Annotated in this window: 52 protein-coding genes, 3 tRNA genes and 4 pseudogenes (1 of these 59 running past the window's edge); 34 read left to right on the top strand and 25 right to left on the bottom strand. The window is 67.7% G+C overall.

Annotated elements, in window-relative coordinates; genetic code table 11:
• Window positions 1-349 precede the first annotated feature (349 nt).
• Together J7U37_RS12015 and J7U37_RS12010 are read left to right on the top strand one after the other, a co-directional pair.
• Window positions 350-724 (top strand): hypothetical protein, encoded by a 375-nt coding sequence (locus tag J7U37_RS12015; RefSeq protein ID WP_082507950.1) that lies wholly within the window; start codon window positions 350-352, stop codon window positions 722-724.
• Window positions 725-895: 171 nt separating this feature from the next.
• Window positions 896-1,027 (top strand): annotated as a pseudogene (locus J7U37_RS12010) (Y-family DNA polymerase); the annotation flags it as partial.
• A 111-nt stretch (window positions 1,028-1,138) separates the two neighbouring features.
• On the opposite strand, the gene J7U37_RS12005 reads toward J7U37_RS12010, so the two are convergent.
• The 7 genes from J7U37_RS12005 to J7U37_RS11975 form a co-directional block, all read right to left on the bottom strand.
• A complete protein-coding gene (locus tag J7U37_RS12005) occupies window positions 1,139-1,369 on the bottom strand; it encodes a hypothetical protein (protein WP_056185545.1) in 231 nt (76 codons plus the stop codon).
• A gap of 74 nt (window positions 1,370-1,443) precedes the next feature.
• Window positions 1,444-2,106: a sugar transferase gene (locus tag J7U37_RS12000; RefSeq protein WP_247635871.1), complete on the bottom strand. Its 663-nt coding sequence runs from the start codon at window positions 2,104-2,106 to the stop codon at window positions 1,444-1,446.
• 372 nt (window positions 2,107-2,478) lie between these two features.
• Window positions 2,479-2,877: a hypothetical protein gene (locus J7U37_RS11995; protein WP_247635867.1), complete on the bottom strand. Its 399-nt coding sequence runs from the start codon at window positions 2,875-2,877 to the stop codon at window positions 2,479-2,481.
• A complete protein-coding gene (locus tag J7U37_RS11990; RefSeq protein ID WP_247635866.1) occupies window positions 2,874-3,152 on the bottom strand; it encodes a hypothetical protein in 279 nt (92 codons plus the stop codon). Before J7U37_RS11990 ends, J7U37_RS11995 begins: the two co-directional genes overlap by 4 nt.
• Window positions 3,153-3,422: 270 nt before the next feature.
• Window positions 3,423-3,497: transfer RNA gene (locus tag J7U37_RS11985), tRNA-Thr, on the bottom strand.
• Window positions 3,498-3,644: 147 nt separating this feature from the next.
• Window positions 3,645-4,103 carry an NUDIX hydrolase gene (locus J7U37_RS11980; protein ID WP_056185555.1) on the bottom strand — a complete coding sequence of 153 codons (459 nt, stop codon included), beginning with the start codon at window positions 4,101-4,103 and terminating at the stop codon, window positions 3,645-3,647.
• Window positions 4,104-4,429: 326 nt separating this feature from the next.
• Window positions 4,430-4,894: a MarR family transcriptional regulator gene (locus J7U37_RS11975; RefSeq protein ID WP_200935818.1), complete on the bottom strand. Its 465-nt coding sequence runs from the start codon at window positions 4,892-4,894 to the stop codon at window positions 4,430-4,432.
• A gap of 513 nt (window positions 4,895-5,407) precedes the next feature.
• Between J7U37_RS11975 and J7U37_RS11970 the strand changes: the two genes are divergently transcribed.
• The 4 genes and pseudogenes from J7U37_RS11970 to J7U37_RS11955 all read left to right on the top strand — a co-directional run bounded on the left by J7U37_RS11970 (window position 5,408) and on the right by J7U37_RS11955 (window position 7,721).
• Window positions 5,408-5,497: transfer RNA gene (locus J7U37_RS11970), tRNA-Ser, on the top strand.
• A 132-nt stretch (window positions 5,498-5,629) separates the two neighbouring features.
• The gene (locus J7U37_RS11965; protein WP_247635865.1) at window positions 5,630-6,283 is read left to right on the top strand and encodes a hypothetical protein; all 654 of its coding nucleotides are present in this window, start codon (window positions 5,630-5,632) and stop codon (window positions 6,281-6,283) included.
• A gap of 78 nt (window positions 6,284-6,361) precedes the next feature.
• Window positions 6,362-6,478, top strand: a pseudogene (locus J7U37_RS11960) (site-specific integrase); the annotation flags it as partial.
• A gap of 61 nt (window positions 6,479-6,539) precedes the next feature.
• Window positions 6,540-7,721, top strand: a pseudogene (locus J7U37_RS11955) (IS3 family transposase).
• A 41-nt stretch (window positions 7,722-7,762) separates the two neighbouring features.
• Here J7U37_RS11955 and J7U37_RS11950 read toward each other — a convergent pair.
• The 3 genes from J7U37_RS11950 to htpG all read right to left on the bottom strand — a co-directional run bounded on the left by J7U37_RS11950 (window position 7,763) and on the right by htpG (window position 11,584).
• Window positions 7,763-7,838: transfer RNA gene (locus tag J7U37_RS11950), tRNA-Thr, on the bottom strand.
• A gap of 94 nt (window positions 7,839-7,932) precedes the next feature.
• Window positions 7,933-9,585 carry a DEAD/DEAH box helicase gene (locus tag J7U37_RS11945; protein WP_056485108.1) on the bottom strand — a complete coding sequence of 551 codons (1,653 nt, stop codon included), beginning with the start codon at window positions 9,583-9,585 and terminating at the stop codon, window positions 7,933-7,935.
• 163 nt (window positions 9,586-9,748) lie between these two features.
• Complete coding sequence (gene htpG, locus J7U37_RS11940) at window positions 9,749-11,584, bottom strand: molecular chaperone HtpG (protein ID WP_247635864.1); 1,836 nt, start codon at window positions 11,582-11,584, stop codon at window positions 9,749-9,751.
• Between the two features lie 231 nt (window positions 11,585-11,815).
• Here htpG and J7U37_RS11935 point away from each other — a divergent pair, with 231 nt between their 5' ends.
• Complete coding sequence (locus tag J7U37_RS11935) at window positions 11,816-12,118, top strand: hypothetical protein (RefSeq protein WP_056181892.1); 303 nt, start codon at window positions 11,816-11,818, stop codon at window positions 12,116-12,118.
• Between the two features lie 99 nt (window positions 12,119-12,217).
• Here the strand turns inward: J7U37_RS11935 and J7U37_RS11930 are convergent, their stop codons facing one another.
• Entirely contained in the window at window positions 12,218-15,067 is a 2,850-nt protein-coding gene (locus J7U37_RS11930) for an EAL domain-containing protein (protein WP_247635863.1), read from the bottom strand.
• Between the two features lie 266 nt (window positions 15,068-15,333).
• On the opposite strand from J7U37_RS11930, the gene J7U37_RS11925 reads away from it, so the two are divergent.
• Entirely contained in the window at window positions 15,334-15,681 is a 348-nt protein-coding gene (locus tag J7U37_RS11925) for a cupredoxin domain-containing protein (protein ID WP_247635862.1), read from the top strand.
• A 106-nt stretch (window positions 15,682-15,787) separates the two neighbouring features.
• Here the strand turns inward: J7U37_RS11925 and J7U37_RS11920 are convergent, their stop codons facing one another.
• Window positions 15,788-16,789 (bottom strand): hypothetical protein, encoded by a 1,002-nt coding sequence (locus J7U37_RS11920; RefSeq protein WP_247635861.1) that lies wholly within the window; start codon window positions 16,787-16,789, stop codon window positions 15,788-15,790.
• Between the two features lie 318 nt (window positions 16,790-17,107).
• On the opposite strand from J7U37_RS11920, the gene J7U37_RS11915 reads away from it, so the two are divergent.
• Window positions 17,108-17,269, top strand: a complete 162-nt coding sequence (locus J7U37_RS11915; protein ID WP_200935883.1) for a hypothetical protein — start codon at window positions 17,108-17,110, stop codon at window positions 17,267-17,269.
• A gap of 28 nt (window positions 17,270-17,297) precedes the next feature.
• On the opposite strand, the gene J7U37_RS11910 is transcribed toward J7U37_RS11915, so the two are convergent.
• The gene (locus J7U37_RS11910) at window positions 17,298-18,404 is read right to left on the bottom strand and encodes a cytochrome c peroxidase (protein ID WP_247635860.1); all 1,107 of its coding nucleotides are present in this window, start codon (window positions 18,402-18,404) and stop codon (window positions 17,298-17,300) included.
• Between the two features lie 196 nt (window positions 18,405-18,600).
• On the opposite strand from J7U37_RS11910, the gene J7U37_RS11905 reads away from it, so the two are divergent.
• Complete coding sequence (locus J7U37_RS11905; RefSeq protein WP_056181877.1) at window positions 18,601-19,641, top strand: glutamine synthetase beta-grasp domain-containing protein; 1,041 nt, start codon at window positions 18,601-18,603, stop codon at window positions 19,639-19,641.
• A gap of 284 nt (window positions 19,642-19,925) precedes the next feature.
• Window positions 19,926-20,063, top strand: a pseudogene (locus J7U37_RS11900) (transcriptional regulator); the annotation flags it as partial.
• Window positions 20,064-20,131: 68 nt separating this feature from the next.
• Here the strand turns inward: J7U37_RS11900 and J7U37_RS11895 are convergent.
• Window positions 20,132-21,061: a glutaminase gene (locus J7U37_RS11895; RefSeq protein WP_056182011.1), complete on the bottom strand. Its 930-nt coding sequence runs from the start codon at window positions 21,059-21,061 to the stop codon at window positions 20,132-20,134.
• Window positions 21,062-21,469: 408 nt separating this feature from the next.
• Between J7U37_RS11895 and J7U37_RS11890 the strand changes: the two genes are divergently transcribed.
• Window positions 21,470-21,799, top strand: a complete 330-nt coding sequence (locus J7U37_RS11890) for a NepR family anti-sigma factor (protein WP_247635859.1) — start codon at window positions 21,470-21,472, stop codon at window positions 21,797-21,799.
• Window positions 21,796-22,380 carry a sigma-70 family RNA polymerase sigma factor gene (locus J7U37_RS11885; RefSeq protein WP_247635858.1) on the top strand — a complete coding sequence of 195 codons (585 nt, stop codon included), beginning with the start codon at window positions 21,796-21,798 and terminating at the stop codon, window positions 22,378-22,380. Before J7U37_RS11890 ends, J7U37_RS11885 begins: the two co-directional genes overlap by 4 nt.
• Window positions 22,381-22,385: 5 nt before the next feature.
• On the opposite strand, the gene J7U37_RS11880 is transcribed toward J7U37_RS11885, so the two are convergent.
• Complete coding sequence (locus J7U37_RS11880; protein ID WP_056485096.1) at window positions 22,386-22,742, bottom strand: hypothetical protein; 357 nt, start codon at window positions 22,740-22,742, stop codon at window positions 22,386-22,388.
• Between the two features lie 502 nt (window positions 22,743-23,244).
• On the opposite strand from J7U37_RS11880, the gene J7U37_RS11875 reads away from it, so the two are divergent.
• Window positions 23,245-23,748, top strand: coding sequence for a ferritin-like domain-containing protein (locus J7U37_RS11875; protein WP_056181863.1), 504 nt, complete (start codon window positions 23,245-23,247; stop codon window positions 23,746-23,748).
• A gap of 149 nt (window positions 23,749-23,897) precedes the next feature.
• Complete coding sequence (locus J7U37_RS11870) at window positions 23,898-26,042, top strand: helicase-related protein (protein ID WP_247635857.1); 2,145 nt, start codon at window positions 23,898-23,900, stop codon at window positions 26,040-26,042.
• Window positions 26,043-26,120: 78 nt separating this feature from the next.
• Here the strand turns inward: J7U37_RS11870 and J7U37_RS11865 are convergent, their stop codons facing one another.
• Window positions 26,121-26,486 (bottom strand): SWIB/MDM2 domain-containing protein, encoded by a 366-nt coding sequence (locus tag J7U37_RS11865; protein ID WP_247635856.1) that lies wholly within the window; start codon window positions 26,484-26,486, stop codon window positions 26,121-26,123.
• 607 nt (window positions 26,487-27,093) lie between these two features.
• On the opposite strand from J7U37_RS11865, the gene J7U37_RS25125 reads away from it, so the two are divergent.
• Window positions 27,094-27,219, top strand: coding sequence for a hypothetical protein (locus tag J7U37_RS25125; protein WP_274533543.1), 126 nt, complete (start codon window positions 27,094-27,096; stop codon window positions 27,217-27,219).
• Between the two features lie 132 nt (window positions 27,220-27,351).
• Window positions 27,352-27,789 (top strand): PRC-barrel domain-containing protein, encoded by a 438-nt coding sequence (locus tag J7U37_RS11860; RefSeq protein WP_056485090.1) that lies wholly within the window; start codon window positions 27,352-27,354, stop codon window positions 27,787-27,789.
• Window positions 27,790-27,844: 55 nt separating this feature from the next.
• Here the strand turns inward: J7U37_RS11860 and J7U37_RS11855 are convergent, their stop codons facing one another.
• On the bottom strand, window positions 27,845-28,504 hold the full coding sequence (locus J7U37_RS11855) for a response regulator transcription factor (RefSeq protein WP_082504051.1): 660 nt from the start codon (window positions 28,502-28,504) through the stop codon (window positions 27,845-27,847).
• Between the two features lie 142 nt (window positions 28,505-28,646).
• On the opposite strand from J7U37_RS11855, the gene J7U37_RS11850 reads away from it, so the two are divergent.
• The 4 genes from J7U37_RS11850 (at window position 28,647) to J7U37_RS11835 (ending at window position 34,618) form a co-directional block, all read left to right on the top strand.
• Window positions 28,647-29,819, top strand: coding sequence for an FIST N-terminal domain-containing protein (locus J7U37_RS11850; protein ID WP_056181847.1), 1,173 nt, complete (start codon window positions 28,647-28,649; stop codon window positions 29,817-29,819).
• A 92-nt stretch (window positions 29,820-29,911) separates the two neighbouring features.
• Window positions 29,912-31,174 carry a hybrid sensor histidine kinase/response regulator gene (locus J7U37_RS11845; RefSeq protein WP_247635870.1) on the top strand — a complete coding sequence of 421 codons (1,263 nt, stop codon included), beginning with the start codon at window positions 29,912-29,914 and terminating at the stop codon, window positions 31,172-31,174.
• 308 nt (window positions 31,175-31,482) lie between these two features.
• Window positions 31,483-33,456: a CoA-transferase gene (locus J7U37_RS11840; RefSeq protein WP_056181840.1), complete on the top strand. Its 1,974-nt coding sequence runs from the start codon at window positions 31,483-31,485 to the stop codon at window positions 33,454-33,456.
• 241 nt (window positions 33,457-33,697) lie between these two features.
• Window positions 33,698-34,618, top strand: a complete 921-nt coding sequence (locus J7U37_RS11835) for a bestrophin family protein (protein ID WP_056485083.1) — start codon at window positions 33,698-33,700, stop codon at window positions 34,616-34,618.
• Window positions 34,619-34,690: 72 nt separating this feature from the next.
• Here the strand turns inward: J7U37_RS11835 and J7U37_RS11830 are convergent, their stop codons facing one another.
• The 3 genes from J7U37_RS11830 to J7U37_RS11820 form a co-directional block, all read right to left on the bottom strand.
• Window positions 34,691-35,311 (bottom strand): alpha/beta fold hydrolase, encoded by a 621-nt coding sequence (locus tag J7U37_RS11830; protein ID WP_247635855.1) that lies wholly within the window; start codon window positions 35,309-35,311, stop codon window positions 34,691-34,693.
• A gap of 108 nt (window positions 35,312-35,419) precedes the next feature.
• Entirely contained in the window at window positions 35,420-36,568 is a 1,149-nt protein-coding gene (locus J7U37_RS11825; protein ID WP_247635854.1) for a type II asparaginase, read from the bottom strand.
• A 203-nt stretch (window positions 36,569-36,771) separates the two neighbouring features.
• Window positions 36,772-37,134: a hypothetical protein gene (locus J7U37_RS11820; protein ID WP_247635853.1), complete on the bottom strand. Its 363-nt coding sequence runs from the start codon at window positions 37,132-37,134 to the stop codon at window positions 36,772-36,774.
• A 99-nt stretch (window positions 37,135-37,233) separates the two neighbouring features.
• On the opposite strand from J7U37_RS11820, the gene J7U37_RS11815 reads away from it, so the two are divergent.
• From J7U37_RS11815 to J7U37_RS11805, 3 genes are all read left to right on the top strand, one after another.
• Window positions 37,234-38,166 carry a LysR family transcriptional regulator gene (locus tag J7U37_RS11815; protein WP_247635852.1) on the top strand — a complete coding sequence of 311 codons (933 nt, stop codon included), beginning with the start codon at window positions 37,234-37,236 and terminating at the stop codon, window positions 38,164-38,166.
• Between the two features lie 233 nt (window positions 38,167-38,399).
• Window positions 38,400-38,702 carry a hypothetical protein gene (locus J7U37_RS11810; protein WP_056485072.1) on the top strand — a complete coding sequence of 101 codons (303 nt, stop codon included), beginning with the start codon at window positions 38,400-38,402 and terminating at the stop codon, window positions 38,700-38,702.
• Between the two features lie 419 nt (window positions 38,703-39,121).
• Window positions 39,122-41,251 (top strand): TonB-dependent siderophore receptor, encoded by a 2,130-nt coding sequence (locus J7U37_RS11805; protein ID WP_247635851.1) that lies wholly within the window; start codon window positions 39,122-39,124, stop codon window positions 41,249-41,251.
• Between the two features lie 43 nt (window positions 41,252-41,294).
• On the opposite strand, the gene panB is transcribed toward J7U37_RS11805, so the two are convergent.
• From panB to J7U37_RS11785, 4 genes are all read right to left on the bottom strand, one after another.
• Entirely contained in the window at window positions 41,295-42,119 is an 825-nt protein-coding gene (panB, locus tag J7U37_RS11800; RefSeq protein ID WP_056181814.1) for a 3-methyl-2-oxobutanoate hydroxymethyltransferase, read from the bottom strand.
• Window positions 42,120-42,590: 471 nt separating this feature from the next.
• A complete protein-coding gene (locus tag J7U37_RS11795; protein ID WP_247635850.1) occupies window positions 42,591-43,178 on the bottom strand; it encodes a rhodanese-like domain-containing protein in 588 nt (195 codons plus the stop codon).
• Window positions 43,179-43,192: 14 nt separating this feature from the next.
• Window positions 43,193-43,999: a quinoprotein dehydrogenase-associated SoxYZ-like carrier gene (locus tag J7U37_RS11790; RefSeq protein ID WP_244478338.1), complete on the bottom strand. Its 807-nt coding sequence runs from the start codon at window positions 43,997-43,999 to the stop codon at window positions 43,193-43,195.
• 168 nt (window positions 44,000-44,167) lie between these two features.
• A complete protein-coding gene (locus J7U37_RS11785; protein ID WP_247635849.1) occupies window positions 44,168-45,121 on the bottom strand; it encodes a quinoprotein relay system zinc metallohydrolase 2 in 954 nt (317 codons plus the stop codon).
• A gap of 211 nt (window positions 45,122-45,332) precedes the next feature.
• On the opposite strand from J7U37_RS11785, the gene J7U37_RS11780 reads away from it, so the two are divergent.
• Window positions 45,333-45,935: a TetR family transcriptional regulator gene (locus J7U37_RS11780; RefSeq protein WP_247635848.1), complete on the top strand. Its 603-nt coding sequence runs from the start codon at window positions 45,333-45,335 to the stop codon at window positions 45,933-45,935.
• A gap of 67 nt (window positions 45,936-46,002) precedes the next feature.
• Entirely contained in the window at window positions 46,003-46,989 is a 987-nt protein-coding gene (locus J7U37_RS11775; protein ID WP_056485058.1) for a GTP-binding protein, read from the top strand.
• A 58-nt stretch (window positions 46,990-47,047) separates the two neighbouring features.
• Here the strand turns inward: J7U37_RS11775 and J7U37_RS11770 are convergent, their stop codons facing one another.
• Complete coding sequence (locus J7U37_RS11770; protein ID WP_247635847.1) at window positions 47,048-48,739, bottom strand: HAMP domain-containing methyl-accepting chemotaxis protein; 1,692 nt, start codon at window positions 48,737-48,739, stop codon at window positions 47,048-47,050.
• A gap of 529 nt (window positions 48,740-49,268) precedes the next feature.
• On the opposite strand from J7U37_RS11770, the gene J7U37_RS11765 reads away from it, so the two are divergent.
• The 8 genes from J7U37_RS11765 to J7U37_RS11730 form a co-directional block, all read left to right on the top strand.
• Window positions 49,269-50,435 carry a putative peptidoglycan glycosyltransferase FtsW gene (locus tag J7U37_RS11765; protein ID WP_056181796.1) on the top strand — a complete coding sequence of 389 codons (1,167 nt, stop codon included), beginning with the start codon at window positions 49,269-49,271 and terminating at the stop codon, window positions 50,433-50,435.
• Window positions 50,432-51,541, top strand: a complete 1,110-nt coding sequence (murG, locus tag J7U37_RS11760; RefSeq protein WP_247635846.1) for an undecaprenyldiphospho-muramoylpentapeptide beta-N-acetylglucosaminyltransferase — start codon at window positions 50,432-50,434, stop codon at window positions 51,539-51,541. Before J7U37_RS11765 ends, murG begins: the two co-directional genes overlap by 4 nt.
• 72 nt (window positions 51,542-51,613) lie before the next feature.
• Window positions 51,614-53,029, top strand: coding sequence for a UDP-N-acetylmuramate--L-alanine ligase (murC, locus tag J7U37_RS11755; RefSeq protein WP_056181790.1), 1,416 nt, complete (start codon window positions 51,614-51,616; stop codon window positions 53,027-53,029).
• Between the two features lie 7 nt (window positions 53,030-53,036).
• Entirely contained in the window at window positions 53,037-53,579 is a 543-nt protein-coding gene (locus tag J7U37_RS11750) for a DUF559 domain-containing protein (RefSeq protein ID WP_247635845.1), read from the top strand.
• Window positions 53,576-54,508 (top strand): UDP-N-acetylmuramate dehydrogenase, encoded by a 933-nt coding sequence (gene murB, locus J7U37_RS11745; RefSeq protein ID WP_247635844.1) that lies wholly within the window; start codon window positions 53,576-53,578, stop codon window positions 54,506-54,508. The genes J7U37_RS11750 and murB overlap by 4 nt, the downstream gene beginning before the upstream one ends.
• A 37-nt stretch (window positions 54,509-54,545) precedes the next feature.
• The gene (locus J7U37_RS11740; RefSeq protein WP_056181781.1) at window positions 54,546-54,779 is read left to right on the top strand and encodes an AbrB/MazE/SpoVT family DNA-binding domain-containing protein; all 234 of its coding nucleotides are present in this window, start codon (window positions 54,546-54,548) and stop codon (window positions 54,777-54,779) included.
• A gap of 16 nt (window positions 54,780-54,795) precedes the next feature.
• Window positions 54,796-55,140, top strand: a complete 345-nt coding sequence (locus tag J7U37_RS11735) for a type II toxin-antitoxin system PemK/MazF family toxin (RefSeq protein WP_156633889.1) — start codon at window positions 54,796-54,798, stop codon at window positions 55,138-55,140.
• Window positions 55,141-55,178: 38 nt separating this feature from the next.
• Window positions 55,179-55,564, top strand: partial view of a D-alanine--D-alanine ligase gene (locus J7U37_RS11730; RefSeq protein ID WP_056181774.1) — the 5' portion only. 538 nt of this gene lie beyond the right edge of the window; 386 of the gene's 924 nt are visible here — the first part of the coding sequence; the start codon lies at window positions 55,179-55,181; its stop codon lies beyond the right edge, outside the window.

Raw genomic sequence — 55,564 nt, 5'->3', positions numbered from 1 at the left:
TGATGTGGCTCTAACGGGTCATCCGGGCGTTCAGATCCTCGGCATCGGCGAGGCACACGGCCATGACCCGGCCGTCGCGGTTGGTGTCGCCCGGATCGCAGGTAACCCCGGATCGCAGGTGACCCTGGATTGCAGGTGACCCTGGATTGCAGGTGACAAGGTGACGATCCAGAGCTCACCCGCGAGGGCAGGGCTATTCGCCGCCTCGGACAGCGAAGGCTACCCTGCGTTTCCTCAGACCTCTGGGGGGCACCGGGCGCCATCATCTTCGCCCGCCCAGGACATTCCGAGGCAGGTTTTGCATGGGGTCGCTTGTCGCCTCCGAACCGCCTGCGCTATGACTTCGGCCATGAAGATCTCGCGCCTCATCCAAAAGCTGGCCTCCAACACCTCTGAAGGCCGGATGCCGGGTTTCGATGAGGTCTACTACCGATACTGGTATCGCGATGTCGCGCAGTTCCCCGGAACGCCTCTGCAGCATTACCTCCAGCACGGATGGAAGGAAGGCCGCGACCCCAGCGCCGGCTTCAGCGGTGACGGCTATCTGACGGCCAATCCGGATGTCAAAGCCAACGGCTTCAATCCGCTCGCTCACTTCTTGGAGTTCGGTTTGGCAGAGGGGCGGATCGGTTGGCAGAAAGACCCGGCATCGCCTGCACCACCCGGACGATTCATCGCGAACACTGAAGCGCCGAAGCTTTTGGCTCCTCCGCAGAAGCGTTGACCGTTGCCCGCCCGGCTTCTGCGCCTTCGCTAGAGTTCGTCAGGGCCCAGCGGAAACCGGTTCTCCCGACCAGACAAACGAAAGCAAAAGACTCTCGCGCAGCCCCTCCCTGGTCAGCCCCGATGGAATCCCCAGCGCGGGGCTTGTCCCGTTTTCGCTCTGCTCGCGAGGGGCGATCCCTGGTTCAAGATCCGTCAGCCGTGCTTGCGCGACGGGGTTCGCGTCTTCTCCTCGAACGATACGCTCTATGGCGACCTCGGCGCCTGCACGAAGGCGGTCAACCGCGACTTCGCGCCGTCCGTGTTCGGGAGGCGCAGCCCGCGGCACAGGACGCCGTTGGCCGAGCGACCGACGGCGCATGCCTGTGCCTGAGGGACTGCTCGGCGGATCTCAAGGCCGTGTTCGGGTGAGGTTTTAGTTTTTGCGACCCAGTGGACGCAGCAACGCCCCGAGCATGAAGGCCAGCTGGGCGCAGATCATGAGTGCGGCGGCACGTCTGAAGCCCCCATCAAGGCTTAGACCGTAGAAATAGGCGCTGTAGGCAATCTCAAGAGCGACGACGGGGATGAATATGATGGCTTGCCAGATCGTGCCAAGCCGCCCCAATCCAAGACCAAGCAGCACGTTCAGTAAGATGGCCTTCACTGGGTTTCTCCACCGGCCCAGCGTCAGGCCGGTGTGCTCCGTGATCTTGATCGTTCACCGGAGCACGGGAATGGTCAGCGGCTCCCGCGCTGCGCGAGTACGGCTGGAACCGTGCGCAGCATGATGGCGACGTCGCGCGCGAAGCTCCAGCGGGTGGCGTAGTCGAGGTCCAACGCGACCCGCTCCGCATAGGTGCAATTGCTGCGCCCTGACACCTGCCAGAGCCCGGTCACGCCGGGCGTAACCGAGAAGCAGGTCTCGAACGCCGTGCCGTAGCGCTCCAACTCGGCGGTTACGATCGGACGCGGGCCAACCAGGCTCATTTCTCCGCGAAGGACGTTGATGAGCTGGGGCAGTTCGTCGAGGCTGGTCTTGCGCAGCACCGCGCCCAGAGGCGTCACCCGGGGGTCGTTGGTCAGCTTGTGGGTCTCGTCCCACTCGCGCTGTGCCGCGGGATTGACGGCCAGATAAGCGCGCAGCACGTCATCGCCGTTGGTGACCATCGAGCGAAACTTGAGGCAGCCGAAGCGACGGCCTCCCTGTCCGATGCGCATATGCCGAAAGATCGGGCTCTTGCGATCCGCGGACCAGACGAGCGCCCCAATGAGAAAAAGCAGCGGCAGGAGGAGGACGAATGCCGTGCCCGCGATGGTGATGTCGAGGGTACGCTTGGCCAAACGCTCCAAGCGGCGAGTCTCTCCGACAGGCGTATCACGTGTAAGGACCGCTACGTTCAACTGCTCGTTCCGATGCTGAGAGGCAAAATGAGGGGTGAGAGCATTTTCGTTTCGCAGCATGGTCTCAGACCCTCTCACAGGCTGGGGGGAAGCTGGTTAACAATTTCTTGCTGCACTGCACCTAACGCATAAAAAGGCCGCTCGCAAGGTGATGCCTTGCGAGACGCAATTGTCATCGATTCTCATAAAGTAGAAACAATAAAAGTACGCAGCTTCGTGGAACCGTCTGCTCAGCAACGGAGTTCACGAGGCCCATACTCTGAGCAAAGATCGCTCGATCGGTGCCGAACTGCTCTCTCATCGGGCTGAAGGAGCGGGATTTTTCGACTTTAGAGATGCATCTGATGCATGCCAGCTCAGTGTTGGCCGTGATCAGGCGCCCCGCTCCCGTGCACGGTTCATCACCCGGAGACGCAGCGGGCGGCCTGCGATGGCACCGCCGAGGCCGTCCGTGATCGCGAGCGGGAAGCAGCCGGCAATGCCCTTGAGCGCTTCGGAGAGGAACTCCTTTTGCGCAGCGACATCACCTTTCAGGTTCGTGTGAGTAATCCGCGGCTGCCCCTGCAGGCTCCCGTCCCGCTTGATGCTGAACAGGACCGTGACTTCCGAGCCGGCCGACCCCGCAGGGCCGCCCACCGATTGCGCACAGGAGCCGAGCCGCTGCCACAGCCCATCCAGGGTCGAGGCCGGCTCAGCGCGGGCATCGGCGGTGGCCGCGACGATCAGCGTTGTGGCGAGGGCAAGCAAGCGCATGACGGTGGCGCCGATCACCGAGGCTGCGGCTTCGAGGGCTCGGCGCCGCGAAGGGCCTCGCCGAGATCGCTGTCTTCGCTGTCGTCATCGGGTTCCTCGGTCGAGTACCCGTCCTTGTCGGGCGCCGACAACTCCCGCTGCCCCCGCGGCTTCGCCTCCAGGTCGAGATCCCGCTCTCGCTTCGTGCGCGGCGCCTCGAGCGGGCTGTCGGACCCAGGCTGAAGGCTCTGCGCATCGGCAGGCGCCGCCATGAAGAGGCCGATGGCTGCCAACGAGAGGACGGCGCGGTTCATCGGTTTGCTCCAGGACCACCGGTTCGCGGCCATATCCGACCCTACACCCTGGCGGGCGCGGCGTCCGCTCCGTCGGCGATTGTCGGCGCTGAAGACCGCTCCGGAGACATCGACGGCAAGACCCTGTGCGGCGTGCGCCGGCTGATGCAGGCGGATCTCTCGCGCGTTCGAAATCTCTCGCGCGTTCGGAAGGGCATTCCCCACGACAGCGAGGGATCGGCCAGCGGCCGGCACCACCGTCCCCAAGGTCTTGTTGCGATAAGGGAAAGGTGGTGCTGCTGGACAGGATTGAACTGTCGACCTCCTCATTACCAATGAGGTGCTCTACCACTGAGCTACAGCAGCGAAACGTCCTGGGTTGCGGCGAAGGCCGTGCGAACCGGACGGACGGGCAATTAGCCGATCATCATGCCCTTGGCAATCGCATCGCGGCGAATCTTGTCGGTTTCTCGCGCGTTCGCATTCGAATCCGCATCCGGCCCTGCGTCGCCGTCAGGCGAGGGCGCCGGTTTCGCGCTTGCAGGCCGCGCGGATGATCGCCGCCAGACCGGCCTCCGCTACGGCCTCGGCCGCCTCGGACGGCGTGAACCAGCGATCCTCGCGCTGGTGCCGCTCGGGCCAGTGCTTGAGCTGCTTGCGGACCTCCAGGGGAAACACCTTCACCTGACACAGAACCGCGTCGCGGCTCTTCAGGCGCTTCTCGTAGAGGTAGAAGCCGAGGGGGCGCTTGCCGATGGTACCGAGGAGGCCGGCCTCCTCGTAGGCCTCGCGCGCGGCGGCATCGTAGGGCTTGCGCCCCTTCATCGGCCAACCCTTCGGGATCACCCAGCGACGGCTCTCGCGGGAGGTGATCAGCATGATCATGTAGCCGCCATCCGGCATCCGCCTGAACGGCAGCGCGCCGACCTGCCGGCGCGGGTCGATGTCCGCGTCTCCCCCATGCACACTCATGGCTGGGAAACGCCGAACGCAACCGCGAGTTCGCCCTTGGTCCGTCGATGCCGGACCGCTCGACCCTGCGTCCCCCAGCGGGTGTGGACGCGAAGCGCTCGGGCCCGAGGCGGAGCGGTTCGCAAATGTCCGGTTCGCGGAAGCCTCGTGCGCAGAACCGTCGGTTGAGCATTCACGATCGGCAGGGTCCCGCAAAGGTGAGAAGAAGGGCCTGTCCGCAGCGCGCCGCAGCCGGCAGGATGTCCTGCGGCATAGCGGGGTTTCCGGCGACCCGGCAAGAAGAACTTAACCGGCAAAGTTTCGGGTCTGGCCCATGGTGCCGCGCATCACCCGCCGACGCTGAGATTGGCGATGAGCGCGTTGAGGTCGGCGCGCATGGCCTGGACCTCGGGCTCCGACATGTTGAGCTGGCACATCACCGATTCCCGCACGGCTGCGGCTTCGGTGCGCAAGGCCTGGCCGCGCGGCGTCAGGGCGATCTCGACCTCGCGTTCGTCCGAGCGCCGCCGGTTCCGCACCAAGAACCCCGCCGCTTCCAGACGCTTCAGCACCGGTGTCAGCGTGCCGGAATCGAGGCGCAGGCGCCGTCCGATCTCCGAGACGGTGATGCCGTCCGTCTCCCACAACACCAGCAGCACGAGATATTGCGGGTAGGTCAGGCCCATGCGCTCCAGCATCGGCCGGTACGACTTCGTCATCCGGTGGGCGGCCGCGTAGAGGGCATAGCAGAGCTGGTTGTCGAGGAGCAGCGGATCGGTGAGTGGCGCTGTCGTCTCGCGGGGAACGTTCATCATGCACGCCATGCTACCGAAAGTCCCGGCTACCGAAAGTCCCAGTTTCTGAAAGTCCCGGTCATTGGAGGTTCCGACCACCGGAAGTTTCCGGCCCTCCAGGCTCGGGTTGGCGAAGCGCCGGAATCCGTCACGGCGACGACCCCGGATCAGAACCATCGCGCGCCCCGGCGGAGAAGCGACGATAGCGGAGCCAGGTCCCTCCAGTATATGGCTGTTTCGCCGTAGGGACGAATCCTTTCCCGCATGGCCCTGGAGCCTGCTGGCGGCCGGGGCCGCAGACCGGGTGCGTCCCTCCGACCGCACGCCCTCCAGACGGTTGCGCTTCGCCCCGGATGGAGCGCTTCGCCGCGCCGGAGCGGCCCGGGCTCCCCTGTCTCTACCCGGTCACACCGATCCCCCGCACGCGAAATCCGTCGCGCCGTCTCGCAAAGCGCCGTCGACCCAATCCGCCGCTTGTGAAACCCGAAGCACTCGTGTTAGTCACCCCTCGTCTCATCGAGGCGCCTTCGCGGAGAGGTGGCAGAGCGGTTGAATGCACCGCACTCGAAATGCGGCATGCCTGCAAGGGCATCGGGGGTTCGAATCCCCCCCTCTCCGCCACTTAGATTAGCAATCTCAGCGACTTAAGCAAAATGGCATCGCGGCTGAGGTCTGCGTTTTTAGCTTCGCCCGCTGCTGGTAGACATCGTGCCACGCTCACGGCACGCTGCCGTCAGGCGCGTGGAGAACCATGTGGACGGAACGCAGTCGCTAGCATGCCGCGAGGACGTCCTCGCGCAGTATTGCCTCATCCGAGCCTCGATCCAATCGGTGCTCCGTCAGGCTGTGAGCCGCTGCCGCAAGCCTGACTTTGATCGGGCAGCCAAGCACCTCGACCTGTGGGACCAAAAGCAGCTCGAGGATGGCACAGTTTTCGACATGCTCTGCGACATCGCCCTCATGGAGCCGAATCAGCGTGGTAGGCGCGTTTACGACCGTTTCCTCGAGGAGGGGGCCGTCCATCTGGATGACGCCGACCAGGAGATCGCTCGACGGATGGCTTCCGCTTCGTTCTCGATCTTCCGGGTTACAGGCTGGCACGACGCTGCCGGGGTTTGGCTCGATGACTTACTCGTTACGGAGCGTCGGCTCTGGCTGGTCGACGCAGGTCTCGAAGCGTCGGCTCCTGAAGGCGTGACCATAGCCATGCGCGTGTTCGACGCCGGCCCGTTCCACGCCGGCTTCGGCATCGTGGTCATACCTGACGCTGACCTCGTAGAGGTCTGCGTTGCGTCTGCGACGAGGGACAATCCACTTCCAGTGCGTCACTCGCTGGCGGCGGCGCTCTATGGCGATGAGATCGCGCTTGCTGCTCTGGATGATCTCGACGACATATCCGACGTTTGACGCGTCGACTGGGGTCCTCCTTGGACCGGCTGTGCCGTCGTCCTACGCATGACCGATACAACCGTTGTGAGTGCAGCTTTGGCAACGATTTGGAAGCTCATGGGTAGGTGGCAAGCTCAGGTGCGCCGGCTCGGGATGAAGCCGAGAGCGAAGAGCTTCGACACGAAGGGCGAGGCAGAGCACTGGGCGCGAGACTGATCCTCCCCTGGTTCCACGGACACCTCTGATGCGCTCGTGACGGGCGGGGAGGTGTTTGATGGCGAAGGCGAGACGCGAGTTCACCCCAGAATTCAAACGCGAGGCGGTGGTCCGGCTGGAGAGTAGCGGCCGGCCGCAGATGCAGATCGCGGCCGAATTTGAGATCCAACCCTCCATGCTAAGGCAGTGGCGCTCGGCGCTGATGGGAGGCTCCCCACCACCGCGGACCGCAGAATTACCAGGAACCGCATCCGCGAGCCCGGTGGCTTCCCCCTCCGACCAAGCCGCCGAGATCGCTCGTCTGCGGCGTGAACTCGATCGGACGCGCATGGAACGCGACGTCCTAAAAAAGCGATCGGCATCTTTACGGAGATACCCAAGTGACGTTCGCTTTCATCGATCAGCATGCAGGCACCTGGCCGGTGCGTCTCATGTGCCGCGTGCGCGAAGTCTCCCCGAGCGGCTATTACGGCTGGCGATCACGCCCCGAGAGTGTCCGGTCGGCGTCCAACCGTCAGCTCCTGGCCACGTCCAGCGTATCCATACCGGGCATCACAGGCGCTACGGCTCGCCTCGCGTGCATGCCGCGCTGCGGGCAGAGGGCCGAACGGCCAGCCGCGGGCGGGTGGAACGCCTGATGCGCCGTCACGGCATCCGGGCTTTGGCAGGACGTAGATTCTAGCCCTGCACGACCGACAGCCGTCACGACCTGCCGATCGCGCCGAACCTCCTGAAGCAGCTCTTCTCGGCCGCGCTGCCCAATACGGTCTGGCTGGCGGATATCACCGATCTGCCGACCGGACAGGGCTGGCTCTCCCTGGCCGCCATCCTCGATCCCGCCACTCGCAAGATCGTCGGCTGGTCCCTGCGCGAGCACATGCGGACCGAATTGACGTCGGCGGCTCCGATGATGGCCACCCAATGGCAAAAACCGGGGGCTGGCCTCATCTGCCACTCGGATCGCGGTAGCCAAGACGCCGCCGAAGCCTACAGAGCGCAGCTCGTCGGCATGGAGGCGATACCCTCCATGAGCCGGGCCGGCTGCTGCTACGGTAACGCCCCGATAGAAAGCTTCTTCCACACCCTTGAGGTCGAACTCGTCCACCAACGACGATGGGCGACCCGGGACGAGGCCAGACGCGACCTGTTCGCCGACATCAAAGGCTACTCCAATCGGCAGCGTATCCACTCGGCTCTCGGCGACATCACACCCGAGCAAGCCGAACGGAATGCGAGCTAAACCCCGTGTCCGTAAAATCAGGGGAGGATCAGGAGAGCACGTGGTGCCGGTTGCGGGACTTGAACTCGCGACCTACCGCTTACAAGGCGGTTGCTCTACCAGCTGAGCTAAACCGGCGTGCCGCCTTGCGCTAGCAGGGCCGTCAACGGCGCGCAAGTCCGGTGCTGGGGGGGCGGGACGGATCGTCGGTCGGGTGACGGCGAGCCCGTGGCTAGGCGGCGAGATCTCCCAGCCGGCGCGTGTCGGAGAAGGTGCGGCCATCCGGGAAGCGATAGCGAACCGCTTCCGTCAGGCGACCGTTCGGCCAGATTTCGATCGCCTCCGGGCGGGTGAGGGCATCGGTCTGCTCCAGGGCCTCGGCGGCGGTCATCGGCGCGTCGCGCCCGCCCCCGAGGTGCCGCCACCACTGCACCGCCTTCTCGCGCGGGTAACCGGCCTGGGCGAGACCGATGACGATCTGGTGGTGCCGCCCGTCGCGCAAGTGGAAGGTCACGGCGAGGTCGTCGGGGAAGCCGGAGCGCGGACGGGCCACGAAGCTCCAGTCGGCGATGGGCTCCCAGGTGGCGGAGGTCCGGGCCGGCCCCGGGTTGGAAAGGATCGGGTGTTCATCGTCGGCGGACGCTTCGTGGCTCGGACCGGCCTCCTCCCCGTCGGGCTCGACCCAGCAGGCCTCGCAGGTGCTGGCATTGAGGGCGATCAGGGCGCCGCAGCCGGGGCAGGCCTTGGCGCGGATCTCGCCCTCGCGGCCCCGGATCGCCGCCGCGCTGCGGGCGGTGACGATGTCGACGGGGCCGTGCATCCGCACCAGCCCGGCATAATCGAGGATGAGCGCGTCGGTCTTGCCGGGCGCGCGCCGCAGGGCCCGGCCCACCTGCTGCACGTAGAGCCCGGTGCTTTGCGTGGGCCGCAACAGCGCGATGAGATCGACCTGGGGTACGTTGAAACCGGTGGCGAGCACGCCCACCGAGGTCAGGCAGCGCACCCGGCCCTCGCGGAAGTCGCGGACGATGCGGTCGCGCATCCGCTTCGGCGTCTCGCCCGAGAGGGTTTCGCAGGAATACCCTTCGTCCCGGATCGCGTCGCGGACGGCCGTGGCGTGGGCGATGCCGGCGCAGAACGCGAGCCAGGCGCGCCGCCCGTGCCCGTAGCCCACCAGTTCCTCCACCGCCGCGCGGGTGATCCAGTCCTGGTTCACCGCCGCCTCGAGGGCACTGGGGATGTAGTCGCCGCCGCGCCGCGGCACGCCACTCACGTCGAGGGCGGTGATGGTGGCCTTGGAGACCAGGGGAGCGAGGTAGCCCTGATGGATGAGGTCGCCGACATTGGCCTCGTAGACGATGTCCTCGAACAGCCGGCCCGCACCCGCGTCGAGACGGCCGCTGTCGAGGCGATAGGGCGTGGCGGTGAGGCCGACGACGCGCAGATGGGGGCGTGCGGTTCGCAGGGCGGCTAGGAAGCGGCCGTAGCGGGTTTCCGCGTCGCGCGGGATGAGATGGGCCTCGTCCACGATGACGAGCTCGAACGGGTCGAGGTCGTGCGTCCGGTTCCAGATCGACTGGATGCCGCAGAACAGGACCTGCGCGCCGGCGTCGCGGCGTCCCAGCCCGGCGGAATAGATGCCCGCGGGGGCCTCGGGCCAGAGCGCGAGGAGTTCGCGGTGGTTCTGCGCGATCAACTCGCGGGTGTGGGTGACGACGACGATGCGGTGGGCCGGATCGCGATCCAGCACCTCCCGCACCAGGGCCGCGATGACGAGCGACTTGCCGGCTCCGGTGGGCAGGACGATGAGCCCGGCGCCGGCCCGGCGCGTCCAGGCGGCGTACAGGGCATCGAGGCTGGCACGCTGATAGGGTCGAAGGTCCATCGGCGGGGGTTCTAACGCCGGCGGGCGCCGCCGTCCGTGGCCAATCTGCCGCGTCCCGCGTCGGCGCGATGGCGGGTCCGGGAATGTCCCGCCGGCAGGCGCCCGGCCGATCGTCCCGGCGGGCTGCACCCGCCGGGATATCCGGTCGTTCTGACGACCGCGCTCAGGCTGCCGCGAGAGCCGCCGCCATCTTCTGCGCGAAGGCGACCGGATCGCGCGGCGTGTCGCCGTCCTGGACGCGGGCCAGGTCGAGCAGCGTGCCGGCGGCGTCGGCGATATCCTCCTGCGCCTCGATCCGGGCCCCGAGGGAGCGGATCAGCGGATGGCGCGGATTGATCTCGAGGACCGGCAGGCCGCCGGCGCCCCGCCCGGCGCGACGCAGCAGGCGCTGCATCTGCAGGTCGGGGCCATGACCCGAGGCGGACAGCACCACGGCGCTCTCGACGAGCCGGTCGGTGGCTCGTACGTCCGACACATCCGCCGCCAGCGTGGTCCTCAGGGCGGCGACGAGCGCCTCGACGGAGGCCGGAGCCTCCTCACCCTCGGGGGTCTCGCTGGCGAATTTCGACAGGTCGACCGACCCCTGCGTGACCGAGCGCAGGGGCTTGTCGTCGAAGCGCCCGAGTGCCTCCGGCCAGAACGCGTCGACATGGTCGGAGAGCAGCAGCACCTCGACCCCGCGCGCCCGGAAGCCTTCGAGCTGCGGCGAGCGCCGGAGGGCGTCGGCATCGTCGGCCACGAGGTAGTAGATCGCGTCCTGGCCGTCCTTCATGCGGGAGACGTAGTCGGGCAGGGAGGTCCAGCCCTCGACGGCCGAGGAGTGGAAGCGCAGCAGCGGCGCGATCTCGGACCGGCGCTCGTGATCCTCGTAGATGCCTTCCTTGAGGACCGGGCCGAAATTCTCCCAGAACGGCCGGTAGCCCTCGGCGTCCTTCGCCCGGGTGGTGAGTTCAGACAGCACCCGCCCGGTGACGGCGCGACGGATCTTGGTCAGCACCGGCGTCGCCTGCAGCATCTCGCGCGAGACGTTGAGCGGCAGGTCCTCGGTGTCGACCACGCCCTGCACGAAGCGCAGCCAGGAGGGAAGCAGTTCGGCTTCGTCGGTGATGAACATGCGCCGGACATGCAGGCGCACCTTGCTGGCGCGCTCGCCCTCCACCGCCTGGAACGGCTTCATGCCGGGCACGAACAGCAGGGCGGAGAATTCCAGAGCCCCTTCGGCGCGCCAGTGCAGGGTGGCCCAGGGCTCGTCGAAGTTCATGCCGACATGGCGGTAGAACGCGGTGTACTGCTCGGGCGTCACCTCGGACTTCGCCTTGCGCCACAGAGCCGTGCCCTGGTTGGCGTTCTCCTCCTTGCCGTCCTCGCCCTGGATGGCGATCGGCACGGTGATGTGGTCGGCCCATTTGCGCACGACGTGGTCGAGCCGGTAGCTTTCCAGGTACTCGTCGGCATCGTCCTTGAGGTGCAGGACGATGTCGGTGCCGGGCTCTGCGCGGGTGGCGGGCTCCAGGGTGTAGCTGCCCTGTCCCTCGGAGGCCCAGGTCCAGGCCTCGTCCGAGCCGGCGCGGCGCGAGGTGACGGTGACCCGGTCGGCGACCATGAAGGCCGAGTAGAAGCCGACGCCGAACTGCCCGATCAGGCTCGGCTTGTCCTCGTGCTTGGCGTCTCCCAGGCTCTGGCTGAAGGCCCGAGTGCCCGAGCGCGCGATGGTGCCGAGGTTCTGGGCCAGTTCCGCCTTGGTCATGCCGATGCCGGCATCCGAGAGCGTTAGGGTCCGGGCCGCTTTGTCGGGGACGATGCGGACCTTGGCATCGGGCGGCAGGGCGGAGGCCTGGTCGGTCAGCGCCTCGAAGCGGCGCCGGTCCATGGCGTCGGCGGCATTGGCCACCAGCTCGCGCAGGAAGATCTCGCGGTCGGAATAGAGAGCGTGGACCACGAGGTCCAACAGGCGGCCGACTTCGGCACCGAATTCGTGCCGTTCCACGGTGTCGCTCAAGGGAACGCCTCCTGATGGCGAAAAGAATGAGAAGCGAGCGCGATATGCCTCCGCGCCGAGGCGAATTCAATGGCGGCCCAGCTCGAGTCCGCGATCCCGGCGGACGGATGTCTCCGGTGACGATCGGGCCGCCATCGCGGATGCGCTTCGATTCCGCCGTGCTGCAATGCAACCTTCGCGGGTCTGGGGCGTAGCCGTGCCTTCACACCCACCCAGAGCGAGACGGCCCCGATGGAACCGATGAAGCCGATGGCCCCCATGAAGCCCATGGAACCGATGAAGCCGATGAAGGGATCGGATCCCTGGTGGCCGCAGGAGCTGGGCCAGCCCTCCACCAGCGGCGGGCAGAACGACATGCGCTACGCGTTCTTTCCCGACAAGCATCGCCTGCTGATCGAAGCCGACGGCAAGCTCACCACCTACGACAGCGGCGACCACCAGATCAGCGGCGTCTCGCAGTCGAACGGGCGTTCGCCGACCTTCTCGAGCCAGAACGGCGATGTCGCCGTCGACGACCTCAAGGTGGTCGACTGAGCGTCGGGCCGGCGCGGGAGACCGCTCCCGCGCTGCCCGGAGCCGTCCCGCACGATGGCACTTCCGGGATGAAGACCCGTCTCAAGGCAGGAGCCTGTTTCAGGCCACGGCCCGCCCGGTCTCGCCGGTCCCGCGCGACCAGCGCTCGATCGCCTTCGGAACTTCGCTGGCCGGGCTCGGCCGGGCGAAGTAATAGCCCTGGCCCTCGTCGCAGCCCTCGCTCCGCAGGCGCTCGAACTGGGCCTCGGTTTCGATCCCCTCGGCGGTGGTGCGCATGCCGAGGCTGAGGCCGAGGCCGATCACCGCCCGGACGATCAGGCCGGAATCGGTCTTGTTGGTGATGTCGCGCACGAACGACTGGTCGATCTTGATCTTGTCGAACGGGAAGCTGCGCAGGTAGCTCAGGGATGAGTAGCCGGTGCCGAAATCGTCCATGGCGATCCGCACTCCGAGGCGGCGCAGGGCGTAGAGCGTCGCCAGCGTGGCCAGGTTGTCCTTGAGCAGCACCGACTCGGTGATCTCCAGTTCGAGCCGTCCCGGGGGGAGGCGGCTCGCCGACAGGGCCTGGCGCACCGCCTCGACGATGACCTCGTCGCGGAACTGCACCGCCGAGACGTTGACCGCGACCTTGATGCCGTCGGGCCAGCGCATCGCCTCGGTGCAGGCGGTGGTGAGGCACCAGGCTCCCAGCGGTACGATGAGGCCGATCTCCTCGGCGACGGCGATGAAATCCCCGGGGGGTACGAGACCGCGCACCGGATGGCGCCAGCGAACCAGCGCCTCGAAGCCCCCGACGCGGCGGGCACGGAAATCGTAGATCGGCTGGTAGTGCAGCTCGAATTCTTCGCGCGCCAGCGCCTCGCGCAGATCGAGTTCGAGGGCCCGGCGCGCCTGCAGGCTGATATCCATTTCGGCTTCGAAGAAGCGCCAGGTTCCGCGCCCATCCGCCTTGGCGCGGTAGAGGGCGACATCGGCGTTCTTGAGGAGCTTGTCGCAGGTCGTGCCGTCGCCGGGCGCGAAGCAGACGCCGATGCTCACGCCGACGCTGGCACGATGGCCGTCGATCTCGTAGGGCGCACTGACCACCTCGACGATCCGGCGGGCCAGCACGGCGGCCTCCTGCGGGCGGCCGGTCTCCGACAGGATGATGGCAAACTCGTCGCCGCCGAGACGCGCCACGGTGTCGACGTCCCGCACGCAGGCCCGGAGCCGATCCGCGACGGCCCGCAGGAGGGCGTCGCCCACCGGATGCCCCAGGGTGTCGTTGACCTCCTTGAAGCGATCGAGGTCGAGGCAGAGCACCGAGAACGGGCTGCCGGCGCCGAGATGTGCCACCGCCTCCTCGATCCGCTCGCCGAACATCGCCCGGTTCGGCAGGCCGGTGAGAACGTCGTGGCGGGCCATGAAGGCGATGCGGGCATCGGCTTCCCGGCGCTCGGTCACGTCCTCGTAGGTCGCCACGAGGCCGCCCCCGCGCACCGCCTTGTGCGAGACGGCGACCACCCGGCCATCGCCGAGATGGAGGAAATCCGCGTCCACGGTGCCGCCGCTCGCGGTTTTGGCCTGCGCGCGGACGAAGGCGTCCGGCGCCGGCTCCGGGTAGTCGCACCGCGCGGCGCTCAAGGACGCGACCTCGTGGTAGGTCAGGCCGAAGGGGAGCTGCGCCGAAGCGAGGCCGAAGATCTCGCAGTAGCGCCGGTTCACGACGGTGAGCCGCCCGGTGGAATCGAATAGGCACAGGCCCTGGGACATGTTGTCGAGGGCGGTGTCGAGCCGCAGGTTGGTGGATTGGAGGGTCGCCTCCTGGATCTTGAGCAGGGTGATGTCGCTGCAGACCGCGATGAACCCGCCGGTGCGGGTGTCGCTCCGGCTGATCCGGAGCCAGCGGCCGTCGGCGAGGCGGAGTTCGCTGCGCTCGTCGGTGGCGGACAGGAGAGCCTGGGCGAGCGTGCCCGAATCGCCGCCATCGCCCTCGGCGAGACGGGCGATCGTGCTGCCCGGTGCCAGAGTACCGGAGGAGAGGCCGAGATAATCCTCCGCCTGGCTGTTGGTCAGGGTGATCCGTCCGGCCTCGTCGACGACGACGATGCCTTCCCGCGAGGTCTCCAGGGCGTCGGCGAGCTGGTCCTCGGCGGAAATCCGCTGCGCGACCTCCTTCTCCATGGCATGGCGGATGTTGTCCCGCATGGTGCCCATGGCGGCCAGCAGGGTTCCGACCTCGTCGCCGCCGCCGGCCGGCATGGTGCCGCTGAGATCGCCGCCCGCGATGCGGGTGGCCGCCCGCGAGGCATCGGCGAGCGGGTTCATGATGCGGCGTGCCAGGCAGAACGCCACGGTGCCGGACAAGAGCACGGCGATGAGGGTTCCGAGGAGATTGAACCGGGTCTCCCGAGCCACGATGGCGCGGGCCTGCTGACGATAGATGAAGCCGTCGCCCGCGGTGTAGTTGATGAACAGGTCGAAGTTTTCCTCCGCCACGGCGGCGTGGCGGTCCAGGTCCGCATAGGCCGCTTCGTCCCGGCCGAGATCGGTGATCCTGGCCCGCGCCTCCGTCCAGGCGGCGACCGCCTGCTCGGCCGCCTGCGCCGCTCGCGTCGCCCGCTCGGACTGGGCGCGCTCCACGGCGATCTCGAGGTCCTCGGCGAGCAGGCGCTGCAGACCGACGAGGCGCTCGTCGAGAACCGTGCGGGCCGCCGGGTCGGTGACCATCCAGCGCCGCGCTTCGGCCGTCCGCATCCCGGCGAAATCGGTGGCGGCGGCGCGCGCGTAGTTGATCGACATCAGCGAGCGGTCGAAGGTCTGGCTGACGAGTTCGTCGGTCCGGCGGATGCTGGAGGCGGCCGACAATCCGAGCGCTCCGGTGATCGCGCTCATGATCAGGAAAGCGATGACGATCCATCCCCGGATCGTGCCAAGCAACTTGCCGGTTATCGTGCCGAATGCTTCCATCAAACTCCGGCGGCCTCGGAAACGCGACGGCATCGGGGTTTCGGGAAACGTCATCACTGCTGTCCCGTTGCCCCTGCCAAAGAAGAATAATCGAGATATGTTAAAGCGATCTTGCTGCATGCCTTGAGCGTTTCGACCTTAACCGCCCGTTCACTCCGTTATGACAGGGGTCGTGGTGCCGTGTCTTCCCGTCGATTGTCCGGTCCTTCGTTCGATGTCGACGGGCCAAGCGGAAGGCCACGGCATTACGAGCGGATGGAGAACGGATGCGGCGCCTGACCTCATTCTGCGTGACGTTCGGATTTCTGGGGGCGGCCAGCGCCGGCCTCGCTCTGGCGGCCGTTGGAACTCCGAGCCTGCACGTGTCGCAGAAGGGGCGCGCCTTCCAGCCGAACGCCCTGAATGTGTCGCGGGGCGCGCGGGTGGAGATCGTCAATGACGATGGCGACCTCCTCCACCACGTCTACATCGACGCGCCCGACTTCAGCTTCGATTCCGGGGACCTGAAGCCCGGAAGCCGGACCCAGGTGGTCTTCACCGTACCCGGGACCTTCGCGGTTTTGTGCGGCATCCATCCCAAGATGCGCCTGACCGTCCGCGTCGACGGCCACTAAGGTCCCGCGGGAGCCTTCCGCCTCCCGCCGCCGAGGCGGTCTCGGCCGCGAGAGGCTTTCGTTTGTCGTGTCGGGATAACCGGTTTCCGCTGATCCCGGACACCCTCTAAAGCACGGTCGAGCCCTGCAGCAGCGCATGGGCGCCGTAGTAGAGCCCGATGAAGGCCGCGAGGGCCGCCCCGAAGCCCACGGGCGTCAGGGCCAGGCTGCGCAGGCGGTAGGGCGCCGTGGCGTTGTCGGCGGCGATCGCCACCATGGCGACGATGATCGGGGCATGGCCGATCGCGTCGATCTTCCCGAACTCGAAGATCGCCGTGACGAAGGTGGCGGCCAGCAGGATCGCGGCGACCCGGCGGACGAGCGGCGTGCAGACCAGCGCGAAGGCGAGCGCGAACTCCACCGCCCCGGCGGCCTTCATGAAGAACTCGCCCGTGAACCCGAGTGTCATGGCCGGATGTTCGATGAAGAGCGGATAGGACCATTGGGGATAGGCCCATTTCTCGACCGAGGCCCACATCAGGGTCACGGCGGCGGTGTAGCGCACGAGATCGAGCGGCCGGACGTTTCCAGGCAGCGCCCGGCCGAGGCCGGTCAGGGCGCAATAGCCGGCGAGTCCGAGGAAGATCGGATAGTCGGCGAGGTGGAATGCACCGTACTCGGCCACCGCAGTGGCGAACAGCACGACGATCCCCAGGGCCGAGAGGGGCATTGTCCGGCGCCACAGGAACCCGGTGGCGATGGCGAGCTGGAACCAGGGCAGGGCGGTGTTGGCGGTCTTCAGCTCCGGAGTCAGGATAACGCCGCCCAGCGTCCAGAGCGCGACGAAGAAGGCGCCCAGTACCGCCCGGAACATCAGTTCGGTGTTGGCGCGCGCCCAGGCGGTGGTGCGGTCGAGGGATCGGATCAGTGCTGCCCCCAGCACCGTTCCCTCGAGGAGCCCCCCCACCAGCAGGGCGAGGACCGAGAGGCCGACCAGCTTCTCGAAATCCGCGCACAGGACTTCGTCGAGGCCGCGCGGGGCGCCGACGAGATCGTAGGCACAGAACCATTTGACGTGCGCCATCGCGGCATTCGTGCCGGCGAGGGTGAGGAGCGTCGTCGTCATCATGACTGCGCCACGCGGCAGCCAGCGTCTTCCAGGGTGCATGGGGGAGGCCTTGTTCACGACGCCGGCGCGGGGGCTTGCCGGTCGGTAAAAACTACGCGTCTTTGTTCTTTCGCGGAAGGAATTCGTTAACGGATCTTACCAAATGGTTAACTTGTCCGGGCCCTGATTCACAGCGATCGCAAAGTATTCCTCGCATCCGACCCTCGGCGGTCAGAGTTTGATGACGGTGGCGAACGAAAGGCTATGGCGACAACTGGCCTGCCAAGCTTGGCAAAGTTAGACAAGAACCATGACCTGCCGTTTCGTCCGAAGGGCCCGATGATCGCAGCTTTGAGCCTGTCGAGCCTGATGCTTGGAACGGGCCTGTCCTACGCGGCCACGCGGAGACCGGACCGGGCCGATCGCCTCGAACTCTGGTCCGGGCGCCTGCTCGTCGGCGGGCTCGGACTTCTGGGCGCGAGCCTGCCGCTGTTCCGCTGAGGGCGAGCTTCGTCGGAGGGGCGCGTCGTCAGTTGAGGCGATGCTGGGGAGCGGCGGCCGCCGAACCATCGGCCGTCAGGGAGGTCAGGAAGGCGATCAGGTCCTGCTTCTCGGTATCGGTCAGGCCGAGCGACCGAATTGCGGGCGAGCGGCTCGGCCGGTCGATGCCGCCGCGATCGTAGAGATCGATGACCTCTTGCAGAGACTGCAGCGAACCGTCGTGCATGTAGGGCCCGCGCTCGGCGACATCGCGCAGGGTCGGGGTCTTGAACGCGTAGCGCAGCTGCTCCGAGTCCGGGAAGAACGCGGCCCGGCCGATGTCGCCACCGGTGCCGGCGCCGATGTCGTGGAAGGAGCCGTCGGTGAAGGTCCAGCCGGAATGGCAGGCCGCGCACTGGCCCTTGCCGTTGAATACCGCGAAGCCGGCCTTTGCGCTCGGGCTGATGGCGTCCTCGTTTCCGGCGACCCAGCGGTCGAACGGGGCTTCGCCGGACACGATGGAGCGCTGGAAGGTGGCCAGGGCCAGCTCGACGGTGCGGCGGCTGATCGCGCTTTCAGGGGGAGCGCCGGGGGCGGAGGCTGCCGTGGTGTGATCCGGGAAGGCGTCGGCGAAGGCCCGGACGTAAGTGGGCTCGGCCCGGAGGCGCTGCATCAGCGTGTCTTCGGGCAGGTTCATCGCGCTCGCGCTCGTGATCGGCGTGAAGGCGACATTCTCGAGATCGCGAAACTTGCCGTCCCACCCCAAGATCGGGATCTGGGCGACGTCGAGGAGGGTCGGCGTGCGCACCTTCATCGCCGCACCGGTCTCGCCGATGCCGCGCGGCCGGCCATCGCTCCACGACCGGGACGGAATGTGGCAACTGGCGCAACTCATCGTGCCACCGCCCGAAAGCCGCGGATCGAAGAACAGGCGCTGACCGAGTTCGGATTTCGCGGCGCTGTAGGGATTGTTCGCCGGATGGACCGGCTCGTCGACGCGTCGATAGGTTTCGCGCAGGGCCGCAGCCTCGGCCTGCACCGTGCCGGCCCTGGTTCCCCTCGGCTCGCCCGCCCCCAAGGACCCGATGCCGAACCCCGACGCCATGGCGGCGATCAGGGCGGCGCCCGCGAGCATGCTCCCGACCTGTCTGCGCATCGCGATCTCCTGATCCTGCCAGCGCTAGTGGGAACCCGTTAAGGAAATCTCACGCCGGTTGTTATGGTCCATTTGCCGCATCCCGGGTTCCGGAACGTCTGGCGCGATCGTTGCTTAGGCCGGCCCAGCCAGCGATGGCTGCGCATCCGCTCAGGTGTCCTCGGATGTCGCATCGCTACAGGACGAGAGGCTCGGCATGACGAAATACAAACTCGAGTATATCTGGCTCGACGGCTACACCCCGGTGCCGAACCTGCGCGGCAAGACCCAGATCAAGGAGTTCGACGGGTTCCCGACGCTCGAGCAGCTTCCGCTCTGGGGCTTCGACGGCAGCTCGACGATGCAGGCCGAGGGCGGCAGCTCCGACTGCATGCTCAAGCCCGTGCGGCACTTCCCCGATTCCACCCGCAAGAACGGCGTGCTGGTGATGTGCGAAGTCATGATGCCCGATGGCGTCACGCCGCACGCATCGAACAAGCGCGCCACCATCCTGGACGATGACGGCGCCTGGTTCGGTTTCGAGCAGGAGTATTTCTTCTACAAGGACGGCCGCCCGCTCGGCTTCCCCGCCGCCGGATACCCGGCTCCGCAGGGCCCGTACTATTGCGGCGTCGGCTACAAGGAAGTCGGCAGCATCGCCCGCAAGATCGTCGAGGAGCACCTCGACCTCTGCCTCGACGCCGGCATCAACCACGAGGGCATCAATGCCGAGGTGGCCAAGGGCCAGTGGGAGTTCCAGATCTTCGGCAAGGGCTCCAAAAAGGCCGCCGACGAGATGTGGGTCGCCCGCTATCTGCTCCAGCGCCTGTGCGAGTCCTACGAGATCGACGTCGAATACCATTGCAAGCCGCTCGGCGCGACCGACTGGAACGGCTCCGGCATGCATGCCAACTTCTCGACCGAGCACATGCGCACGGTGGGCGGACAGGCCTATTTCGAGGCGCTGATGGCGGCCTTCAAGGAGAACCTTGACGACCACATCGCCGTCTATGGCCCCGACAACCACATGCGCCTGACCGGCAAGCACGAGACCGCGGCCATCGACCAGTTCAGCTACGGCGTCGCCGATCGCGGCGCCTCGATCCGCGTGCCGCACAGCTTCGTCAACAACGCGTACAAGGGCTATTTGGAAGACCGCCGGCCCAACAGCCAGGGGGACCCCTACCAGATCGCTTCGCAGATCCTGAAGACGATCTCGTCGGTTCCGACCGAGACCAGTCAGAAGGCCGCCGCCTAAGATTTAGGCGATTTCCGTAGATATTTGCTCGATTTAAAATCACGGCCCGTCGCATCACCTGCGGCGGGCCTTCTTTTTTGCCTGTTTCGCAGGCGCTAAATCCTTTCGCTGGCACCTTTGCGCCGGATGCGGCCAGGCCAGTTGGGCCGTGGCCAGACACCGCGCGCCGAAGTCGGCAGACAAGCGTGCGCTGGGGCGATCCGTGCAGCGGTCGATCCAGGCGTCGAGGAGTGGGTCGCCGGACTTGTCGAATCACGCATAGGGCGAGTGCCGCAGCAGGTCCGGCAGCCGGAGCCCGGATCGAGCACGAGCGTGGCTACGGCTATCGCCTGATCGAGGATGGAGCGCTGCCGCCTCAGATCTTTGACCGGATCGAGATCGAGGCCCTGGTGCTCGGCCTGTCGGAGGTGCGGCACAGGGGGGGCGGCCGAGTCAGAAGGACAAGCCCCCGCGCCCTGTGGCGTGTAGCGGTCCGGAGGTCGAGCGTCCTTTACGCCCCGAAGATCGACCATCCGAGACGCTTCGTCAGCATCTCCAGGGCGATCCGCCCGAGGTGTGAGTTGCCCGAGGTGTCGAGTCCGGGCGACCAGACGGCGATCGAGGCCTTGCCGGGAGCGATCGCCAGGATGCCGCCGCCGACGCCGCTCTTGCCGGGCAGGCCGACCCGGTAGGCGAACTCGCCGGAACCGTCGTAATGGCCGCAGGTGAGCATCACCGCGTTGATGCGGCGCGCCCGCTCCGGCGAAACCACGGAATGTCCCGTGGAAGGATTGCGCCCGGAATGGGCGAGGAAGCGCCCGGCCATGGCGAGCTGGCGGCACGACATGGCGATGGCGCAGTGGTGAAAGTAGACGCCGAGGGTGAAATCGACCGGGTTGTCGAGCACCCCGAAGGATTTCATGTAGTTGGCCAGCGCCATGTTGCGGAAGCCCGTGCGCAGTTCCGAGGCCGCGACGGCCTCGTCGATGGTGATGGTGGGGTCCTGGGCCAGGAACTGCAGGAAGCGCAGGATCTCGCCGAGGGCCTCCCGAGGCTGGTGGCCCGAGAGGATCAGATCGGTGACCGCGATGGCGCCCGCATTGATGAAGGGATTGCGCGGGATGCCGCGCTCGCGTTCCAGCTGGACGATGGAATTGAACGGGCTGCCGGATGGCTCGCGCCCGACGCGGCGCCAGAGCCGGTCGCCGGCCATGCCGAGGGCGAGGGTCAGGGTAAAGACCTTCGAGATGCTCTGGATCGAGAACGGCACGTCGCAGTCGCCGCCGGCCGCGACCCGGCCCTCGGCGTCGATCACCACGAGGCCGAAGGCCCCGGCATCGACGCGCGCGAGTTCGGGGATGTAGGTCGCCACCTCGCCGCGGTCCTGCCGGTCCCGCATCTCGTCGGTGATCTCGCGGACGACACGGTCGAGGTCGGGCACGTCTGACGGCATCGGATGGGAGTTCCGCTGGAGGCTACGAAGGGGCGGGCAAAGACCCGCCAAGCGTCAGGCAAGGATCGGGCAAGCGCCGGGCCACGGCGAACGCGAAGCGTGCGGACGGGTGAGCCGCCGGTCGTTGCCGGTGCACAGGTCCTTCGCGGCAGCGTACGGTTCAGCTTAGCGACAGCATCCGTGGACTATACCGCTGCCATGGTGATGCTTGATTGAGAGTTCAAGTTTGTATCTAATCGTTTCCGGATAAATGGCATGGTCTTTCGGCTGCATTCGCAGACTTAAGATCCGATGAATGCTTTTTTCAGTGGCCGTTAAATCGCGCAGCCGTAGCACGGCGACCGAAATGACGGCGCTCCGGGGTCTCCCGAAGCTGCCGTCGAGCGATGGGCAGCGATGAGCACTGATTCGAGCGAACCGAACCTGAGCCTCCTGGACGGCAATTCGTTCCCCGGCACGCCGGCTGTCTGCATCGCCGCCGATGCATCGAGAGTCCCCGCGGCGGCGACAGAGGCGGTTTTCGGCGGTCCTGCGGGTGTCGTGCCCCACGCCCTGTCCGTCTCTCGGCGCACTTCGCAGACCGGTATGACGCCGGAGGCGCGACGGCGCATCGGCCGCAACCTGCGCCTCCTCTACGCCGAGGTGCTGCAACAGCCCCTTCCCGACCGTTTCGACGCACTCCTCGCCGATCTGGCCACCCGCAGCAACACGCGAGGATCTTCATGAGCGCCGCGATGCAGAGCCCGGTCGGTACCCCACGGGGTGCCGATGACGAGATGCGCAATCTGCTGCTCGGCGCGATTCCCGCGCTGCGCGCCTTCGCCTTCTCGCTGACCTACGATCTCGACCGCAGCGACGACCTCGTGCAGGACACCCTAGTGCGCGCCTGGACCAAGGCCGACAGCTTCACGCGGGGGACCAACCTCACCGCCTGGCTGTTCACCATCCTGCGCAACCTGTTCTATTCGGAGCAGCGCAAGCGCAAGCGCGAGGTGGAAGATGCCGACGGTGCCCTGGCGGGGCGCCTCACGAGCCTGCCCGAGCAGGAGATCCGCGTCGAGATGCTCGAGTTTCAGGAAGCCCTGAACACCCTGCCGTTCAGCCAGCGCGAGGCCCTGGTGCTCGTGGGTGCGCAGAACTTCACCTACGAGGAGGCGGCCGAGATCTGCGGCGTGGCCGTGGGCACCATGAAGAGTCGCGTCAGCCGGGCGCGCGGACGGCTCATCGAGAGCCTGGGCATGAACGGCACCGACGATATCGGCGCCGATGCCTTCACGCGGGCGGCCCTGGGGTCGCCCCCCGGGTAGCGAGTTCAGACCAGGGCGCTTCGCACTGCGCGGGCGATCTTGTCGGCCGGCACCTCGCTGCGATCTCCGAGCAGGCGCCGGCCGGAGGCGATCACCTGCAGGGCCTCGCGGCTGCTGCCCTCCCGCAGGGCCACAGCCTCGAGGTCGCGCAGGTATTCGATCACGCCTTCGCGGACCTGGCCTTCACGAACCTGGCCTTCACGAACCTGGCCTCCACGAGCCTTGCCCTCACGCGCCTTGCCCTCACGAGCCTTGCCTTCACGAATCTGGCCTTCTCGGGCCAGCACCGGCTCGACCCGTGACGTGACGTCGTGCGCCACCGAGGCCCAGAATGCGGCCGGTCCGGCGGAATTCTCGTGCATCGTCTCGCTTCCCTGACGTGTGTTGACGCGTAAGGGGTGACGGCCCGCGTCGAGCCGCCCGCGTCGGGCATGGCGAACCTCGCCTCCCTCTGCGCGCTGCGACGCGAATCCGAACCCCGTGATCCCGTTAACAAGAAGGAAGCGGAGCGTTAAATAACTTGGATCAAATCGTAATTGAAAACCACTCTGGGTTGTCGCTCGAAAAGTTATGGAGTGACTTATTCTGTGACCAAATCAATGGTTGATCCTGGCCATCAGGGAACACGGAGCGCAAAGGACCGGTTTTCATGTCGTGCTCGCCTAAATTGCTGCGGCCGGTCAGCTGAAGTCATGGTTTGTCGAAGCTTCACCCGTGTCGAAGTTCCGCGTTGCCGAAACCTGGAATCGCGCTCGATCGACACAGGGGACAGCGAACCTGCCGCGCGGCGGCGAGCACGAGGGGCGCACCGGACGGTCATTGCCAGCCCCTTCGAAACCGCACCGGACACCAGTGGAGGCACGCATGGGCCTGTTCACCCGAGACATCAAAACCCTCGACGACCTCTTCGTTCACACCCTGCAGGACATTTACTACGCCGAAAATCAGATCACGAAGGCGTTGCCCAAGATGATCGCCAAGGCGACGCATCCGGAGCTGAAGCAGAGCTTCGAGACCCACCTGCGCCAGACCGAGACCCAGATCCAGCGCCTGGAGAAGGTCTTCCAGATGCATGGCCACAGTCCGAAGGCCGTGACCTGCCCGGCGATCAACGGCATCATCGAGGAGGCCAACGAGGTCGCCGGCGAGATCGCCGACAAGGATGTGCTGGATGCGGCCCTCGTCGCCTCCGCGCAGGCCGTCGAGCACTACGAAATCACCCGCTACGGCACGCTGATCGCCTGGGCCAAGCGCCTGGGGCGCGACGATTGCGCGGGTGTCCTCCAGCAGAACCTCGACGAGGAGAAGGCGACCGACCACCTGCTCACCGCCATGGCCGAGCGGCAAGTCAACCAGCGCGCCGCCTGACCGGAGCGCCGCGCACGAAGCGGTCACAAACCGGCCAACGTGGGGATCTTGCGCTGATGCGGGCCGTTGCCTTTTGGGCCGCGTCCCGCGCACCCTGGGGCGGCCCGGTCGCCCGTCCGTGGCGGTGAACGACTCCCCGACGAGAGCCCATGGCCCGCAAGCGCGCGCGACCGACGAACGAGATCCTGGCCGAGGTAGCCATGCGCCTCGGCCTGCCGCCCCGGAGCGTCGAATTGGATGCCCTGCGGCTCCATCTCGGCCTGCCCGAATATGGCGGCTTCGTCGAGGATGCGGTGGTGGCCAAGGCGCTGCGCGAGCTGAAGGCGCGCCGCGCCTTCTCGGAGGGCGGTGTCGCCATCGTGAAGAAGGCGGTGCCGGCCCTGCGCGCCGCGGTGATGCGGGATGGCAGCATCGCCTGGACGATCCGGACCCTGATCCCCATTCTGGACGGGGGCCGCCTCGACCTCCGGGTCGATGCGGCTCCCGAGACGGGAATCGCCGGCATCCTCTCCGGAATGGCCCATCGCAACGACCCGAACTGGCGCCTCGACGAACTGCGCGCCGCCGTCGCCGAAACCGCGGTCCGGACCGCGAAGTCCCTGCGCCGGGCGGTGGAGCGCCTGCGCGACCAGGTCGCGGAGGACCTGCGCGAGGTCGGCGCCGACGCGGTGACCTATATCGACCATCTCGACCGCTCGCTGCGGTCGCGGGCCTTCCTGCTCTCGCCGAACCTGAATCAGTCCCTGACCGACACACTCAAGGGCGTGCGCGCCCGCGCCCGCAACGTGGCGCGCGAGGATTCGCGCCTGCGCCGCCTGCGCGATCAGGTGGGCTTCGGCGCCTACATCGAGAAGTTCACCGCGGCCCGACGCCTCGGCCGGCGCATCATCTTCCACATGGGGCCGACCAATTCCGGTAAGACCTATGCGGCCCTGGAGATGCTGCGCGCCGCGCCCACCGGCACCTACTTGGCGCCCCTGCGCCTCCTCGCCCTGGAGAACTACGAGGCTCTGGCCGAGCGCGGCCTGCGCGCCGGGATGGTGACGGGCGAGGAGACCCTCGGCGACCTGAGCCCGACCCACACCGCCCGCACCATCGAGACCGCCGACCTGACGCGGCCCGTCGACGTCGCGGTCATAGACGAAATCCAGATGATCGCCGACCCCGACCGGGGCTGGGCCTGGACCAACGCCCTGTTCGGCGTGGCCGCCCGCACCGTGGTGGTGTGCGGTTCGGACGATGCGCTGGCCGCCGTGCGACGGGCGGCGGAGGCGGCCAACGAATCCCTCGAGGTCGTCACCTTCGTGCGCAAGACCCCCCTGGTGTTGCAGGAGGTGCCGGTGCCCCTCGAAGACGTGACGCCGGGTGATGCGGTCGTGGCGTTTTCGCGAAGGGCCGTCCACGAGAATCGCGAGATCCTGGTGGCGGCGGGCCACCGGGTGGCGACGATCTACGGCGCGCTCTCACCGGAGGTGCGCCGGGCCGAGGCCGCGCGCTTCCGCGCGGGCGAGGCCGACGTCCTGGTCACCACGGATGCCATCGGCATGGGCCTCAACCTCGGCCCCCTCAAGCGGGTCGTATTCTCGGCCGTGCGCAAGTGGGACGGGGTCGGGGAGCGGGCGCTGACCAATTCGGAGATCCGCCAGATCGCGGGCCGCGCCGGGCGCTTTGGGCATCAGGACGAGGGCTACGTCGCTGCCGTGGACGAGACCGGGCTGGAGCCGATCCGTGCGGCGCTCGCGGGAGCGCCCACGGCGCCGGCCGCCGATACCCGTTTCTTTGTGCGGCCCGACCTCATCGCCATCAACTCGGTGGCCGAGGAGATGCGCACGGACAGCCTGCGCGAGGTGCTGGCGCATTTCGCGCGTGCCACCTTCTATGCCGGATCGCCGTTCCAGCCCTCGGCCCTGGAGGAGATCCTGGAGATCGCCCGAGTGGTCGACAAGGCACGGCTGCCGATCGCGGAGAAGTTCGCGTTCTCGGTCTGCCCGGTGGACCGGCGCGATCCGGTCTCCCTCGGCATGCTGGAGCGCTGGACCCAGGCACGGGCTGCTGGCACTACGGTGCCGGCCCTGCGCGCGAACCTGGCGGGGGAACTCGTCTACCAGGAGCGGACGGTGAAGCTCGCCAGCGCCTATCTCTGGCTGTCGCGGCGCTTTCCCGAGACCTTCGACGATGCCGAAGCGATGCGCGCCATGCGGGGGCGCGCCAACGGGGAGATCGAGCGCCACCTGCGGGAGACGGCGACCCGCAAAGTCGAGCGGCGCACACGCCGCGCCGGCAGCGGACGCTGAGCGCCCGGCGCCGCGTTCGATCGCCGGACGGCCCAGGGGAGGGGCGCCCCCTCCCCAACGCCGATCCGGATTTTGCGTTCAGGCCGACTTGAGGTGCGCGGCGAGGTGCTTGTTCATTTCGAACATGGTGCACTTGTCCTTGCCGAAGACCTTCTTGAGCTTGTCGTCGGCCAGGATCTCGCGCTTGTTCTCGGGGTTCTGGAGGTTGTGCTTCTTGATGTACTCCCAGACCTTGCTCACGACCTCGCCGCGCGGCAGGGACGCGTCGCCGACGACGGCGGCGAGCTCGGGCGACGGCTTCAGAGGCTGTTGCAGCGCGTTGGGCTTGGCGCCTTCACCCTTCGGAGCGGCGACCTTCTTGCCCTTGGCGGCCGGCTTCTCGACGTCCTTCTCGGCCGCCTTGGGTGCAGCCTTCTCGGCAGTCTTCGTGGTGCTCTTTGCCATGGGATGTTCCTCCGGATGTCGACGGTGAGCGCCGGTACGCCCACGGCCCGTGGCCTCGCAGCGCATAGGAGCAACAACTAAGCGGTGCCGCGAGCGTTCCAAGGGAAAACCGCCCGCTGCGCCCGCGTCATCCACAGGCGCGCAGACGGAAGGGCCGGCGAAGGGCCGGTGAAGGGCCGGCGGAGAGCGGGCGAAGGGCTGGTGCGGGACGCGACAAACCCCGCTCCACGTACGCGGAAACGTGGTCTCGGCGGTCTGTACTTCCGCCCGACGCCACGGCGCCAGCGGATCGGACCCAGGCGGGTATGTCGGGCTAAAGACGTGAGTGCAGAGGAGGTTAGGGCGACTTCTCGGCCTTCGTCTAGGCGCAGGTCCCGGCCGGAGGCCGCCGTTCCGTCGCGCGGGCGGCGTGTCGCCCGTGCAGGCGGGCCGGGCGGCCGACGCTCAGGCCCGAGCGCTTCGTTCAGCGGAACGGTCGGTTCCGCCGAGAACATTCCACGATCGGTCGGAATTTTGGCAGACAGACGGCCTGGCCCCGGGCGGATTCGGGACATCGGCCGATGGATACCGTCACCGAACCTTAAGGGCGATCGGTGAATCCAGGGTCATGATCCTCCTTGCCTTCACGCTCTCGTTGGGCGCCGCCGCCGCACTCATCATTGGACTGGGCACGCTGGTGTCGGTGGAGGCACAAGGCCGTCCCGGTACCCGGGCGGATGCGGGCCTGATCTGACGCCGGTCTGACACCGCACGGTCGAGCCAGACGGAGCTGACGACCGGCCCCTGTCCTGGAACCCCCGCGCGGGTCGCGGCTTGTCCGGTCGAGCGCCGGTCCCGGCGCGTCCCCCAGCCACGAGGAGTTTGCATGCCGACGGACCTCCCGAACGAGCGCAGCATCCGCCCCGCCGGCTCGATGGAGCTCGATCCCTCCGCCGAGGGCGTCGCCATCGACGAGACCTCGCGCCTGATCGCCTCGAACAAGGTCGAAGGCACGGCCGCCTATCGCCGCGACGGCGAGCATATCGGCACGGTCTACAATTTCATGGTCGACAAGGTCTCGGGCCAGGTCGCCTACGCGGTCCTGTCCTTCGGGGGCTTTCTCGGCCTGGGCGAGAGCTATCACCCGGTGCCCTGGCGGGCGTTGACCTACAGCGTCGAACTCGGCGGCTACATCGTCGACATCGACCGCGACACCCTGGAGGGCGCCCCGACGCATGGCCCCGGCGAAGACCCCTTCGCCGATCCGCGTTACGGCGAGCGCGTCGACGGCCATTACGGCGGCTCGAAGGTGCCTACTGCCTGAAGAATATCCGCTGCCTGACAAATCCCCGCCGCTTGAAAGACTTCCGCCCGCCGGTTCACGATTCCGGCGCGGCCACGATCCGGTCGAAGTCGAGGAGCGCGGTCTCGATCACGATCTGCGTGCGGCTGATGACGTCGAGCTTGCGTAGGATTTCAGAGACGTGCGCCTTCACGGTCGAATCCCCGACCTGAAGCTCGTGGGCGATCTGCTTGTTCAGCATCCCCTGCCGGATCATCGCCAGCACCCGCACCTGTTGCGGGGTCAGGCTCCCAACCCGCTCGGCGATCGGGGCCTTGCGGGCCGTTGAGGGGATCGGGGGCGCGGCCGGCAGGCTCGCCGGCACCGAGAGGCCGCCGGCCAGGACATCGGCGATGGCTCGCGTCAGCGTCGCCTTGTCGACCGCCTTCGGCACGAAGCCGGCGGCGCCGTGGTCGAGGGCTTCGCGGATGATCCGCGGATCTTCCAGGCCCGACACGACGAGGATCGGGACGCGCGGGGCCTGCGCCCGGATCGCCAGCAGGCCCTCGAAGCCGGTAACCCCCTGCATCGACAGGTCGAGGAGGATGATCTCGGTGGCGGGCTGCCGGGCCAGCACCGCGCAGGCGCCGACGATCCCATCGGCCTCGTGCACCGTCGCGTCCGGATAGGCGAGCCCCACGGCGCTCGCCAGCGCCTCACGAAACAGCGGGTGATCGTCGACGATGAGGAGATGCATGCCCGTTCCGCCCGGTGCGTGCGCCCCTGTGCCGGAGCCGTTCGGCGCTGCATTGCGCGGCCACCGGTCGCCCGACATACTCGTGTCATCGCGGAGAACCGGGCGTCAAGCCCGGCCCGCGCCGGGCAGCGAGGGAACGCGCGTGACAGAGGGGACGCGGGTGCGCACGCACCGGTGCGGCATCACCACGACCTGGACCGACGCCGCCGACGCCGAAACGGCACTGGCGGAGATCGGCGCGGCCATCGGCACCGGCCGGGTCGCCCAGATCGTGGCGTTCTTCTCGGCCGACTACGACGTCGACACCCTCAATCGGGGCTTCTCTACCCGCTTTCCCGGTGCGGGCATCGCCGGGTGCACGATGTCCGGCGGCATCTCCCCGGCGGGCGGCCTCGATCGCGGCCTCGTGGTCATCGCCTTTCCGCCCGACGGCTTCCGCATCGTCTCGACGCTGCTCGACGCCATCGACCATCTCGACGTCGAGCGCACCGCCTCGAGCGTGCGCGCGCTGCGAAGGAGCCTCGACGGGGCATCCGCCGATCCGATCAATGGGCGCCGCTTCGCCCTGTCGCTGATCGACGGGCTCGCCAATGCCGAGGAGACCGTGGTCTCGGCCATCGCCTGGGCCCTCGACGGCATCCCCCTGGTGGGCGGCTCGGCCGGTGACGACCTCACCTTCCGTGAGACCGTGCTGCTGCATGACGGCGGCATTCATCAGCGCGCCGCCGTGCTGCTGCTGGTGGAATCGGATTTCCCGATCCAGATCTTCAAGAGCGACAATTTCGAGCCGACCGCGACCCGGTTCGTGGTCACCGCTTCCGACGACGAGCAGCGCACCGTCCACGAACTCAACGCCGAGCCGGCCGCGCGGGAATACGCCATGGCGGTGGGGCTCGACCCGGAGCGTCTGTCGCCCATGAGCTTTGCCGCCTATCCCCTCGCCGTGAAGGTGGGCGGCGAGTATTTTTGCCGGTCGATCCGGCGCATGAATCCCGACGGCTCGCTCAGCTTCTTCTGCGCCATCGACGAGGGCGTGGTGCTGACCCTGGCGCGACCGCGCGACATCGTGGCAGCGACAGAGGCCGAGCTGTCGCGCCTTGACGCGGCGCTCGGCGGCATCGACCTCGTCATCGGCTTCGAATGCGTGCTGCGCCGCCTCGACGCCGAGAGCCGTCAGGTGCGCCACGGCATCGTCGACCTCTACCGGCGCTACGACGTCGTCGGCTTCGACACCTACGGCGAGCAGTACCGTTCGATGCACCTGAACCAGACCTTCACGGGCATCGCCATCGGGCGAGGCGGAGCGGACCGGTGACGGTCCCGTCCCCCGAAGCCCAAGGGGGTGCGCCGGGCGAGAGCGCCAACCTGCGGCGGATCGCCAAGCTGGAGCGGATCAACGCCGCCCTGATGGCACATGTGGAGCGCAGCATGGACCAGCAGGGCGGTGCCTACTCGCTGTTCCAGACCGCCACCATGCTGGAGGGACGCGTCCGCAGCCGCACCGAGGAGCTGACCGGCCTCATGCACCGCCTGGAGCGCTCCAACGAGGCCCTGGTGGCCGCCAAGGAGGAGGCGGAGAACGCCAACCGCTCCAAGACCCGCTTCCTCGCCGCCGCGAGCCACGACCTGCTCCAGCCCCTGAATGCGGCGCGCCTCTCGGCCTCGGCGCTGGCCGGCCTGGCCCTCGGGCCGGAGGCGGTGGCGATCTCCGGTCGGATCGAGCGCGGCCTGCAGATCATCGAGGATCTGATCAAGACCCTCCTGGACATTTCGAAGCTCGATGCCGGCGTGGTGCGCCCGGCGATTAAGCCGGTGGCCCTCGGCGACCTCCTGGCCGGCATCGCGGCGAGCTTCCGGCCCTTCGCCGCGCGCAAGGGCCTGCGCCTCGTCGTCCGCGGCCCCGACCTCGTCGTGGCCAGCGATCCGCTGATGCTCCAGCGCATCGTCCAGAACCTCGTGTCGAACGCCATCCGGTACGCGCGCGCGGGCGGGGTGCTGGTGGCGGTTCGGCGGCGCGACGCATTCTGCCGGCTCGAGGTGCTCGACACCGGTTGCGGCATCGCCGCGGCGGAGCGGGACCTCGTCTTCGAGGAATTCTTCCGCGGCGGTGCCGAGGGGGAGGGCGGTGAACCCGGCCTCGGCCTCGGTCTCTCGATCGTGCGCCGCATGGCGCAGGCCCTCGACCATCCCCTCGAGCTGACCTCGCAGGTCGGGCGCGGCACCCGCATGGCCCTGACCCTGCCGGTCAGCCCTACGCCGCCCGAGCGTGTGGTGCCGGCGCCACCCGTGGCGACCCGGCTCACCGGCGCACGGGTGCTGGTCGTGGAGAACGATCCGCCCACCGCCGATGCCCTGGAGCGCCTCCTGCGGGCCTGGGACGCCGAGGTCTCGGTTCATCGCGATCTCGCAGGGGTGGAGGCGGCGCTCGCCGCGGGGCTGGACCTGCCGGACCTTCTCGTCCTCGACTATCACCTCGACCACGGGGCCTGCGGCCTCGATGTGGCGGCCCACCTGCAGGCCCGGATGTCGGCCCCCCTGCCGGTCATCGTGACCACCGCCGATCATGCGCCCGAAATCGCCGCGCAGGTCGCGGCACTGGGAGGGCAACTGATGCACAAGCCGGTTCGCCCGGCGCAGTTGCGGGCGCTCCTGACCTACCTGCTGGCATGACGAAGACACGCTAGAGTATTTTGAATAATCCTATGGCGTCGCAAGGCATCGCAACCCTAACAAAAGAGCCTTCCCCGCCGTTGCGCGTCTGTCTTGCTGAATGTCTCCAGTCAAATTTGAGGCTGCATTGAAAAATTTGCAGCGCACCAAGATATAATTGCACTGCGGCGATAGTAGTGGCGCCCTTGCGAAGCTTCGCGCGGGTCTTTACGCTTCCGCCCCAGAACAAGACTGCCCCCGCACGCCTTTCGCCAGGATGAATCCTGTCGCTCGTCGTCGCTGTGGGCGCGCGGAGGACGGCCCGGTTCATGAAGAAAAACAAGGTCATCACGGCCGGCGAGGCGATCGCGCTGATCCGGCACAACGACGTGGTCACCACGACGGGCTTCGTCCAGAGCTGCATCCCGGAGGCGCTGCACGCGGCCCTGGAGAAGCGCTTCGTCGACACCGGCGCACCCCGTGACCTGACCCTGATCATGACGGCGGGAGCCGGCGACAGCAAAGGCCTCGGCACCGGGCGTCTGCATCACGAAGGCCTGCTTCGCCGCGTCATCGCGGCCAATTTCGGCCGCATGCCGAAGGTCGCCAAGGCCGCGCAGGAAGACAAGATCCTGGGCTACAACCTGCCTCAGGGCGTGATCTCGCAGCTCTACCGGGCCTGTGCCGCCGGCCAGCCTGGGCTGTTCTCCAAGGTCGGCCTGCACACCTACGTCGATCCCCGTCACGGCGGCGCCCGCGTCAACACCGTGACGCAGGACGAGATCGTGAAGCTCGTCGAGGTCGATGGCGAGGAATGGCTGTTCTACACCGCCACCAAGATCGACGTCGCCTTCATCCGCGGCACCTCGGCCGATCCGTCGGGCAACATCTCCTTCGAGAAGGAGGCCCTGACCCTCGATTGCCTCGCCCAGGCCATGGCGGCGCGCAACAATGGCGGCATCGTCATCGCCCAGGTCGAGCGCATCGTCGATGACGGCTTCCTGCTGCCGAAGGACGTGCGCGTGCCCGGCATCCTGGTCGACTGCGTGGTGCTGGCCGAGCCCGAGATGCACCGCATGAACTACGGGGTGCAGCACGATGCGGCCCTCGCCGGCCAGATCCGCGTGCCGGTCAGCGGCATGAAGAAGATGCCGCTCGATGCCCGCAAGGTCATCGCCCGCCGCGCTGCCTTCGAGCTGCCGCCGAACGGCGTCGTCAACCTCGGCGTCGGGGCGCCCGAGGGCATCTCGGCCGTGGCCAACGAGGAGAAGGTGACACCCTACATCACCCTCACCACCGAAGCCGGCGCGGTCGGCGGCGTGCTTGCATCGGGGTCGAGCTTCGGCGCCGCCACGAACGCCGATTGCGTCATCGATCAGAACCAGATGTTCGACTTCTACGACGGCGGCGGCCTCGACATGACCTGCCTGGGTCTGGCCGAGTGCGACCAGCACGGGAACGTCAACACCAGCATGTTCGGGGGCCGCCTCAACGGCTGCGGCGGCTTCATCAACATCAGCCAGAACGCCCGCTCGGTGGTCTTCGCCGGCACCTTCACGGTGGGCGGCCTGGAGACCGCGATCGAGGACGGCAAGCTCCGCATCGTCACGGAGGGCCGCTCGCAGAAATTCCTGCCCCAGGTCGAGCAGATCACCTTCAGCGGGCATTATGCGCAGATGCGCTCGCAGCCGGTCATCTACGTCACCGAGCGCTGCGTCTTCCAGCTCACCGACGAGGGCCTGGAGCTCATCGAGGTGGCACCCGGCATCGACATCGAGCGGGACATCCTGCCCCATATGGGCTTCCGGCCGATCATCAAGCAGCCGATGCCGATGGATGCCCGCCTGTTCCGCGACGAGCCGATGGAACTGCTCGCCGACCTGCTCAACCTCAACCTGCCGGAGCGGGTGAGCTACGACCCCGAGCGCAATATCCTGTTCGTGAACCTCGAGGGCTGGCATGCCCGCGCCAAGAGCGACCTCGACGACCTACGCATGGTGCTGGTGGGCGCCTGCAAGAAGGCCGGCCAGCGGGTCAACACCGTGGTCAATCACGACGGGTTCCGCATCAACGAGAACCTGTACGACGACTACGCCCACATGATCCAATACCTGCAGGCCAACTACTATCTCACCACCACCCGCTACGCGACCAGCGCCTTCCTGCGCCTCAAGATGGAGGAGGCCCTGAATCGTCGCGGCCTCGCGCCCCACGTCTTCGAGCGCAAGGAGGACGCCCACGCCTTCCTCGAGGGCGCCGGCAAGGTCCGCCGGGCCTCGACGGCGATCGCCTCGGCGGCGTGAAGGGCGGGGCCGGCCCGACGGGCCGGTCCTCCCGCGACCGTGCGGCGTCCTCGGCGATCCAAGCCGATCCCATGCTCCATCTGAGCCGGAGGCGGGCGTTTGTGCCCCGCCGGGCGTTTATGCCCGGCCGGTCCCAGGCCGCGTCCGCGTGCGGCTGCGCGGCCAGTCGGCTGCCGAACCCGGGCGCGTCGCGGAGGCGCGGCAATTGCCGGGGTTCGCCTAATCCGAGACAACAGGCTCCATGATCGTCCGTTCGCGCCCGAGCCTGTTCGATATTCTGTTCACCCTGCGCGGCTCGATCCTGCCGCAGGTGGCGCCCAAGGTGCTGAGCATCACCCTCATCGCGGTGATCGTGGTGGCGGTGGAGCGGCGCTGGCCCGAGGCGTTCCCGATCACTGCCGGCGTCGGCCCCTTCACCCTCATCGGGATCGCCCTGTCGATCTTCCTCAGCTTCCGCAACAGCGCCTGCTACGACCGCTGGTGGGAGGGGCGCCGGGCCTGGGGCGGCCTCGTGGTCGAGACGCGCGGACTCGCCCGGCTGCTCAGCGCCCTCCTGCCCGGCGAGGCCGACGAGCCCTTGCGCGGACGCGCCCTGCGGCGCCTCTCCGCCTTCGCGCATGCTCTCCACGCCCAGCTTCGCGGCGGCGACGTGGCCGCGGCGGCCAAGCCCTGGCTCCCGGGCGCCGAGGCGGAGCGCCTCGCCCGCCACCCGAGCGCGGCCGATGCGGTGCTCGCCGGACTCACCACCGACCTCGCCAAGGCCTATCGCCGGGGGGCGCTGACCGACGTCCTGTTCGCTGCCCTGGAGCACAAGATCGCGGCCCTGGCGCAGGTCCAGGTGGTGTGCGAGCGCATCCAGAACACGCCGCTGCCCTTCGCCTACACCCTGCTGCTGTACCGCACGGCGTGGATCTACTGCCTGCTGCTGCCCTTCGGCCTCGCAGCCTCCCTCGGCTGGGCGACGCCGGTGGCCACCGCCCTGGTGGCCTACACGTTCTTCGGCCTCGATGCGCTGGGTGACGAACTGGAGGAGCCCTTCGGCCTGGCGCCGAACGACCTGCCGCTCGATGCCCTGCTGCACACCATCGACGGCATCGTGCTCGATGCCCTGGGCGAGACCGCGCCGCCGCCCCTGGAGCCGGAGCGGTATCTGCTGACGTGAGGGGCGAGGCCGCGCGCGTGCTCGTCGCGGAAGCGCCTCGATTGTCGATCATTCGAGCGGGTGAAGGGCCGGTCAGTCGTTGACGAGCGGTTGAGGCGCGACAACAGCCATGAGATGCCGTCTGATTTCGTCCGCAACCGCCCGGACATGTGTCTGCGCCAAATCGTGGTTCGCCCCCAGCAGGATGCAAAGGCGGGCATTCGGCAAGAGAGCAGCCAGCCTCTTCCCGACGGCGACCGGGCTGATCGAATCCGAGTCTCCCCACAACAACAGGACCGGAACTCGGATGGACGGCAAACCGGAAGAGAGATCGGCGACCGGATCGGCGATCCACTTCGCAGCGCGTGGGAAGGCCCTGAAGTAGTCCGGCCGCCAATCCGATCCGCCCAGATCGACCATCGGCACGCCGCCGGATGTCACCGTCAACACCAAGTTCTTGACGAGATCGGGAAATGCCAGCGCCACCTTGATCGCGATGATCCCGCCCATCGACTGAGCGACGATGGCCACCGGCTCGCGAATTTCAGTGGCGACCAGAGCGACGAGATCGTCCAGCCCGTCCACGTCCTGCCGAGGGGGCTCTGCGCCCAATCCCGGCCATCCGAAAAACACACCATCCAATCCGGCCTGGGTGGCAACGGGCCTCCAGAACGAAGCACTTCCGGATGCACCGGGTAGAAACAGCGTTTTCATCACGGTTCATCCGCTCATCGTCGCTGAAGTGCGGACGTGACGAGGGTAACCGGCCATGTCGGGTCGAGGACGGCCGCGTCCATGGCGTCGACGCTCGACCCGCGCTGCTCAATACTCCCAGAAGATCCGCTGCAGTTCCTTCGAGTCCTGCGTCTTCGTCAGAGCGACGGCGGCCAGGATCTTGGCCTTTTGCGGGTTCAGATCGTGGGCCACCACCCAGTCGTACTTGTCGTCGGGCTGCTCGGCGTTGCGCAGGACGAAGCCGTCGCCGACGCGGGACGAGCGGATGATCTGCACGCCTTTGGAGCGGATGTCCTTCAGGGTGTCGACGAGGTAGCCCGCCACCGAGCCGTTGCCGGTGCCCGCATGGATGATCGCCTTGGCGCCGCCCGCCACCGCCGAGGTATAGGGCTCCGGGTGCATGTTGCCGGAGCCGTACACGATGGCGACGTCGGGCAGGCTGTCGATGGTGTCGATGTCGAACTCGGAGGTTGTGCCATGGCGCTTCACCGGGGCGCGGAACCAGTAGGTCTTGCCCTCCACCACCATGCCGAGGGGGCCCCACTGGCTGAAGAAGGCCGAGGGCTTGATGTTGATGCGCTTGGTGGTGTCGCGGCCGGCCTGGATCTCGTCGTTCATGGTCAGCAGCACGCCCTTGGCGCGGGCGTCCCTGGCGCCGGCCACGGTCACGGCGTCGAGGAGGTTGAGGGCGCCGTCCGCCGAGATGGCGGTTGAGGGGCGCATCGAGGCCACCATCACGATGGGCTTGTCGGTCTTCACCACGAGGTCGAGGAAGTAGGCCGTCTCCTCCACCGTGTCGGTGCCGTGGGTGACGACGACGCCGTCGACGTCGTCGCGCTTGACCAGGGCCGAGATCTTCTTGGCGAGCTCGATGAGCTGCGCGTTGGTGAAGCTCTCGGAGGCGATCTGAAAGGCCTGCTCGCCGCGCACGTCCGCCACCTGGGCGATGGCCGGCACGGCGGCGATCAGCTTGTCCACCGGCACCTTGGCGGCCTGGTAGGTCGCGCTGTTGGCGGCGTCCGCGCCGGCGCCCGCGATGGTGCCACCCGTGGCCACGATGACGACCCGCGGCTTGGCCGCGGCGGTCGGCGCCGGTGCCCCATTGCCAGGCGTGACCGTCGCGCCGGGCATCACCGTTGCGCCGGGCTTGGCCGGGATCGGTCCCTCCAGCGCGCGCGCGGGCAGGACGGTGCCGGCCATCAGGGCCATCAGGGCGATCGGCAGGGTACGGCGCATGCTGAGACTCGGGTCGCTTCGGGAGTGGCATTGTGACCCGCACCACCGATAAGGCCAGCCGAAAATCACGCCGTGCCTCGCTCAATCCCGATGCAGTCCATCCCCGCGCTGCCAGCGCCGAGACGACCGGCGGGGGCTCGGATCCCCCGGCCTGGGGGCCGGGAGATCCGTCGTCGAGGTCGCGCGCCGTCACGGCGGGGGCCTCAGTTCAGGGCCGCGGCCTCGCGGGTCACGGTCGGCTTGGCGCGGGAGACCGAGACGCTGTCGCCCGTGCGGAGGATCTCGATCGCCTGGGTCTCGCCGCCGAGGTCGCGCGGCGTCGAGAGGGTGACGCTCTGGCCGTTGGCCAGCACGGTCTCGAAGCGCACCGGGCCGGCGCTCTCCGTGCGGGCGAGGGTGACGACGAGCCGGTAACCCGTGGGCTCGGGGGTGTAGTAGGCGACGCCGGCCACGTCGCCGAGGCTGACGCTGCCGCCGGCGCGGGCCTTGATCGGCTCGGCCTGGGCTGCACCCGCGAGGGTGGCGAGCACGGTGGCGGCGGTGAGGAGTGTGGTACGAACGGACATGATCGAAGGTCTCTGCTCTGGGGCAAGGCGCCCGATGCCCTTGCTTCTGAGGCGAATATGCTGTGCGTTGCACCATGGATCAAACAGAACGAATCGATAATGACTATTGATTACGTCGATCTATCCCGGGTCGACCTGAACCTGCTCGTGGCCCTCAACGCGCTCCTGTCGGAGCGGAGCGTCACCCGGGCAGCCGCCCGCATCGGCATCGGCCAGTCGGCCATGAGCAGCAGCCTCGCCCGTCTCCGAACCCTGTTCGGCGACGAACTCCTGACCCGGTCCCCGGAGGGGATGCGGCCGACGCCCCGCGCCCTGGCGCTGGCCGAGCCGGTGCGGACGCTGCTGCGGCAGATCCAGGCCCTGGTGCGGCGCGATGCGGAGTTCGATCCCCGCACCGTGACCCGCACCTTCACCATCGGGCTGCCGGACAGCGCCGAGGTGCTGATCGGTCCGCGCCTGCTGGCCCATCTGCGGGCGGAGGCGCCCGGCATCAGCCTGCTGCTGCGCTCCATCGACCGCATCCGCATCCTGCAGGAACTCGATGCCGACCGGGTCGACCTCGGCATCGGCTTCTTCTCGGAGGGCCAGACGCACCACAAGCAGCGCCTGCTCTATCGCGACAGCTACCTGTGCATGTTCAACGCGGACCTCGTCGGGCTGTCGCCGCCGATCTCGCTCGACGATTACCTGCGCTTTCCCCACGTGCTCACCAGCCTGAAGGAGACTGCGCACGGGGTGGTGGACGATGCGCTCGCCAAGCTAGGACGCAGCCGGACCCTGGCGGTGACCACGCCGCGCTTCCTCGCGGTGCCGTTCCTGGTGCGCAGCGCCCCGGTCCTGACCACGATGCACGCGCGACTCGCCACCTTCTTCGCCGGCGCCCTCGGACTCACCGTGAGCCCGACGCCCGTGGCCCTGGAGGACGTCGCGGTCTCGATGCTGTGGCATGCCTCCTATGACGACGATCCCGCCCATCGCTGGCTGCGCCGGACGCTGCTTACCCTGGTGGAGGCACCGACCGGAACGATCTGAGCCGGCGTGCCGGGCGGCGGCCCGAAGGGGTATGATCGTCCCGGGGGCCTGCGTGGGACGGGACTCGGCAGGGAGATCTTGAAGTGAGGATCTTCAAGGATGCGTGAGGCAGCGCACAGCCGGGGGGCTGACAATCATCGATTCTCTTACCGTTCATCAACCGTTCGGTGATTCTCTCTCACTGTGACGCTTCTGATTTGACGCAAGCTCTTCGGGATTGAAGGAACGGAGCTATGAAGAATACGCTGGTCGCGGCCCTGGTGGCCGCCACGGTCGCCGTCGTGGCCGTTCCGAGCGCCCAGGCGCGCGACGGAATCGGGGCGGGCGGCGCGGCCGCCCTCGGCGTGCTTGGCGGCCTCGCCATCGGCGGCGCCATCGCCTCGTCGCAGAACGACGGCGGCTACTACCCGGGTCGCCCGGTCTATCGCGCGCCGCGCCCGGTCTATGTCGAAGAGGAGGTGTGCCACATGGAACGCCGCGGCTTCATCGACGCCTACGGCTACGAGCACATCCGCCGCGTCCGCGTCTGCGAATAGGACGCGTCGCCGCGACGCATCTCGGCGCGGTCCCCGACGGCGCTGCTCTCCACGAACGATCCCAACGGGCTCCGCCATCGCAGGCGGGGCCCGTTTGCATGTCAGGCAGCGGCATCGCCCCCGGAGCGAGATGAAAGCTTTCGCCCGTCCGCTTGTCGGGCATGTGGATGTGTGTCTTCCAGTATTTCATTGTACTGATTCTAAGATGTTGCCTTGCGAGCACGGCATGAAATGATCAGTTTTCAGTCCCGTCTGGATCGTTGACCGTCTGATGTTTTCATTCCAATGCACCAAAATAATCTTTGGTCGCAGGTCCACACGTGCCAATCATCTTTGGGTTTCTGCTCGCGCACAAGTTGAATAGCGGTGCCGTTCTTCGCCGGACACTGATCGGTTCGACGGCTGCCCTCGTGACCTGTATGGCGGGTTCGGTGGTCGCGCAGCAATCCAGCCCGCCGAGCGCTTCGAACGTGACGCTCGACACCCTGGAGGTCGTCGGCGATCGCCGGGGCGTCACCGCGATCGGTGCGGCCGAGGACCCGCGCGGCCCCGTCGCCGGCTACGTCGCGACCCGTTCCGTTTCCAGTACCAAGACCGACACCCCGATCCTCCGGACGCCACAGGCGATCTCGGTGGTGGGACGCCAGCAGATCGACGACCAGAAGCCGACGAGTCTGGCCGAGGCGACGCGCTACGCGCCGGGCATCCGCGGCGAGACCTTCGGCGCCGATCCGCGCAACGACTGGTTCCTCATCCGTGGCTTCACCGCCCAGGAATCCGGCTACTTCCTCGACGGTCTGCAGCTGTTCACCTCGGCCTTCGCCACCTGGAAGCTGGAGCCCTTCGGCCTGGAGCGCCTGGAAATCCTGCGCGGACCGAATTCCGGCCTCTATGGCGGCGCCAGCCCGGGCGGCATCATCAACGCGGTGAGCAAGCGCCCGCCGATCGTGCCGATCCGCTACGTCGAGGCCGGAATCGACAATTTCGGCAACGCCTATGCGGGCTTCGACATCGGCGGTCCCGTGGAGGCCGGCACCGAGGGCAAGCTGTTCTATCGCCTCGTCGGGCTCGGCCGGGGCGGCGGAACGCAGGTCGACTTCGTCAACAACGACCGCTTCTTCTTCGCGCCCTCGATCACCTGGAAGCCGGACGCCGACACCTCGCTGACCCTTCTGGCCCAGGTGCAGCGCGACCGTGCCGGCACCCAGAACTTCCTGCCCTACGAGGGCACGGTGACACCGGCGCCCTTCGGCTTCATCAAGACGAGCCGCTTCACCGGCGACCCGGCGACCGACCGCCTGACCCGTTCACAGGACATGGTGGGCTACGAGTTCGAGCATCGCTTCGACAATGACATCAAGTTCCGGCAGAACGCACGCCACGGCACGGTCACGGTCAATCTGTCCAACCGTTACGGCGGCGGCTACGCCACCACGCCGGCCGCAGCCGACCTCAGCCGCTTCGACTTCTTCACCCGTGGCGCGGCGGTGCAGAGCGATATCGACAACCAACTCGTCATCCCGTTCCGCACGGGCGATTTCGGGCATACGGTGCTGGCGGGTTTCGAGTACCGACGCTACCAGATCGACGATTTCGGAGCCTTCGGCAGCGGACCTTCGTTGAATCTGGTCCGACCGATCTATCCCAACACGCCTCTGAACCCGAGTTTCGTCTATCAGAACGCGCTGATCACCCAGAACCAGTTTGCGGCCTACCTGCAGGACGAGATCACCGTCGGCAATTTTTCCCTCGTGCTCAGCGGCCGCCACGACTGGGTCGCCACCGACAACGTCGACCGGCTCGGCGTCAACAACGCCACCCGGGACACCAGCGCCTTCAGCGGCCGCGTCGCCCTGATCTACAATGACGAATCCGGGCTCGCTCCCTACGTCTCCTACGCGCAGGGCTTCAACCCGACCGTCGGCCTCAACGGTGTGACCGGCCAACTCCTCCTGCCCGAGAGCAGCGAGCAAACCGAGATCGGTCTGAAGTACAAGCCTCCGGGTTTCGACGGCTACTTCGCCGCCGCACTGTTCGACCTGACCCGCTCGAACGTGCTGACCACCAACCCGCTCAACATCCAGCAGGTGGTCCAGACCGGTGCCGTGAACTCGCGCGGCGCCGAGGTCGAGATGGTGGCCAACCTCGCACCCGGTCTGCGGGCGGTGGCTTCCTACACCGCCTACGACCTCTCGGTGACGCGGGACCTGAACACCGCGCTTCTCGGCACCACCCCGACCAACACGCCGGAGCAGTACGGCTCGCTGTTCCTGGACTACACCTTCCAGAACGGCATCCTGCGCGGCTTCGGTCTCGGCGGCGGCGTGCGCGGCGTCGGGCGCTCCTTCGCCGATCAGGCCAACCAGTTCCGGGTGCCGGGCTACGTCGTCGGCGACCTCGTCGCCCATTACGACTGGGAAGGCTGGCGCTTCGCCCTCAACGTCGCGAACGTCTCGGACGAGCGCATCGTCAACAGCTGCAGCACCGTCACGGCCTGCTACTACGGCGAGCGCCGCCGGGTGCTCGGCAGCATCGGCTATCGCTGGTAGCCGCCCGGGGCCGGCTTGCGCGGGGCAAACCCGCGGAGGCCGGTCACAACGGCTGGTAGGTGTGCTCCTCGGCCGGGAAGGTGCCGGAGCGGACCTCGTCGGCATAGTCCTTCACGGCGGCCTCGATCTGGCCCCGCAGGGTGCCGAAACGCTTTACGAATTTCGGCACTCGGTCGCTGAGGCCGAGCATGTCCTCGAGGACGAGGATCTGCCCGTCGCACGCCATGGTGGCGCCGATGCCGATGGTGGGCGTGGTGATCTCGGGGGCGGTGGCGATGGCACGGGCCACCGGCTCGACGATGCCCTCCATCACGATGGCGAAGGCGCCCGCATCGTTGATGGCGCGGGCATCGGCCATCAGGCGGCGCTCGCCGTCGGCCTCGCGGCCCTGCACCTTGAAGCCCCCCATGGTGTTCACCGATTGCGGGGTCAGGCCGATATGGCCCATCACCGGCACGCCGCGCTCGACCAGGAAGGCCACCGTCTCGGCAAAGCGTGCGCCGCCCTCCATCTTGATCGCCCCGGCCCCCGTCTCCTTGAGCACGCGAGCGGCGTTGAGGAAGGCCTGCTGCGGGCTCGCCTCGTAGGAGCCGAACGGCATGTCCACCACGATCAGCGCTCGGGAGGTGCCCCGGATCACGGCCTGCGCCTGGACGATCATCATCTCCAGGGTCACCGGCAGGGTCGATTCCATGCCGTGCATCAGCATGCCGAGGGAATCGCCGACCAGGATGAAGTCGCAATAGGGATCGAGGATGCCGGCCGTGTGCGCGTGATAGGCCGTGAGCGCGATAATCTTGCGCCCCTCGGCCTTGCGCTTGGCCAGGTCGATCGCGCGGATTCGGCGGGACTGAACGGCTTGCGACATCGAACTCCACCCGGCTGGTTCGGGCCGCCGGAACGCGGCGGACCGTCTGCTGGTGGAGGCTCTATACACCGCCTCGGCGGAGATGGCGCGGGCCGGTGTGACGCTCCCGCACGATTGTCGCGCCGCAAGGCCTTCGTCGTGCAAGTGATATATCAGATATCAGGCTGCCCACCGCAGACATTACCGGCGAATGTCACTGCGTGGAAAGTCTTGTCCGGGGGTATCAGTAACAGCGATGGCGTCGCTGCTCCGAACTCTCTCCGGGCGTTTCCTCCCTAGACTTTCGGGCGCCGTTCGATGCCTTTATTCCGCCACAACCGGCTCCCTGTCAACTGCGTTCGCACTGGGGGCTGAGTATCCGCATGCTGATTGTTTGAGCGCAGGCCGGCGAAGACGGAAAAATCCCGCCGGGCGAGACGCTTATCCTGATCGGAATCTGACGTTCGTCCTGGCAGCGGCTCGGCCCGCGCCTCAGCGCTGGGCCTCGCCGCCGCTCCGGGCCGTCCAGGCGGCATCCTCGGTGATGACCGTGGTCGGGTGGCGCTCCTGCCAGCCCTCGATGCCCTCGGGGAACCAGTGCACGGCGCGATAGCCTTCGAGCACCAGCCGCTTGGCCGCGTTCCAGCTGCCCCAGCATTCGGGATGACAGAAGGCGACGATGGCCCGGTCCTTGTCACCCCCGGTCAGGTCCGCCACGCGTTTCAGGAACAGGGATTCGTGCGCCGGATCGAGGGGGGCGGCGCCCGCATTGGGCATCCACACCGCACCGGGCACCGAGCGGTGGGCGGGCAGCCAGGGACGGTCGGACGGAAAGCCCGCCGGGCGCCGGTCGGCCAGGGACACGTCGAGCAGGACAGGCTTGTCACGGGCTATCAGGGCGTCGAGGGTGTCGATGGTGAGGACCGTGGCGCCCGACAGGGTGGCGGGGGTGTAACCCCGCTGCGGCCCGGTCCAGATCCCGTCCGGCTCCGGCACGTTGACGGGGGAATCGGCCGGGCTCGCCGCCGCCAGGACGAAGGCGGCGGCGCCCGCGAGCGCGAGCCGGACGAGGCGCAGCATGATGGGGCGCCCGCTCAGTTGGTCGCGCTCGGGGCGGGGAAGCTGTGCTCCCACCGGCCGTTCTGGTTGTCGGAGGCCACCACCTGGATCGGCCCCTGGCCGTCGGGCTTCAGGGCGAAGTTGAGGACCGGGTTCGACGCGATCGAGATGTCGCCGTCCAGGGTCAGGATGGTCTGGCCGCCGCGGCTGATCGCGATCTTGTTGATGTAACGGGCCGGCGTGTAGTCGCGGGTGATCTGGTTCATCTGCATGCCGCTGAAGTTCGGATGGCGGATCATCAGCGTCGCCTCGACCGGCTGGCCGGGCTGGCTCTCGGCGAACTTCATCTTCATGTCGCCCATGCCCTTCATCGCCTCCTCGTCGCTCATGCCCATCGGGGCCGAGCAGCCGCCCGAAGCCTTGACGAACTTCGTGGTCTCGAAGAGTCGGCCGTCCTTGGTCTCCACCACGGCGTGGATGTTGGTGTAGTTGTTCACCCGCACCCGCAGCTTGAGTTCGTTCGCCTCGGCGCCCGGCCCGAAGGTGACGTGCGCCGCGTAGGGCGACGGGTTGTCGTCGATGATGAGGTGGACGCCCGCGACCTTGTCCTTCTCCGGCATGGTCAGGGTGATCGGCACCAGCGAGGCATCGAGCGCCCGCACCGGCGCGTCGATCGTCACGAGGCTGTCGGTCGGCGCGATCGTCTTGTCGCCGAAGATCGATTTCTGGATCTCCTTCCAGCGGGCGAGACGCTCCGACTCGTCGTCCGAAGCCCCGGCGGCGAGGCTCGGACCCGTCCCCAGCACGGTGCCGGCGCCGACCAGCGGCAGGGCGAGCGACAGGGCCGTCAGGATCGAGCGGACGAGAACAGGGTTGGTGATTGAGCGGGTCACGGCGTTTCTCCTATGGGATGATCGTTCTTATTGCGACATCCGTTCTTCTTGCGAGATCTCTGACATCATGTGGCGCGGGGCGGGATCGGCCTCAAGTCACAGTCTTGAGCCACGGCCTCATTCCCATTCCAGTTCCTTGAAGGCCTGGGTGACGTTGCGGCCATTGTAGGTGTCGAACAGGACCCACTTGTCGCGCTCGGCCTGTCCGACCGTCTGCACCGCCTTCTCGATCGGCAGGTCCGCCGCGATGGCCTTGCGGGTCTCGTCGCGAAGCACCGTCAGGTAGCGCGTCAGGTCGTCCATGGCGGGGGCGAAGTCGACCAGGGTCGGTCCGTGGCCCGGGACGGCCTTGGTCGCGCCCATTGCGCGCAGCCGGTCGGCCTCCTTGAGCCAGCCCACGAGGCTGCCGTCGAGGGAGGGGATGCGGGTGACGAACAGGAGGTCGGCGGGAAACAGGATGCCGCTGGCGGAATCCCGCATCGAGAGATCGCAGCTCGTATGCGCCGGGCCGTGGGCGGTGACGCGCAAGGTGCGGCCGCCGAGGTCGATGTCGGCGCCGTCCGTCACCTCCAGGGTGGGGTAGACCACCGTGCCGGCGCGGTCGGCGCCGAGGATTTCGACGAGGCGGCCGCGATAATATTCGCCCCGCGCGTCGAGGGCGGCCCGGAGGGCGCCGTGCCCGACATAAACCGGCTTGTCCTCGGCGAAGGCCGCCGCCCCGAAGCAATGGTCGGGGTGGACATGGGTCAGCACCACATGGCCGATCGGCTTGTCCGTGCGCTTCCTGATCTCCGCGCGCAGCCAGGCCCCGTCGGCGAGACTGCCGCCGGATTCGGTGACCAGGACCGAGGTCTCGCCCACGATGAAGCCGATATTGGCGATGGCGTCGTTGTTCTCGGGGCTCGCTTCCGCGTCGGGGCCGCGCCGGATGAAGATGCCGGGGCCGACCTCGTGCAGGTCGAAGCCCTCCGCCGAGCGCCCGAGGCTGGGCAGGCAGCACAGGCACAGGCCGCCGAACAAGGCGCCGCGACGCGTCGGATTCCAGCGTGATCGGCCGGCCTCAGACCGCATGTATGCCTCCCGTTTTTTGTTCTACCAAGTAGTAGGTAGATTTCCGCCGACGTCAACGGCATAAGGCGGAGCCTCCACGTCCCGGCGATCACGGTCCCGCGCGCCGGAATGTCCAAGTGTCCAAGCGTCGAAGCGTCGAAGCGTCGAAGCGTCGAAGCGTCGAAAGGTCCGGGGCGGACGAGATGGAGCGGGCAGGGGAGATCATGGGACGATGAGGGATACCCGCGCCGCGCTGCTGCTGGAGGCCGAGACCCTGGTGCGCCGCCGGAGCTATGCCGGCTTCAGCTATGCCGACCTCGCCGAGGCGGTGCAGATCCGCAAGGCGAGCATCCACCACCACTTCCCGAGCAAGTCCGATCTCGCCCGCGCCCTCGTGGCCGCCTACGATGCCCGCTACGACGCGGCTCTGGCCGAGATCCGGGCCGGCGAGCCCGACGCGATCCGGCGGATCGAGGCTTACGGCACCCTCTATCTCGGGGGCGTCGAGGCCGGGCTGGGCTGCCTCTGCGCCGTCCTGGCGATTGAGGGCGACGCCCTGCCGGAGACGCTGCGCGCCGACATCGCCCGCTTCTTCGAAAAGCACATCGCCTGGCTGGAGGCGGTGCTCGCCGAGGGCATCGCGACCGCAAGCGTGCGGGCCTCCCTCGATCCCGCCGCCACGGCTCGCATGGTCATTGCCGCCCTCGAAGGCGCCCTCCTGATGGAGCGCCTGCTGGCCGGACCGGCGGGCTTCCGCGGCACCCTCACGGCGCTCTGCGACGGGCTGCGGGCTGCCGGGGTTTCATCCGACCGGGGTTTCATCCGACCCGACTGATACAATATAACAGGTCGCAGCGACGCCTCCCGCGCGGGCGACCCCGTGCCATCGACGAAGAGTCACCATGTCCGACAGCCCGAACCCCGCCTCCGCGAAGATCCCCGTCACCGTGCTCACCGGCTATCTCGGCGCGGGCAAGACGACGCTTCTCAACCGCATCCTCACCGAGAACCACGGCAAGCGCTACGCCGTGATCGTCAACGAGTTCGGCGAGATCGGCATCGACAACGACCTCATCATCGGCGCCGACGAGGAGGTGTTCGAGATGAACAATGGCTGCGTCTGCTGCACCGTGCGCGGCGACCTGATCCGCATCATGGACGGCCTGGTGAAACGGCGCGGCAAGTTCGACGCGATCATCGTCGAAACCACCGGCCTCGCCGATCCCGCCCCCGTGGCCCAGACCTTCTTCATCGACGAGGATGTCGGCGCGGCCGCTCGCCTCGACGCGGTGGTGACCGTGGCGGACGCCAAGTGGCTGTCGGACCGCCTGAAGGACGCGCCGGAAGCCAAGAACCAGATCGCCTTCGCCGACGTGATCCTGCTCAACAAGGCCGATCTCGTGGAGGAGGCGGACCTGGCCCGGGTCGAGGGCCAGATCCGCGCGATCAACCCCTACGCCAAGGTCCACCGCACCGAGCGCTGCGCGGTGCCGCTGGAGGCGGTGCTGGAGCGCAATGCCTTCGATCTTGGCCGCATCCTCGACATCGAGCCCGACTTCCTCGAGGAGGGGCACCACCATCACCACGACGACGACATGCAGTCGGTCTCGGCCAAGATCGACGGACCGGTCGACCCCGAGAAGTTCATGCCCTGGATCTCGACCCTGACCCAGGTCCAGGGCCCCGACATCCTGCGCTGCAAGGGGATCGTCGCCTTCCCGAACGAGCCGCAGCGCTTCGTCTTCCAGGGCGTCCACCAGATCCTCGACGGCGACCTTCAGGGGCCGTGGAAGGACGACGAGCCGCGCGTCTCCCGCGTGGTCTTCATCGGCCGCAAGCTCGATCCGGAGGCGATCCGCGCCGGGTTCGAAGATTGCAAGGCGGCCTGACGCCCGGCCTTCCGGGGGGCTCGCGATTACGGGGGACGCGCGTGCGTCCCCCGGGCCGTCAGGCGGCCTTCACGCCGGCCAGGAACTGCGACACCTCCTGGCCGAGGTTTTCCGAATAGCGCGACAATTCCTTGGCGGCGCTCAGGACCTGGCTGGCGGCGGCGCCTGTCGAGCCCGCACCGGCGCGGACATGCTCGATGTTGCTGGTCACCTCCTGGGTGCCCTGCGCGGCCTCCTGGACGTTCCGGGCGATCTCCCGGGTGGCGGCGCCCTGCTGCTCCATCGCGGCGGCGATGCCGCCGGCGTAGGTCGACATGTCGGCGATGGTCCGGCCGATGCGCGTGATGTCGGACACCACCTCGCCGGTGGCCCCCTGGATCTCGCCGATCTTGGTGCGGATCTCCTCCGTGGCGCGCGCGGTCTGCCCGGCCAGTTCCTTCACTTCGGTGGCCACCACGGCAAAGCCGCGGCCGGCCTCGCCGGCGCGGGCCGCTTCGATGGTGGCGTTGAGCGCCAGCAGGTTGGTCTGGCCCGCGATATTCGTGATCATGGCGACGACGTCGGTGATGCTGGCCGCAACGTCGGTCAGGCGCTTCACCGTCGCCTCGGTGCGGTGCGTATCCTCGACGGCCTGGTTGGCCATGACGGAGGATTGGCTGACCTGGGTCACGATCTCCTGGATCGAGGCGGACATCTCCTCGCTGGCGGACGCCACCGTGTGGACGTTGGCCGAGGTTTCTTCCGCCGCGCTCGCCACCGTCGTCGCCTGCTGAATCGACTGATCCGCCGTGGAGGCCATCGACTGGGCGGTGGCTTCCATCTCGGTGGCGGCCCCTGCCAGCCCGTGCGTCAGGTTCGAGACGTTGGCCTCGAAGCGCTTGGTCAGTCCGTCGAGCACTTCGGCCCGGCGCATCTTGGCCTGGTTCTCGGCCTCCTGCTCGGCCGCCAGGCTGCGGGCCAGGATGGCGTTGTCCTTGAACACCCCCAGCGACCGGGCCAGCAGACCGATTTCGTCCTTGCGCGCCATGCCCTCCACGGTGACCGTCAGGTCGCCACTCGCGAGACGGCCCATCGCGGCGCCCATGGCGTTCACCGGACGGGCGATCGCGTAGATCACGATCAGGCCGGCACTGCCCAGGGCGGCCAGCAGCCCGACGACGGCCGAGGACACCAGCATGGTCGTGGTGCTTCTGACGATCTCGTCGGCGTGAGCGGCGCTCGCCTTCAACTCAGACTCGACCAGGGTGATCCGCTGATTGGCCTGCTCGCGCAGCTTGGCCCGCAACGGTGCCGCCTCAGCCTGCGCGATCCTGTTTCCGGTCGCTGGATCGTTGTTCAGGGCGGCCTCGGAGGAGCGGTTCAGAACGGTAAAGTAGGATTCCAGCCCACGCCGAAGATCGGCGTTCGCCGCGATGCGCGCGGGCGTATCGGCCAGGGCGGCAAGTTTGGCCTGCGCCTCGTAGGTCGCCTCGATGGCGCCGGCTTGCCGGGCCTTGAAGTCCTGGCTCCTCGGCCCGGTCGGATCGATGAGGATGTTGCGGTTCTGGAGTGCGGCTTCGGTCAGGGTGATCTGCAGGTTGAGCGCGTAGCCCTGACGTGCCGTCTGCACCTGGACGATCTCCCGCGTCTGATCCGCAATCTGGGACAGGGCGTAGCGGGCGTAGATCACGAGACCGAGGGCGACCAGGGTCGTCATGACCAGCGGGATGATGATCTTCACCAGAAGGCTGAAGTTATTGAACGTCCTCATCAAAAATCCCGTCCTGCAGATCGAAGATTGAATTCACCTACTTAAGAATAGCGTTTCGCGATAAAATAAATCTTAATGTTCGCTATTCTGTCCGGATAAGCGAAGCAAAATCTGCGCGATGCGCCAAAATATCGGATCTTATGTGAGTAAGAAATTGGTCTATGCTGGATAGCAGTGATCCATCGCAATCAGTATTAGAATTGTCTGTTTTTGGGAGGTGGGTGTAGAAAAGAAGAAACCGTGCGTGTTTCCGCACGCAGGACCTTGGAAATCGATGGACGTTCCTGGCTCGACGAGGAGGCAAGTGCGGGAGAGGGTTTGTGCGAATGCGCTGGAGCCCGAGTGAAACCTTCTCGAAGCGCCAGCTCTTCGAACGGCCCGACCCTCGGGACAGGCGAAGCTTCGACGGCGGATCGCAACACTTGGTTTACCATTCCGGCACAGGATCGAATTCGTGCCGGCCTGACGCCGCCGGCCGCGATCGGCTGCCCTGCCCGGGCGCCGTGAGGCCCCGGAGAGTGCTGATCCCATGATGTCCCGAGCGGAACGCACGCCCTTGACGGACTGGTGGTGGACCGTCGACCGCGGCCTCCTCGCCGGCCTCGGCGCGCTCATGGTGGCGGGCTTGGTCTTCCTCATGGGCGGCGGGCCGCCCGTGGCCGAGAAGATCGGCCTGCCGACCTTCCACTTCCTCAATCGGCAGGCGCTCTATCTTGCGCCCACCATCCTCATCATCGTCGGCGTGTCGTTCCTGTCCCTGCGCCACATCCGCCGCGTCGCGCTCTTCACCTGGATGATGGGCGTCGCGCTCTGCATCCTGGCGAGCAAGTTCGGCCCGGAGATCAAGGGCGCGCACCGCTGGATCCAGTTCGGTGCCATCGGCATCCAGCCGTCGGAATTCGTCAAGCCCGCCTTCGTGGTGGTGGCGGCCTGGGCCTTCTCGGAGGGCGCGCAGCGACGCGACATGCCGGGCGGCCTGCTGGCGATCCTGCTCCTGCCCATCACCATCGTGCCGCTCGTGCTCCAGCCCGATTTCGGCCAGACCATGCTCATCACCATCGTGTGGTGCGCCCTGTTCTTCGTGGCCGGCCTGCACTGGTTCTGGGTGGCGGGCCTCGGCGTCGGCGGCCTGATCGGCGTCGCCACCGCCTACCGCTTCCTGCACCACGTGCGCGAGCGCATCGACCGCTTCCTCGACAGCGATTCCGGCGACAACTTCCAGGGCTACTGGGCCCGGCAATCGTTCAATTCCGGCGGCTGGTTCGGCACCGGCCCGGGGGAGGGCGTCGCCAAGCGCCACCTGCCCGACGCCCACACCGACTTCATCTTCTCGGTGACGGGTGAGGAGTTCGGCACCATCGTGTGCCTCGGCCTCGTCCTGCTCTTCGCCTACATCGTCATGCGGGGCCTGAAGCTGGCCCGGCGCACCGACGACACCTTTTCGCGGTTGGCGATCACGGGTCTCACCACGTTGTTCGGGCTGCAGGCCTGCATCAACATGGCGGTGAACGTCCGCCTGATGCCCGCCAAGGGCATGACCCTGCCGTTCGTCTCCTACGGCGGCTCCTCGCTGATCTCGCTCGCCCTCGGCATGGGCTTCCTCGTGGCCTTGACCCGCAAGCGCCCCCGGACCACCACCCTGAGCCAGAAGCCGCCGGGCACCGCCCCGGCGACGATCGCCGGAGTGATGCGTTGACCGTTGCCACCGCTACGATCCTGCTCTGTGCCGGGGGCACGGGCGGGCATCTGTTTCCCGCCGAGAGCCTGGCCCACGCCCTGCGCGCCCGCGGCGTGCGGGTGGCGCTGGCCACCGATGCCCGGGTGGATTCGATCGCCACCGGCTTCCCGGCCTCCGAGATCGTCACCATCGCCTCCGCCACGCCCTCGGGGCGCTCCCTGATCAAGCGCGGCACCGCGCTCCTCACCCTCGGGCGCGGCTTCGGCGTCGCCGCGCGGGAGATCCGACGCATCAACCCGGCCGCCATCGTGGGCTTCGGCGGATATCCCACGGTGCCGCCGATGCTGGCGGGACAGATCCTGCAGGTCCCCACCATCCTGCACGAGCAGAACGCCGTGATGGGCCGGGCCAACGCCTTCCTGGCGCGCGGCGCCCGTGCCATCGCCACCGGGTTTCGCGACGTGCGCGGCGTGCCGGTCAAGGCCCTCGCGCCCCGGACCCATACGGGCAACCCGTTGCGCCCGGCGGTGCTCGAGGCCGCGAAAATCCCTTATCCGCCGGTCGGTCCGGGTGATCCGCTGCATCTCCTGGTCTTCGGCGGCAGTCAGGGCGCCCGGGTGATGGGCGAGGTCGTGCCCGCCGCCATCGCCAACCTGCCCGCCGATCTGCGCGCCCGGCTCCATCTCGTGCAGCAGGTGCGGGCCGAGGACCTGACGCAGGTCCAGAACCTCTATCTCGGCCTGGGCCTCGCCGGCTTCGAGGCCGCCCCCTTCTTCAAGGATTTGCCGGCCCGGATGGCGGCGGCGCACCTCGTCATCGGTCGCTCCGGGGCTTCCACGGTCTCGGAACTCGCCGCCATCGGGCGGCCCGCCATCCTGGTGCCGCTCCCCGGCGCCCTCGATCAGGATCAGGCGGCCAACGCCGCGACGCTCGCCGCCATCGGCGCCGCGCAGGCGATCGCGCAATCCGCCTTCACGGCGGATCGCCTCACGGCGGAGCTGGTCGACCTCTTCACCAATCCCGGAAAATTGACCGCGGCGGCCTCAGCCGCCAAAAGCGCCGGAATTCACGACGCGGCCGAGCGGCTCGCCGACATCGTCATCGCGACGGCGGCCCGCACCTGACGGCGTCCGCCGATTGACCCCGTTCGGGCCGGTTCGTCCGGACCCCCGACGCCCCTGAGACTGGTCCTTCCCATGAAGCTGCCCGACAAGCTCGGTCCCATCCACTTCATCGGCATCGGCGGCATCGGCATGTCCGGGATCGCCGAGGTGATGCATAATCTCGGCTACACCGTGCAGGGGTCGGACGCCAACGACAACGCCAATGTCCGGCGGCTCTCCGACAAGGGCATGCGCACCTTCATCGGTCACGAGGCCGGCAACGTCGAGGACGCCGCCCTGGTGGTGGTCTCGACCGCGATCCGCCGCGACAATCCCGAGCTCGTCGCCGCCCGCGAGCGCCGCCTGCCGGTGGTGCGCCGGGCCGAGATGCTGGCCGAGCTGATGCGCTTCAAGTCCTGCGTCGCCATCGCGGGCACCCACGGCAAGACCACGACGACCTCCCTGGTCGCCACCCTGCTGGACGCCGGCAACCTCGACCCCACCGTGATCAACGGCGGCATCATCAACGCCTACGGCACCAACGCCCGCATGGGCGAGGGCGAGTGGATGGTGGTGGAGGCCGACGAATCCGACGGCACCTTCCTGAAGCTGCCGGCCGACGTCGCCATCGTCACCAACATCGACCCCGAGCACCTCGACCATTTCGGCTCGTTCGACGCGGTCAAGGACGCCTTCCGGCGCTTCATCGACAACATCCCGTTCTACGGTTTTGCCGTCATGTGCATCGACCACCCGATCGTGCAGGACCTCGTCGGCCACATCGAGGACCGTCGCATCATCACCTACGGCGAGAATCCGCAGGCCGACGTCCGCCTCATCGACGTGGACCTGCGCGGTGGCCAGAGCCGCTTCCGCGTCATGATCCGCGACCGCCGCCCCGGCTTCCGCCTGGAGATGGAGGACCTCGTCCTGCCGATGCCGGGCAAGCACAACGCCCTGAACGCCACCGCGGCCCTCGCCGTCGCGCACGAGCTCGGCGTCGAGCCCGAGGCGATCCGCAAGGCGCTGGCCGGCTTCGGCGGGGTCAAGCGCCGCTTCACCCGCACCGGCGAGTGGAACGGGGCCCTGATCTTCGACGATTACGGGCACCATCCGGTGGAAATCAAGGCGGTGCTCAAGGCCGCCCGCGCCTCCACCGAGAGCAACGTCATCGCCATCGTGCAGCCGCATCGCTACACCCGCCTCGCCTCGCTGTTCGACGATTTCTGCACCTGCTTCAACGATGCCGATACGGTCATCGTCGCCCCGGTCTACGCGGCGGGCGAGGCGCCGATCGAGGGCATGGACCGCGACGGCCTCGTCTCGGGCCTCAAGTCCCGCGGCCACCGCGACGCCATCGCGCTCCAGCGTTCGGAAGACCTCGCCGGCATCGTCGCCGGCCGCGCCAAGCCGGGCGACTACGTGGTCTGCCTCGGGGCCGGCAACATCACCCAATGGGCCTATGCGCTCCCGGGCGAACTCGCGGCTCTGGATGGTGTGAAGGCGTGAGACGCCGATGCGCGCTGCCTCGAAGGCGCGCACGCGCTTCCGCCGGATCTTGCGGGCCAATGAAACTGAGGCCGAACGGCGTCTCCGGTCGCACGTGAGGGATCGGCGCCTTGCTGGTTTCGAGTTCGTTCGGCAGGCGCAGATCGGTCCCCACAGGGCCGACTTCGGCCGTCGCGAAGCGCGGCTCATCGTCGAGGCGGATGGTAGTCAGTACGCTGCGAACACGCACGATCAGGCCCGAGATGCCTGGTTGATCGCGCGCGGCTATCGCATCCCAAGCTTCTGGAATTCCGACATCATGCATCAAACCGATTGCATCCCCGCGACGATCCTCGCGGCCCTCCCAGCCTCTCCCCGCTTGCGGGGAGAGGACGCCGAACCTCTCGTCGCGCTCGGCATGAGCGCGAAGGGCGGAGGTGAGAGGGCGTTTCTCATGGACGCACAGCCCCTGTCCACGGTGTCCCGTCACCCACGCTCCGCGCGCTTCGCCCCCGACAAAGAGAGCGGGGCAATCTCCCCGCAAGCGGTGAAAGGGGAGGTGCTCGCATGACCGCCTTCCCGGACATCACGCCCGACATCCGTGCCCGGGCGCCCGGCCTGCGGGGGCGGCTGATCGCCAACCAGCCGCTCTCGGACCTGACCTGGTTCCGCGTCGGCGGTCCTGCCCAGGTGCTGTTCACCCCGGCCGATGCGGAGGACCTCGGCGTCCTGCTCGGCGCCCTCGACCCCGAGACCCCCGTCACCGTGATCGGCCTCGGCTCGAACCTCATCGTGCGGGACGGCGGCGTACCCGGCGTGGTGATCCGGCTCGGCGGCAAGGCCTTCGGCACGGTGGCGATCGACGGCGAGACCCTGCGGGTCGGCACCGCGGTGCCGGACATGCGCCTCGCCAAGACGGCGGCCGAGGCCGGGCTCGACGGGCTCGCGTTCTTCCGCGGCATTCCCGGCTCGGTCGGCGGCGCCCTGCGCATGAACGCCGGCGCCCATGGCGGCGAGACCACCGACGTGCTGGTCGAAGCGCACGGCGTCGACCGCCAGGGCAACCCGCGCCGCTTCAGCCACGCCGAGATGGGCTTCGCCTACCGGCACAGCGGCGCCCCCGCCGACGTGATCTTCACCCAGGCGGTCTTCCGGGGCCGTCCGGGCGACCGCGCGGCCATCGAGGCCGAGATGGAGCGGGTGACGGCGGCGCGCGAGGCGGCCCAGCCGATCCGCGAGCGCACCGGCGGCTCGACCTTCAAGAACCCGCCCGGCGGCAAAGCCTGGCAACTCGTCGACGCGGCCGGCTGCCGTGGCCTCACGGTCGGCGGTGCGCAGGTCTCGGAGATGCACTGCAACTTCCTGATCAACCGCGACAATGCCACGGCCGCCGATATCGAGACCCTCGGCGAGGAGGTCCGCCGGCGGGTGCGCGAGACCTCCGGCATCGAGCTGCACTGGGAGATCAAGCGCATCGGCCGGTCGACACCCGCGGAGTAAGGCGGTAAGACGTAAGTTTTCTGCTGGAGAGTGGCCGATGACCGGTCGGGATGTTCTGACGACCTATTCGAAGGTCTCCGTGAAGAGCCAGACCGTGCTCCCGGCCGAGGTCCGCGAACGCCTCGGCATCGGCCCGGGCGACCGTCTTCGCTACGTGATCACGCCGGACGGTATCCGCATCGAGAAGGCGCGTCCCGAGGGCGAAGATCCCTTCGTGACCTTCACGGAATGGGCTGGGGCCGCCGACGAAGAAGCCTATGGCAATCTCTAGGGATCCCATCGGAGGCATGCTTGCCGCAGGCGCCGTCGTGGTCGTCCCATTTCCTTATTCCGACCGTCTCGCCGAGAAGCGTCGCCCGGCCGTCGTGGTCTCGGGACCGGCCGTCGCCGAGACGGGATTCGTCTGGATCGCCATGATCACCAGTGCGAACAACCCCGCCATGCGGGGCGATCAGGCCATCGACGATCTTGCCGCTGCCGGGCTCGATGCGCCTTCGGTCGTCAGACCCGTCAAGCTGGCCTGCATCGAACCGGCACGTATCCTCAAGCGGATCGGGACATTGCCGCCGGTGGTGGCCGGCGCGGTTTTCGATGCGATCCACGACAGGATCGGCCCCGGCCGGCCGGCGTGATGCCGCAATCCATGTCTGCGCAAATCTCAGGAGTCCCCATGTCCAAGCACGTCGCCGTCCTCATGGGCGGGTGGTCCTCCGAGCGGCCGGTCTCGCTGAATTCGGGCCAGGCCTGCGCCGACGCCCTCGAAGGTCAGGGCTTTCGCGTCACCCGCGTCGACGTCCAGCCCGACATCGCCACGGTGCTGACCGCCCTGCGGCCCGACGTGGCCTTCAACGCGCTGCACGGACCGGCGGGCGAGGACGGCACGATTCAGGGCCTGCTCGAACTCCTGCGCATCCCCTACACCCATTCCGGCGTACTCGCCTCGGCGCTGGCGATGCATAAGGAACGTGCCAAAGTGATCATGCGGGCGGCCGGAGTCAGCGTTCCGGAGGGCCGCGTCGTTAACCGTCATGAGGCCGCCAAGTCACACGTGCTGAC

The sequence above is a fragment of the Methylobacterium sp. 37f genome (assembly GCF_023093475.1).
Lineage (GTDB): Bacteria > Pseudomonadota > Alphaproteobacteria > Rhizobiales > Beijerinckiaceae > Methylobacterium.
Note: the sequence above shows the minus strand (reverse complement) of the source record. Positions and strands in the feature narration are given on the sequence as shown.

Coding starts and splice junctions, on each gene's coding strand:
- J7U37_RS11805 (WP_247635851.1), top strand. CDS start 39,122: ATGGCGGGTTCGGTGGTCGCGCAGCAATCCAGCCCGCCGAGCGCTTCG.
- J7U37_RS11990 (WP_247635866.1), bottom strand. CDS start 3,152: ATGAACCGCGCCGTCCTCTCGTTGGCAGCCATCGGCCTCTTCATGGCG.
- J7U37_RS11905 (WP_056181877.1), top strand. CDS start 18,601: ATGACGAAATACAAACTCGAGTATATCTGGCTCGACGGCTACACCCCG.
- J7U37_RS11875 (WP_056181863.1), top strand. CDS start 23,245: ATGGGCCTGTTCACCCGAGACATCAAAACCCTCGACGACCTCTTCGTT.
- J7U37_RS11785 (WP_247635849.1), bottom strand. CDS start 45,121: ATGCGGTCTGAGGCCGGCCGATCACGCTGGAATCCGACGCGTCGCGGC.
- J7U37_RS11925 (WP_247635862.1), top strand. CDS start 15,334: ATGCGGCGCCTGACCTCATTCTGCGTGACGTTCGGATTTCTGGGGGCG.
- J7U37_RS11870 (WP_247635857.1), top strand. CDS start 23,898: ATGGCCCGCAAGCGCGCGCGACCGACGAACGAGATCCTGGCCGAGGTA.
- J7U37_RS11945 (WP_056485108.1), bottom strand. CDS start 9,585: ATGGACCTTCGACCCTATCAGCGTGCCAGCCTCGATGCCCTGTACGCC.
- J7U37_RS11845 (WP_247635870.1), top strand. CDS start 29,912: ATGGCACATGTGGAGCGCAGCATGGACCAGCAGGGCGGTGCCTACTCG.
- murC (WP_056181790.1), top strand. CDS start 51,614: ATGAAGCTGCCCGACAAGCTCGGTCCCATCCACTTCATCGGCATCGGC.
- J7U37_RS11835 (WP_056485083.1), top strand. CDS start 33,698: ATGATCGTCCGTTCGCGCCCGAGCCTGTTCGATATTCTGTTCACCCTG.
- J7U37_RS25125 (WP_274533543.1), top strand. CDS start 27,094: ATGATCCTCCTTGCCTTCACGCTCTCGTTGGGCGCCGCCGCCGCACTC.
- murB (WP_247635844.1), top strand. CDS start 53,576: ATGACCGCCTTCCCGGACATCACGCCCGACATCCGTGCCCGGGCGCCC.
- J7U37_RS11775 (WP_056485058.1), top strand. CDS start 46,003: ATGTCCGACAGCCCGAACCCCGCCTCCGCGAAGATCCCCGTCACCGTG.
- J7U37_RS11810 (WP_056485072.1), top strand. CDS start 38,400: ATGAAGAATACGCTGGTCGCGGCCCTGGTGGCCGCCACGGTCGCCGTC.
- J7U37_RS11855 (WP_082504051.1), bottom strand. CDS start 28,504: ATGCATCTCCTCATCGTCGACGATCACCCGCTGTTTCGTGAGGCGCTG.
- J7U37_RS11740 (WP_056181781.1), top strand. CDS start 54,546: ATGACCGGTCGGGATGTTCTGACGACCTATTCGAAGGTCTCCGTGAAG.
- J7U37_RS11820 (WP_247635853.1), bottom strand. CDS start 37,134: ATGTCCGTTCGTACCACACTCCTCACCGCCGCCACCGTGCTCGCCACC.
- J7U37_RS12015 (WP_082507950.1), top strand. CDS start 350: ATGAAGATCTCGCGCCTCATCCAAAAGCTGGCCTCCAACACCTCTGAA.
- J7U37_RS11890 (WP_247635859.1), top strand. CDS start 21,470: ATGAGCACTGATTCGAGCGAACCGAACCTGAGCCTCCTGGACGGCAAT.
- J7U37_RS11885 (WP_247635858.1), top strand. CDS start 21,796: ATGAGCGCCGCGATGCAGAGCCCGGTCGGTACCCCACGGGGTGCCGAT.
- J7U37_RS11910 (WP_247635860.1), bottom strand. CDS start 18,404: ATGCGCAGACAGGTCGGGAGCATGCTCGCGGGCGCCGCCCTGATCGCC.
- J7U37_RS11860 (WP_056485090.1), top strand. CDS start 27,352: ATGCCGACGGACCTCCCGAACGAGCGCAGCATCCGCCCCGCCGGCTCG.
- J7U37_RS11830 (WP_247635855.1), bottom strand. CDS start 35,311: ATGAAAACGCTGTTTCTACCCGGTGCATCCGGAAGTGCTTCGTTCTGG.
- panB (WP_056181814.1), bottom strand. CDS start 42,119: ATGTCGCAAGCCGTTCAGTCCCGCCGAATCCGCGCGATCGACCTGGCC.
- J7U37_RS11930 (WP_247635863.1), bottom strand. CDS start 15,067: ATGGAAGCATTCGGCACGATAACCGGCAAGTTGCTTGGCACGATCCGG.
- J7U37_RS11980 (WP_056185555.1), bottom strand. CDS start 4,103: ATGAGTGTGCATGGGGGAGACGCGGACATCGACCCGCGCCGGCAGGTC.
- J7U37_RS11770 (WP_247635847.1), bottom strand. CDS start 48,739: ATGAGGACGTTCAATAACTTCAGCCTTCTGGTGAAGATCATCATCCCG.
- J7U37_RS11780 (WP_247635848.1), top strand. CDS start 45,333: ATGAGGGATACCCGCGCCGCGCTGCTGCTGGAGGCCGAGACCCTGGTG.
- J7U37_RS11865 (WP_247635856.1), bottom strand. CDS start 26,486: ATGGCAAAGAGCACCACGAAGACTGCCGAGAAGGCTGCACCCAAGGCG.
- J7U37_RS11765 (WP_056181796.1), top strand. CDS start 49,269: ATGATGTCCCGAGCGGAACGCACGCCCTTGACGGACTGGTGGTGGACC.
- J7U37_RS11920 (WP_247635861.1), bottom strand. CDS start 16,789: ATGATGACGACGACGCTCCTCACCCTCGCCGGCACGAATGCCGCGATG.
- J7U37_RS11815 (WP_247635852.1), top strand. CDS start 37,234: ATGACTATTGATTACGTCGATCTATCCCGGGTCGACCTGAACCTGCTC.
- J7U37_RS11735 (WP_156633889.1), top strand. CDS start 54,796: ATGCTTGCCGCAGGCGCCGTCGTGGTCGTCCCATTTCCTTATTCCGAC.
- J7U37_RS11840 (WP_056181840.1), top strand. CDS start 31,483: ATGAAGAAAAACAAGGTCATCACGGCCGGCGAGGCGATCGCGCTGATC.
- J7U37_RS11825 (WP_247635854.1), bottom strand. CDS start 36,568: ATGCGCCGTACCCTGCCGATCGCCCTGATGGCCCTGATGGCCGGCACC.
- J7U37_RS11915 (WP_200935883.1), top strand. CDS start 17,108: ATGATCGCAGCTTTGAGCCTGTCGAGCCTGATGCTTGGAACGGGCCTG.
- J7U37_RS11750 (WP_247635845.1), top strand. CDS start 53,037: ATGCGCGCTGCCTCGAAGGCGCGCACGCGCTTCCGCCGGATCTTGCGG.
- J7U37_RS11795 (WP_247635850.1), bottom strand. CDS start 43,178: ATGCTGCGCCTCGTCCGGCTCGCGCTCGCGGGCGCCGCCGCCTTCGTC.
- J7U37_RS11935 (WP_056181892.1), top strand. CDS start 11,816: ATGGAACCGATGAAGCCGATGGCCCCCATGAAGCCCATGGAACCGATG.
- J7U37_RS11880 (WP_056485096.1), bottom strand. CDS start 22,742: ATGCACGAGAATTCCGCCGGACCGGCCGCATTCTGGGCCTCGGTGGCG.
- J7U37_RS11975 (WP_200935818.1), bottom strand. CDS start 4,894: ATGAACGTTCCCCGCGAGACGACAGCGCCACTCACCGATCCGCTGCTC.